Origin of the sequence: Massilia sp. IC2-278 (assembly GCF_020708045.1) — a bacterium.
Classification (GTDB): Bacteria; Pseudomonadota; Gammaproteobacteria; order Burkholderiales; family Burkholderiaceae_D; genus Telluria.
The window spans coordinates 1-56,969 of record NZ_JAJFES010000002.1; the positions used below are offsets into that span (position 1 = coordinate 1).

A 56,969-nucleotide genomic window follows, 5' to 3' on the forward strand; every position below is an offset into this window, starting at 1 on the left:
ACCACCGCAACGCCCACCCAGCCCGCCCCCCTCTCTCCTGAACAGCGCGCCAGCCTGCAGCAATCCATCGAAGCCGCCGTCATCGCCCACGCCAACCTGGTCGACACGCCCGACGCCGAAGCCGACAACGCCCTGCGCCTCTTGGCAGCCAGCAGCGCCGGCCTGCAGATCTGCGAGGGCCTGCGCAGGGAAGCGGCCGGCAAGGCGCGCCAGGCTGGCCGTTCCTGGGCCGAACTCGGTGCCCTGATGGGCATGACCCGCCAGGCGGCCCAGCAGCGCTTCACACCGTCGGACAGCAAGGAATGGTTCGCCAAGGAGTGGCTCGCCAACTGGGAAGGCAGCGAGATCAAGGTGCGCAACTCGTGGAACGATGGCCTGAAGCTCTTCGTCGACGGCGAGCAGGTCGCCGAAACCCGCCAGCTGTTCGCCCTCGACAAGACCCGCCCCGTGGTGGCGGCGACCATCGCACGCCCGGATGGCAAATCGTATTTCGTCGAGGTCTTCGCCTACGCCCTGCTCTCGGTCAGCGTCAAGATCGTGGTCGACGGCAAGCAGATCGCCGGAGAGGTGTTTTAAACCCTACTCGACCGCCTTTACCATCGACTCGATCACCTTCTTGGCGTCGCCGAACACCATCATCGTGTTCGGCATGTAGAACAGATCGTTGTCCAGGCCCGCATAGCCCGACGCCATCGAGCGCTTGTTGACGATGATGCTCTTGGCGCGGTACGCCTCGAGGATCGGCATGCCGGCGATCGGCGATTTCGGGTCCTTCGCCGCCGGGTTCACCACGTCGTTCGCGCCCAGCACCAGCACCACGTCGGTCTGGCCGAATTCGCCGTTGATGTCTTCCATCTCGGCCACCTGGTCGTAGGGTACTTCGGCCTCGGCCAGCAGCACGTTCATGTGGCCCGGCATGCGCCCCGCCACCGGGTGGATCGCATAGCGCACCGTCACGCCGTGCTCGGTGAGTTTGTCCACCAGCTCCTTCACCGAGTGCTGGGCGCGCGCCACCGCCAGGCCGTAGCCGGGCACGATGATCACCGATTCGGCATTCTGCAGGATGAAGGCGGCATCCTCGGCCGAGCCGGACTTCACCGGGCGCTGTTCCTGCGCGCCGCCCGTTGCGGCTGCCGCTTCGCCGCCGAAGCCGCCCAGGATCACGTTGAAGAAGGACCGGTTCATGGCTTTGCACATGATGTAAGACAGGATCGCGCCGCTCGACCCGACCAGCGAACCGGCGATGATCAGCATCGAGTTATTCAGCGAGAAGCCGATGCCGGCCGCCGCCCAGCCCGAGTACGAGTTCAGCATCGACACCACCACCGGCATGTCGGCGCCGCCGATGGGGATGATGATCAGCACGCCGAGGATGAAGGCCAGTGCTGCCATGATGGCGAACGGCGTCCAGGCCGGCTCTACCGCATCGGAAAAGCAGAACACCAGGCCGAGCGCGATGATCGCAATGGCAATGACCAGGTTCAGGATGTGCTGGCCGCCAAAGCGCACCGGCGCACCCTGGAACAGGCGAAACTTGTACTTGCCCGAGAGCTTGCCGAAGGCGATCACCGAACCCGAGAAGGTAACGGCGCCGACAAAGGTGCCGATGAAGAGTTCGAGCCGGTTCCCGAAGGGCAGCGCGCCGCCGCGTTCGGCGATGTTGAAGGCCCACGGTTCCGAGACAGCCGCCACCGCGATGCACACGGCGGCAAGGCCGATCAGCGAGTGCATCGCCGCCACCAATTCCGGCATCTTGGTCATCTCGACCTTTTTCGCGGCGTAGGCGCCAATCGCGCCGCCGACCACCACGCCCAGCAGCACCAGCGGGAAGCCCATGCCGGCATGGCCACTTGCGAACTGCTCCTGCAGCTTGAAGATCAGGGCAATCGTGGTGGCGACCGCGATTGCCATGCCGGCCATGCCGAAGGTATTGCCCATGCGCGCGGACGAGGGCGAGGACAAGCCCTTCAGCGCCTGGATGAAGCAGACCGAGGCCACCAGATACAGCAGCGTGACCATGTTCATGCTGATCATGTTCATGCGGCCTCCTTGGCGGCGCTCTTGGCCGAGGTCGTGGCGGATTCGCCGGCGGCGCCTTTCGGTGCGGCCGCTTTCGGTTCCTTTTTCTTGAACATTTCCAGCATGCGCTGGGTGACGAGGAAGCCGCCGAACACGTTCACCGCGGCCAGGGCCACGGCCAGCGTGCCCATGGCCTGGCCGAGCACCCCTTCGGTAAGGCCGGCGGCGAGCATGGCGCCGACGATGATGATGGCGGAGATGGCGTTGGTGACTGCCATCAGCGGCGTGTGCAGCGCCGGCGTCACGGTCCAGACGACGTGGTAGCCGACGTAGATCGCCAGCACGAAGATGATCAGGTTGATGATGGTGTGGCTGATGTCCATTCCCGTCTCCTTTTCTTGGCCTGTCATGTGCGCAGTCTTATTTACGTGATAATGCTTCGCTTTGGTGGCACAGCAGCGTGGCGCGCACGATCTCGTCTTCCAGGTCGATGTGGAATGTGTCTTCCTTGTCGAACACCAGCTTCAGGAAGTCGAGCACGTTGCGCGCGTACAGGGCCGAGGCATCGGCCGCCACCAGCGCCGCCAGGTTCGGCTCGCCGATGATGTGGACGCCATGCTTGACCACGGTCTTGCCGAGTTCCGTCAGCGGGCAGTTGCCGCCCTGCTCGATGGCCATGTCGACGATCACCGAGCCCGGCTTCATGGCCTGCACGGTTTCTTCGCGGATGAGCACCGGCGCCGGCCGGCCCGGGATCAGGGCGGTGGTGATGATGATGTCGGCCAGCTTGGCGCGTTCGTGCACGAGTTCGGCCTGGCGCCGCATCCAGTCGGCGGGCATCGGCCGCGCATAGCCGCCCACGCCCTGCGCGATCTCGCGCTCTTCGTCGGTAACGAACGGCACGTCGATGAACTTGGCGCCGAGCGATTCCACCTGTTCCTTGACCGGCGGACGCACGTCGGAGGCCTCGATCACGGCGCCCAGGCGCTTGGCGGTGGCGATCGCCTGCAGGCCGGCCACGCCCACGCCCATGATCAGCACGCGCGCCGCCTTCACGGTGCCGGCAGCCGTCATCAGCATCGGCATGAAGCGTTGATAAGTGTTTGCGGCCAGCATCACGGCCTTGTAGCCGGCGATGTTCGCCTGCGAGGACAGCACGTCCAGCGACTGTGCGCGCGTGATGCGCGGCGCCGCTTCCAGCGCAAAGGCAGTCAGGCGCGCACCGGCCATGGCGGCGATGTTGTCAGAGTCGAAAGGATTCAGCATGCCGACTACTACGGTGCCCGGCTGCATGCGCGCGCGCTCGGCTTCGTTCGGGGCGCGCACTTTTAACACGATCTCGGCGCCGAAGGCCTCGTCCGCGCCGACGATGCTTGCCCCGGCGGCAGCATATGCTTCGTCGGTGACGGCGGCGTGCAGCCCGGCGCCGGACTGGACAAGGACCTGGTGCTTGCCCGCGAGTTTCTTGACCGTTTCCGGAGTCGCCGCCACGCGCGTTTCGCCTGGCCTCGTCTCCACCGGAATGCCGATTCTCATGCACGCCTCCCTGTTGTTGGGTTTTGTGTTCACAATCTAACACGTAAACATGCACAAGAATCTACTGATAATGACAAGTCGATCTGGCTCGGCATTTCGATGGTAAATACGATACAGCTGAGGCGAGATGCACACGTTTTTTGTATCAAATTGCGCTTCTTCGGGCTTTTTTGCTGCATTGCACACGTACTGTCGAGCAACGCTTTGCGGGTCGCTGTAGAATATCGGCTCATTTCCAAGGACGCGCATGACCCATACCTTCAGACCGTCAGTCACCGTTGCCGCCATCATCGAACGCGATGGCCGTTTCCTCCTGATCGAGGAAGAGACGAGCGAAGGGATCAAGCTGAACCAGCCGGCCGGTCACCTCGACCCGCACGAGTCGCTGGAGCAGGCGGTGGTGCGCGAATCGCTGGAAGAAACCGCGCACGAGTTCATTCCCGAGGCGCTGGTCGGCATGTACATGTCGCGCTACCACTCGAAGTCGCGCAACGCCGACGTCACCTACCTGCGCTTCACCTTCTGCGGCAAAGCGGGCAGACAGTATGACCAGCCGCTCGACGACGGCATCCTGCGCACCCTGTGGATGACGCGCGACGAAATCGCCGCCAGCGCCGAGCGCCACCGCAGCCCCATCGTACTGCAATGCGTGGACGATTACCTCGCCGGCAAGCGCACCGAGCTGGCGCTGCTGCACACCCACCCGTCGGTGTTCGAGGGTGGGCTTACCACCACCAATCAGGTTTAAAAAATGAGCAAGAAAAAAGTCGTGATCGGGATGTCGGGCGGAGTCGACTCCTCGGTCGCGGCGTGGATGTTGAAGGAACAGGGCTACGAAGTCGTTGGCCTGTTCATGAAGAACTGGGAAGACGACGACGATTCCGAATACTGCTCGACGCGCCAGGACTGGATCGACGCGGCCAGCGTGGCCGACGTGGTCGGCGTCGACATCGAGGCCGTCAACTTCGCCGCCGAATACAAGGACCGCGTGTTCGCCGAATTCCTGCGCGAATACCAGGCCGGCCGCACGCCGAACCCGGACGTGCTCTGTAACGCCGAAATCAAGTTCAAGGCCTTCCTCGACCACGCGATGAAGCTGGGCGCCGATTTGATCGCCACCGGCCACTATGCGCGCGTGCGCGAGAACGCCGCCGGCAAGTTCGAGCTGCTCAAGGCGTTCGATCACACCAAGGACCAGAGCTACTTCCTGCACCGCCTGAACCAGGCGCAGCTGTCGAAGTCGCTGTTCCCGCTGGGCGAAATCCCGAAGACCGAAGTGCGCAAGATCGCCGAGAAGCTGCAGCTGCCGAACGCGGCGAAAAAGGATTCGACCGGCATCTGCTTCATCGGCGAGCGCCCTTTCCGCGACTTCCTGAACCGCTACCTGTCGCACAAGCCGGGCCCGATCAAGCTCGACAACGGCCAGACCGTGGGCGAGCACATCGGCCTGTCGTTCTATACGCTCGGCCAGCGCAAGGGCATCGGCATCGGCGGCCTGAAGTCGCACAAGAATGCCGACGGCACGAGCGAGCCGTGGTTCGTGGCGCGCAAGGACATCGCCAACAACACCCTGTACATCGTGCAGGGCCATGACCATCCGTGGCTGCTGTCCTCGCGCCTGGACGCCGGCCAGGCCAGCTGGGTCGCGGGCGAAGCGCCGGAGCCGCGCCTGCTGTCGGCCAAGACGCGCTACCGCCAGCAGGACGTGGCCTGCGACGTGCTGGCCGAAGGCATGGACCGCTTTGCATTGAATTTCACGGACCCGCAATGGGCCGTGACCCCGGGCCAGTCGGCCGTGCTGTACGACGGCGACATCTGCCTGGGCGGCGGCATCATCGACGGGGCGCTCGGCGCCTGAGCGAACGCCGGCCTTGTGCCGGCGTTTCTTCTTGCCGCCTGCCTGCGGCAGACCCGCAACATATCGCACAAAATTTCCCCGCAATTAGTATTTCGCCATTGAGTCGGGCCACACGGCACCGTTACCCTACATTGCCAGACGGAAAATCCAGCAATAACGGTAAATATGCCGGCACATGGCCGGCGAGTGCTGCCGACCCAACCTCAGAGACGAAACCCATGAACATCGCCAACCTGCGCGTACGGACCCGGCTTTTCGCCGGCTTCGGCCTCCTGTGCGCCTTTCTCATCGTCGTCGTCGTGCTCGGCACGGCCATGCTCGGCCACATCAAGACCGGCACCGACGTCATCGTCAACAACTACATGCCGAAGATCGAGGCCTCGAACGCCGTGCTCACCGAGGTGAACAACGTCTCGATCGCGCTGCGCAACATGATGCTGAACGCCGATCCGGCCGACCGCAAGGTGCAGGCCGCGGACGTCGACAAGGCGCGCGCCAGCATCGCCGCCACCTTCGACAAGCTGGCCCCGACCATCGTCAGCGAAGAAGGCAAGGCCCTGCTGCGCCAGAGCCAGGAATACAACGCTAAGTTCGTGGCCGCCCAGGACGTGCTGCTGCGCCACATCGGCGTCGGCGAGATCGAGCAGGCCTCCAGCTACCTGGTGAACGAGTACCGTCCGCTGCTGGCCGAATACCGCAAGGTCATCACCGGCCAGATCGACATGCAGAAGAAGCTGGCCGCCCAAGCTGCGCTTGAAGCCGACACCACCTACGACAATACCCTGCGCCTGATGCTGGCCCTGAGCGCGGTGATCCTGGCGCTGGCGGCCATCATCGCCTGGCGCATCACGGCCTCGATCACCACGCCGGTGGCGCGCGCCCTGGCGATTGCCGAGACCGTGGCTGCGGGCGACCTGACCAGCCGCATCGAGGTCACCACGAAGGATGAACTCGGCCTGCTGCTGGCGGCCTTGAAGAAGATGAACGACAGCCTGCTGGGCACCGTGACGATCGTGCGCAGCGGCACCGAGCTGATCGCCTCGGCTTCCTCGCAGGTGGCGGCCGGCAGCATGGACCTGTCCTCGCGCACCGAGGAGCAGGCCAGCGCGCTGGAAGAAACCGCGTCGTCGATGGAAGAGCTGACCTCGACCGTGCGCCAGAATGCCGACAACGCGCGCCAGGCCAACGTGCTGGCCGGCGTGGCCTCGAGCGTGGCCGAGCGCGGCGGCGCCGTGGTCAAGCAAGTGGTCGGCACCATGGACGCCATCCACGCCAGTTCGCAGCGCATGGCCGACATCATCGGCGTGATCGACGGCATCGCCTTCCAGACGAATATCCTGGCCCTGAACGCGGCGGTCGAAGCGGCGCGCGCCGGCGAGCAGGGGCGCGGCTTCGCGGTCGTGGCCACCGAGGTGCGCAACCTGGCCCAGCGTTCGGCGGCGGCGGCCAAGGACATCAAGGGACTGATCGAGGATTCGGCCGGCAGGGTCGGCGACGGCAGCCGCCTGGTCAATGAAGCCGGCAGCACGATGCACGAGATCGTCGAGAGCATCCGCCGCGTGGCCGACCTCATGGGCGAGATCAGCGCCGCCAGCGGCGAGCAGAGCGCGGGCATCGAGCAGATCAACGGCGCCGTGGTGCAGATGGACCAGGTGACCCAGCAGAACGCGGCCCTGGTCGAGGAAACCTCGGCCGCGGCCGACGCAATGCGCATGCAGGCGGCCAAGCTGGCCGAAGCGGTGGCGGTGTTCCGGACCGGCGAGGCGGCGCCTGCCGCGACGGTGGTGGCGCCTGTGGCCGCTGCGCCGCGTGCGGTGAAGGTGGCACTGCCGCCAGCGGCGCCGCGTGGGAAGGTCGCGGCAGCTAAGCCGGCGGCGCCAGTGCGCAAGGCGCAGTTGGCCAGCACGGCTGGCGACGAGTGGGAAGAGTTTTAAGCGGCTTGCGGCTTCAATAAAAACGGCGCACCAGGATCATCCGGTGCGCCGTTTTTGTTTTGTCGTTTCGATTTGTTTTTCGTAGGGTGGACACCTGTGTCCACGCGGTCGTACCGTTGTGAGCCGCACAGCCATTCAAATCGTTGATCGATGACGAAACGGGCTCAACCGCTTCGCGGCAGTGATCGACATGGATGCGCAGCACCGCGTGGACACAGGTGCCTTGCGCGGCCCGGCCCACCCTACAAAAGCGGCGCCCCGAAATGGCGGCGCCGCTTTTCACATGCTCGTCAGGCGCAAGCCACCATCGGCGCCAGCGCCTTGCGCTCGCGCGGCAGCGTCCATTTGGCGCAGATCCAGCGCTCGAAGTCTTCCGGCGCCATCGGGCGCGCGTACAGGTAGCCCTGCGCCTGGTCGCAGCCTTCCGCCAGCAGCAGGGTGGCCACCGCCGCGGTTTCGACGCCCTCGGCCACCACGCTGCGGCCAAGGTCGTGCGAGAGCTTGATGACCGTACTCACCAGCGCGCGCTTGTGCTTGTCGGTATCGAGGTCGCGCACGAAGCTCTGGTCGATCTTGACCACCCTGGCCGGCACGCTTTGCAGATAGGCCAGGCTGCTGTAGCCGGTGCCGAAGTCGTCGATCGCCAGGTGCACGCCGGCGGCGGCCAGGTCCTCCAGGGTCTTCATGGCCAGCGCGCGGTTCTTCATCAGCGCGCTTTCGGTGATTTCCAGCGCCAGCGCCTCGGGCGGCAAACCGTGGCGGCGCAGCTGCTCGGCCACGTGGGCGCAGAAGTCCGCTTCGGTCAGGTTCACCGCCGAGACGTTCACCGCCATCTGCAGCTTCAGGCCGCCGTTGCGCCATGCGGCCAGCTGCTGCAGCGCCTGCGCCAGCACCCAGCGCGTGGTAGCGCGCGCCAGCGAGGTCTGTTCGATCAAAGGGAAGAACTCGCCCGGCGACACCTCGCCCAGCACCGGATGGTTCCAGCGCAGCAGTGCTTCGGCGCCGAGGCAGCGCCCGGTCGACAGTTCGACCTTCGGCTGGAACACCAGGCGCAGCTGGTCAGCGCTTTCCAGCGCCGCGCCGAATTCGTTCACCAGGTAGAAGCGGCGCAGGAAGACGGCGTTCTGCTCGGCCGAGAACACGCGCACGCGGCGCGAGCCGTCGAGGGCGTCGTGGGCGGCGCTGTGCATGTCGCGCAGGACCTCGAGCGTGTCGCTTTTCCCGACCTGGAACGGCGCCACGCCGATGGTGGTGGTGGTCATGAAGCGCGAGGTCATGGCGTTCGCGCGCAGTTCGATCCAGCTGGCCAGCCAGTCGCAGAAGCGCTGGACGTCGGCGTCGGGCTCGGCCAGGAACACGAACTGGGTCGGGGCCACGTGGTACACCTTGCGGCCCGGGCCGAGCGCGGCGCGCAGCATGCGCACGGCCTCCTCCACGATCTCGTCGAGGTAGCCGGCGCCCATCGCGCGCATGGCGTCGCTGAGCTGTTCGGGCGTGGTGAGGTTGACCATCGCCGCCAGCCGGGTCTCGCCAAGCGGTCGCTCGTTGGCCAGGTCGCTCATGTCCTCGATGAACTGGCTGCGGTTCGGCAGGCCGCTGGCCGGGTCGATGCGGCCGATGGCGTGCTGCAGTTCGATCTGCGCCATCACCATCGAGGCCAGGTCGGCCAGGCCCTCGCGCTCTGCCTCCGTGATTGCGCGCGGCTCGGTGCCGAGTACGCACATCGCGCCCAGGCAGTGGCCGTCGCGCGTGACCAGCGGCGCGCCCGCATAGAAGCGCACGCCCGAACGCGCCAGGTGGCTGTCGTGGAAGCATTCGTCGGTGCGCATGTCGCTCACCACCAGCATGTCGCCGTTGTCGACTACCTTGGCGCAGGGGGCATTCTCGCGCGGGATCGAGGTGTGGTCGACACCCACGCGCGACTTGAACCACTGGCGGTCGGCATCGGTCAGCGACACCGCCGCCACCGGCAGCTTGAACAGCTGGGCCGCCATGCGCGTGATGCGGTCGAAGGCCTCGCTCGGCGGCGTATCGAGCAGCTCCAGCTTGCGCAGGGCATCGAGGCGCTCGGTTTCGTATTGCGCGGAGGGTTGGCGATGGGGCATGAACTTCCTTGACGAGGTCGTCGAAACAAATGATGAAAATGACGAATGATCCCATTCTGTTCGTCAAATTTCTCCGCGTCAACAATAATTGTATTAACTCATCCATATATTCGGGAATCTGGACGGATGGTGATGTTTTCTGGCAACTTACATCATCAAATTCGATAAATTTCGAAAATCGTCCAGTAGAATACACATTTGGTTATTTCTTTGTTGAAAGAGTTTTTGTCATGTCCGCGCCTTCATCCGGAACTTCGGACGATCCGATCCTGACTACCCGCGAAGCAGCCCGGCTGCTCGGCATTGCGGTGAGTACTGCCCAGCAATGGATCGAAAACGGCCTGCTGCCCGCCTGGAAAACGCCGGGCGGCCATCGCCGCGTGCGCCTGAGCGCAGTCAGTTCGCTGCTACGCGAACGCGCCGGCCTGGCGCCGCTGCTGTCGCAGGCCGACCCGGATTTCCTTGCCAACCCCATGCACCAAGCGGAGGCCGCACCCGCGCTGCCGGCCAACGAGCCGGCGCGCCTGGCCGCGCTGGCCGCCAGCGGCCTGGTCGGCAGCGCTCCCGAGACCGTGTTCGACCGCCTGACCTGGCTGGCGGCCCAGATCACCGACAGTCCGATCGCCATGCTGACCCTGGTGGACGACCAGCGCCAGTGGTTCAAGTCGCGGGTCGGGATCGGCTTTACCGAAACCCCGCGCGACATGGCCTTTTGCAGCCACACGATCCTGGGCGGCGAGCCGATGATGGTGGCCGATACCCGGCTCGACGGCCGCTTTCGCGACAATCCGTTGGTGACCGGCGCCCCGCACGTCCGCTTCTATGCCGGCGTGCCGCTGGTCGACGCCCGGGGTTTCCGGCTGGGGGCCTTGTGCGTGATGGACCGCGAACCGCGCCGCCTGCGCGAACGCGAACTGCGCGCCCTGGAGGAACTGGCTGCGATTGCGGCCGAGGAAATCAGGCGCCGCCGCCCTGCTGCTTCTTGACCACGGCGAGTACGGTATTCCGGATCGTCTTGAGCACGGCGTCGGCCTTGAAGGGCCTGACGATGAAGCCGTGCACGCCGCGCGCGAGGGCGCCCTGGATGGTGGGCGCGTCGAGCGTGCCCGAGACCATGAAGATCAGGGTCTTGGGCAGCGTGGCGCGCAGCTGCTCGACGATGTCGCTGTCCTCGACCTGCTCGCGCGCGATGCAGATCAGGTGCGGACGGAACTTCGCGGCCAGCAGCATGCCGCCATGGCCGGTGTGGGTCTGGCCGACCACGTCGTAGCTGCCTTCGGTGAGCACGGTATTGAGCAAGCCGCGCGAGATCGCGTTCGAATCCACCAATACTGCCTTCAGCATGTCCGGGCTTCCTTTCTCAATGCGACTCGTAGGCCAGCATCTTCCACGTCACGCCCAGGCGCACGTCGGTCTTCAGCTGCACCAGCTGGCGCGATAAATACAGTATCTCGCGTTCGGCGCGCAAGCGCTCGCCCAGCGGGGTCTTGAGGATGCCGGCGCCGGCCATCACGGCGTCCAGGCTGCCGTAGGCGTTGAGCAGGCGCGCGGCGGTCTTCATGCCGACTTTCGAGACGCCCGGCACGCCGTCGGTGGCATCGCCCATCAGCGCCAATAAATCGTGCAGCAGCTCGGGAGCGACGCCGAACTTGTTGCGCACCCAGGCGTCGTCGTGCCACTCGTTCTTGAAGTGGTCCCAGACCAGGGCGCCGTGCGCGATCAGCACGTGCAGGTCCTTGTCGGTGGTGGCGACGATGGCCTCGCCGCGGTTCTCCTGCAGCCAGCGCATCACGCAGGTGGCAACCACGTCGTCGGCCTCGACGCCGGGCAGCATCGCCACCGGCACCCCGGCCGTTTTCAGACGCTCCTGGAATTCCGGCAGCGCTTCGCGCAGCACGGCCGGCATCGGCGCGCGGTGCTCGCGGTAGCGCGGATACAGCGCGTGGCGCCAGTTCTCGCCGCCGTAGTCGAAGGCGGCCAGCACGTGGGTCGGCGCATGCACCTCGAGCACATTGCGGAAGGACGAGAACGCGTGGCGCAGCGCGATGCCGGCCTTCAGGTCGGAGTCGGGCTCCGGGCTCGCTTCATAAACCCGGCGCACGATGTTCAGTCCGTCGATCGCGAGCAGTTTTGCCATCAGCTTGCCATCACCTTGTCATCATCAGCGGGCATAGTCGTACTTGCCGCCGCGCTCCAGCGCACGCTGATAGGCTGGACGCGCATGGATGCGCTGCAGGAAGCCGCTCAGCTGCGGGTACTGGGCGCCCAGGCCGCCGCGCGAGGCCGCCGCTTCCAGCGCAAAGCTCATCTGGATGTCGGCGGCGGAAAATTCGCTCCCGGCGAACCAGGGCCGCGCCTTCAGTTCGGATTCCAGGTAGTCGAGCTGGGCCTGGATGTTCGGATTCACGAAGCCCTCCTTCACCTTGCGTGCGATGCCGCGCGCGACCGGCTTGACGAAGAAGGGCATGGGGCCGTTCTCGATGCGGTCGAATACCAGTTTCATCAGCAGCGGCGACATGGCGGAGCCTTCGGCGAAGTGCAGGAAATAGGTGTACTTCAGTTTTTCCGGCGTGCCGGCCGCCGGCACCAGGCGCCCGTTGCCGTAGCGCTCGACCAGGTACTCGACGATGGCGCCGGATTCGGCCACCACGGTGCCGTCGTCGGTGATCACCGGCGACTTGCCCAGCGGGTGCACGGCCTTCAGTTCCGGCGGCGCCAGCATGGTCTTCGGGTCGCGCTGGTACTTTTTGATCTCGTATTCCAGGCCCAGTTCCTCGAGCAGCCAGAGGATGCGCTGGGAGCGCGAATTGTTCAGGTGATGGACGGTGATCATGGTCGCGATGCCGTGGTGGAAGGGAGCGCTAGCTTAGCATTGTTGCGCCATTACAAAAAGACAAGGAACATTTTCAGATTAGAGGTTTTATTTAAGCAACATTCGATATACTTGCGCAGTTTTATCAGTTTTGCATAAAAAACTACTTGTATTTACGCGCCGTTGAACTCCCTTATCGGCTTTTCCGTCATTTTTCCCACTGCGCCACGACCGATCCTTTTCATGCTCACACTGCTACGCCTGACCATTGCCCAGAAACTTGGCCTGTTGACCTTCAGTACCGGCCTTGGCATGGCCATCGTTGCCGCCTGTTTCCTGATATCCGAACGCGGCCTGATCGAGGACGAGCGCGGCAGCGGCGTGCGCCAGGCGGTCGAACTGGCCACCAGTGTCGTCGAGCACTACCAGCAAGCGGCCGCCGCCGGCACGATGGACGAGCTTGACGCCAAGCGCGCCGCCCTGGTGACGCTGAAGGCACTGCGCTACAGCGGCCAGGAATATATCTTTGTCAACGACATGACGCCGCGCATGCTGATGCACCCGATCAAGCCCGAGCTCGATGGCCAGGACCTGCGTGCGAATACCGATCCGAACGGCCTGCACCTGTTCGTGGCCATGGTCGACGTTGTGAAAAAGGACGGCGCCGGCTTCGTTTCCTACCTGTGGCCGAAGCCGGGCCAGGATGCGCCGGTGCCGAAGATCTCCTACGTCAAGGGCGTGCCGGCCTGGGGCTGGGTGGTCGGTTCCGGCGTCTACACCGACACCATCGGCGCCATTTTCTGGCCACGCGTGGCCTGGTTCTCGGGCGCGACGATCGTCCTGTCAGCCATCCTGATGCTGTTCGGCTTGTCGCTCTCGCGCAGCATCGCCCGGCCGATGGCGCGCGCCGTCAGCGTGGCGCGCACCGTCGCATCCGGCGACCTCACCACCGTGATCGAGGTGCGCGGCCATGACGAGACCGCCCACCTGCTGGACGCCCTGCGCGAGATGAACGGCAGCCTGAACAGCATCGTCGGCGAAGTCGACACCGGCATCCAGGCGATCGCCAGCGCTTCGGCCCAGATCGCGGCCGGCAACCACGACCTGTCGAACCGCACCGAGCAGCAGGCTGGCTCGCTGGAGGAAACCGCGTCTTCGATGGAAGAACTGACCGGCGCCGTCCAGCAGAACGCCGAGCATGCGCGCCACGCCAACACGCTGGCCTCGCAGGCGGCCGACGTGGCCGTGCGCGGCGGCGAGGTGGTGCAGCAGGTGGTGCAGACCATGGACTCGATCAACGCCTCCTCGCGCAAGATCGTCGACATCATCGGCGTCATCGACGGTATCGCCTTCCAGACCAACATCCTGGCCCTGAACGCGGCGGTGGAAGCGGCGCGCGCCGGCGAACAGGGCCGCGGCTTCGCGGTCGTGGCAAGCGAAGTGCGCAGCCTGGCCCAGCGCTCGGCAGCGGCGGCGCGCGAAGTGAAAGCCCTGATCGACGATTCGGTGAGCAAGGTCGACGCGGGCAGCGCCCTGGTGCACCACGCCGGCGCCACGATGCAGGAAATCGTCGCCAGCGTGCGCCAGGTGAACGGCATCATCGGCGAGATCACCGCCGCCAGCGCCGAGCAGGAAGCCGGCATCAGCCAGGTGAACCGCGCGATCGCCGAGATGGATGGCGTGACGCAGAAGAACGCGGCCCTGGTCGAGGAAGCAGCAGCCGCGGCCGAATCGATGCGCCTGCAGGCCGAGCGCCTGTCGGAGGTGGTGGGCGTGTTCAAGGTGGTGGCGGCCGGCGGCGTGCGCCGTCAGCTTGCCTTGACCTGACGCCTGCATCTGGCTGCACGCGTTCGGCAACGCACCGAGCGCGGCAGCCTGCCCCTCTATGATCGCCCCATGGCGATCTTCATCGGTATCTCCGGCTGGCGCTACGTGCCGTGGCGCGGCGTCTTCTATCCCAAGGGCCTGGCCCAGGCGCGCGAGCTCGACTACGCGTCGCGCCAGCTGCCGACCATCGAGATCAACGGTTCGTTCTACTCATTGCAGCGCCCCGAAAGCTACGCCGCCTGGTACGCCGCCACGCCGCCGGGTTTTCTCTTCGCGGTAAAGGGCAACCGCTTCATCACCCATATGCTCAAGCTGAAGGAGATCGAGGGGCCGCTGGCCAACGTGCTGGCCTCGGGCATCTTCGAACTGCGCGAGAAGCTCGGGCCCTTCCTGTGGCAGTTTCCCGAGATGGTGAAGTTCGACCATGAACGCTTCGAGCATTTTCTTTCCCTGCTGCCGCAGGATACCGAAGCGGCCCTGGCGCGTGCGCTGGAGTACCAGCCGCGCATGGAGGGCAAGGTGTCGCTGGCCATGGATGCGAAACGGCCGATGCGGCATGCGGTCGAGGTGAGGCATGAGAGCTTTCGCGACGAGCGTTTCATTGCGCTGCTGCGCAAGTACAACGTGGCGCTGGTGGTGGCGGATACGGCGGGCAAGTGGCCCTACATGGAAGACGTGACCGCCGACTTCATGTACCTGCGCTTGCATGGGGATGAGGAGCTGTACGCGAGCGGGTATGGCGATGCGGCGATCGAACGCTGGGCTGGGAAGATACGGGCGTGGAGCATGGGTGGGCAGCCGGAGGATGGGGTACGTGTGTCGCCGAAAGCGCCGGCCAGGCGAAAAAGCCGTGACGTGTACGTTTACTTCGACAACGACATCAAGGTGCATGCGCCGTATGATGCCAAGCGCCTGATCGAAGCCCTCGGGTTGGATACGGCGCCTGGCGGCACCTCTTGAAACAACCATGCTGTCGTAGGGTGGACACCTGTGTCCACGCGGTCGTACTCATGCACACCCCACCGCCTACTCGATCAACATCTCGCTGATACCCGGCGACCCGCCCCAATCACCCACATACACCCCACCCCTCACATGCCGGTGAAATGTCGAATGTGGCCACTCCCGCACTGACTTTACAAACCCATGCTTGACGGGATTGAAATGGATGTAATCCATGTGTTTTTCGAAATCGTTCTCGTCTCGAATCTGGTGTTCCCAGAACCTGCGCTGCCAGATGGTCGACTCGCGCCGGTCGAGCGCAGCTTGCGTCAACAGATTTGGAGAACGCAGCTTCGGCCGGCACCAGCTCGACACGTAGCGTTTGATTTCGGCCCAGCGTATCGAATAGGCATGGTCGTCTTCGGGCAGCGTCCAGATGCAATGCATGTGATCGGGGAGCAGCACCCAGGCGTCCACGGAAAACGGGCGTGTTCGACGCACGGTAGCAATCGCATCGCGTAAAGCGGTGCGCAATGCCGAATCGCAGAAGATAGGGCGGCGGCGGTAGGCCACCACCGTAAAGAAATAGGTGGGACCGGTCAGGAGGCGGCGGTAACGGGACATGGTGCGGCATGGTAGGCCGCCGGTTGTGTCCGGTGTGTGTGTTTGGTCAAACGTGCGCGGAGGGCGCAGGTCGTCCCGGTAACGGGGACATATGCAAAGGGTGAGACAGCGTGGACACAGGTGTCCACCCTACTTTTTATGCAGCTTGATCACTTTGTGCTTGCTACCGGCCGGCGGGGTCGGCTCCGCCGGCGTCTCGCAGGTATTGCAGCTATTGCACCCGCTCCCGCAGCTCCCGCCCGTATCCAGCCAGCGCACCAGCCGCGAATCCGCCCCGCCCTTCGACAGGCGGTTCACGATGCGCACGCGCCAGGCTGCCGGCAGGTACTTGGCGCCGACGTACACGGCGGCCACCAGCACGAACGCGGCGACGACCAGCTCCTGCCACATGATCAGCCGCCGCCCAGCGCCAGCGCGACGCGGTAGGTGATGAACGAGGCCACGTAGGCCAGGCCGAACATGTAGCCCGCCATCATCCAGGCATATTTTGCGCTGCCGGTTTCGCGGCGCACGGTGGACAGCGTCGCCAGGCACTGCGGCGCGTACACGTACCAGGCCAGCAGCGACAGCGCGGTGGCCATCGACCACGAACCGGCGATCAGCGGGCCGAGGGTGTTGGCCACGTCGTCGCCGGATTCGGACAGCGCATACACGGTACCGAGCGCACCGACCGCCACTTCGCGGGCGGCCATGCCCGGCACCAGGGCGATGCAGATCTGCCAGCCGAAGCCGATCGGCGCAAAGATGAACTCCAGCGCGCGGCCCAGCATGCCGGCCACGCTGTAGTAGATCGGCGGCTGCGTTGCGCCTTCCGGGGCGCCCGGGAAGCTCGACAGGAACCAGAGCAGGATCGTCAGCGTCAGGATCAGGGTACCGACGCGCATCAGGAAGATCACCGCGCGTTCCCACAGGCCCAGCGCCAGCGAACGCAGGTGCGGCCAGTGGTAAGCGGGCAGTTCCATCATCAGCGGATGCTGGCCGCTGCCGCTGCGGCGCTTCATGTACCAGGCCACGCCCATGGCGCTGACGATGCCCATCACGTACAGCGCGAACAGCACCAGGCCCTGCAGGTTGAAGATGCCGACCTCGCGCTCGGGGATGAAGGCGGCGATGATCAGCGCGTACACCGGCAGGCGCGCGGAACACGTCATCAAGGGCGCGATCATGATCGTCACCAGGCGGTCGCGCGGGTTCTGGATGGTGCGCGCCGCCATCACGCCGGGAATCGCACAGGCGAACGACGACAGCAGCGGAATGAAGGCGCGGCCCGAGAGTCCCACGCCGCCCATCATCCGGTCCAGCAAGAAGGCGGCGCGCGGCAGGTAGCCGATGTCTTCCAGGATCAGGATGAAGAAGAACAGGATCAGAATCTGCGGCAGGAACACCAGCACGCCGCCGACGCCGGCGATGATGCCGTCCACGATCAGGCTGTGCAACGGGCCCTCGGCCAGCACCGAGCCGACGAATTCGCCGATGGCGCCGACGCTGCTTTCGATGAAGTCCATCGGCGCTTCGGCCCAGCTGAACACGGCCTGGAAGATGATGAACATCAGCGCCGCCAGCAGCACCGGACCAAGCGCCGGATGCAGCACCACGTTGTCGATCTTTTCCGACAAATTGCCCTTGTCGTGGGCATAGCTCGTGCTGGCCTCGACGATGCGGCGCACTTCGCGCTGGGTCTGCTCGACCGGCACGGCGTCGATGGCGGCCAGCGGCTGCGGCTTGACGTTGAGGTCGAGGTCCGCCTTGTCGAGCAGCTCGACCAGGGCGCGTTCGCCGCCGGCCTGGATGGCCACGGTTTCGACCACCGGCATGCCGAGCTCTTTCGACAAGCGTTCGCTGTCGATCTCGATGCCGCGCTTCTTCGCGACGTCGACCATGTTCAGGGCCAGCACCATCGGCAGGCCGAGGCGCTGGATTTCCAGCACCAGGCGCAGGTTCAGGCGCAGATTGGTGGCGTTGACCACGCAGACCACGATGTCCGGCGACTTTTCGCCGGCGCGCAGGCCGGCGACCACGTCGCGCGTGATCGCTTCGTCCGGGGTCTGGGCGGTGAGGCTGTAGGCGCCCGGCAGGTCGAGCACGCGCATGGCGTGGCCCTTGGGCGACGTGAAGTGGCCTTCCTTGCGTTCGATGGTGACGCCGGCGTAGTTGGCGACCTTCTGGCGCGAGCCGGTGAGACGGTTGAACAGGGCAGTCTTGCCGCAGTTCGGATTACCAAGCAATGCGATCAGGGGCGCACGCGTCGCCACCTGTTGTTCCATGACACCCATCGATTATTCCGGCTGAATTGATACGAGTGCGGCCTCGAATTTACGCAATGCGAAGGTCGATTCGCCGACCTTGACCGCCACCGGGCCGCCCGGCAGGCCGCGCTTGAGCATGCGGATGCGCTCGCCCGGCACGAAGCCCAGCTCCATCAGGCGGCGCGGCACGTCGGCGCCGCCCTGCGCGGTGGGCGCGAGGTGGATCACGGTAGCACTTTGCCCGACTTTCAGTGCGTCGAGCGTGGTCAGGGTGGGATTGAGAGTCATGGCGGGTTCCGTTGAAGTAGTGCCAATGCGCGCTCATGGTGCGGTTCAGTGGTCGATTGATTACTGATGCGACGCAATCCGTGTAGCGCTGATGAGACAGATACTAGCATCATAAACCTAAATGCGAATTATTTCTATTTAAGGGACCCACACACAACAAATCCGCTTGCGTTCGTGGCCGAGTTTCAGCAGAATACAACACGAATGAGAACGATTCTCATTAATTATCAAGCAACGTTATCCCGGCGTTAAGGAAGCATTCGATGATCGTCTGTGTCTGCAACAACATCTCCGACCGTGAAATCCGCCAGGCCATCGACCTCGGCATCACCTCCGTGGCCGAGCTGCGCCAGGAGTTGGGCCTGGGCACCTGCTGTGGCAAATGCGTGAGCTATGCCCGCGAAGTCCTGAACGAACACATCGACAGCAAGACGACCGTTACCGAACTGAGTTTCCGCCCGGCCCAGCTGGCCTGAGCGTCGCCCGTCTCCGACCGTGCCGGTTTTTCCGGCACGCGCCGTCGCGCCCTTTGCTATGATGGCGGCAACCTCCACCAGAACAAGGCACACCATCATGAAGGGCGATCCCAACGTCATTCGGCTGCTCAACGCGCAGCTGACCAACGAACTCACGGCCATCAACCAGTACTTCCTGCACGCGCGGATGTACCGTCACTGGGGCTTCACCAAGCTCGGCAAGAAAGAGTACGACGAATCGATCGGCGAAATGAAGCACGCCGACAAGCTGATCGACCGCATCCTGATGCTCGACGGCCTGCCGAACCTGCAAGCCCTGCACAAGATTCTGATCGGCGAATCGACCCAGGAAATGCTGGAATGCGACCTGAAGCTCGAGCGCGGCGCCCAGATCACCGTCAAGGAAGGCATCGCCGCCTGCGAAGCCGCCGCCGACTACGTGTCGCGCGACTTGCTGCTGATGATCCTGGAAGACACCGAGGAACACATCGAGTGGCTGGAAACCCAGCTCGATTTGATCGTCAAGGTCGGTATTCAGAACTACCTGCAGAGCCAGATGGGCGAGTAAGCTTTATCGGCATATACAAACGGCGGGCCTGCGGGCTCGCCGTTTTTGTTTGTGCAGCCGGCCTCGAATAACTCGCAGCCAGTCCGGAGTCATTGGCTCCAACCGTACGGTGGGCACTCTGTGCCCACGCGGAACGACGCGCTAACGCAACGCTTGTGCGGGCGTTGGCGTCCGATCACATGATGCGCATCGAAGAGAGCAGCCGTGACGCATGCTTCCGCGTGGGCACGGAGTGCCCACCCTACGGTCACCGTCCCGGGCTACGGCTCCTGCGTCACCCACACCGGCGCCGACCACAGCACATTGCCATCGGCCTGCGTCACCTTCGCATAGTAAAAATGCGCACCCGGCGCCGGCGTGAAGGTCGTGGTCGCCTCGCTCGACAACTGCGTCACCACCCCGCCCCGCCCCGGCACGCCTTCCATGATCGCCACCGCCGCCACCCGCTTGCCGGTGACACTGGCGAAATTCGCCACCAGCGTCAACGGACCGCTGTTGCTGAAGCGCTCGCCCATCAGGTGCCCGTTCGCGCTCAAGACCAGTTGCGACCCCTTGTCCATGGTCGCAAACACCCGCCGCGCCTTCAACGCATCGATGAAACTGTCGCGGCCCAGGGCCACGCCGTTCGGAATCAAGACCCCGGTGCGGTTGCCGGAAGCCGTGCCCCAGTTGGCGCAGTGGTTGTCCTGGTTGGTGCTGAAGGCGACGTGAAAGCCCGCTTCCAACAGCTTGTTGCAGGCCCCTTCGAAATTGCTGCGCCGGGTTTCGCCTTCCTTGTCGTTGACCGAAAAAGCCGTGCTGTTGACCACCTCGCACAGCGCCATCGCCTCGTCGCCGTCCGCCGTGTAGCCGAGCGCGGCGCCGCCGGCCATGAACTGGCCGCTGGACGACGGATGATTGAATTGCCCGATCCAGCCGCGCTCGCGCATCAGGGTGTACAGGGCCGGGTAATCGCTGCGCGGCGTGAGCACATCGGCCAGCAATTCACCTTTGCCGTTCTTTTCCCAGCCCAGCAACTGGTCGCTGTTGAAGATGTTGATGTGGCCGCCCTTGTCGATCACGCCCCATTCCATGCCATACAGTGCCAGGAAGTCCGGATGGGCCGCGTTGTAGCTTGCTGCGGCCTCCAGCCCCTTGCGATAGAGCGCGCCGGGGACGGAGGCGTCGGCATCCTTGCCGGTGCCGGCCGAGCCGTCATACATGTGGTTGTGCTCGGACGTCATCAGGATGTCCAGCCCGTGCTTGTGCGCGTAGGCGTAGGCAGCCTCGGGACCGTAGGGCGCCTTCAAGGGTTCCTGCGCCCCCTTGCAGCTATCCAGGGCTGCGCCACCGTCGCTGTGATTGGTCTGGCTGTGCAGGTTGCCGAGATAGACGGTGTAGGGCAAGGCATCGAGCGCCGGTGCGGCGCCCAGCGTGCGGCCGATGGGCAGCGGCGCAAAGCGCGGCGTGCTGGGCGTTTGCGCCGGGCCGACTTCGATCTGCCAGCCCTGTTCATGCACGTCAGCGGACGGCGCCGTGCTGCCGGCATCGCGGCTGCCGGCGCGCAGGCGCACCTGGTAGAGACCGGCGGCGAGCTTGCCGGCGTCCAGGCCCGACCAGGGCACCTGCACCGACACCGGGTTATTGGCCAGCTTCGTCTGGCCCTGCCAGCGGCGCACCACCAGGCCGCTCGGCGCGATCAGCTCCAGCTGCCAGTCGACCAGTTGCGGTTGCTGGGCATTCGGGTAATCGAAGGCGAGCGTGAAGGTGCGCGCATCCGTTCGGCCTGAATCCGGGGCGCGATACGGCGCATGCAGGGTGGCTTCGAATTCGCTGTGTTCGTCGAGCACGGGCAGCGCCGAAGCGCAGCCCGACAGGATGGACAGGGCGACCAGAGAGAGGGGAAAGAGAGAGGTTTTCATGATGCAATTTTTGCAATTGCATCACCATTCCCTCTTGCGCTGGCAACAGAAACCCTTGCTACTTATTCCAAACTTTTTGATAAAAGGACAATGTCACCTGAACAATAGCTCGTGGGCTATATACAGAAGCTAATCAGGCCGCGCTCATCCAGCGATCCACCTGTTTCAACGGCAGGTTGATCCTGGCGCAGCCGATCTGGTCCGGCCGCACGTTCAGCTCGATCATACGCGGCCCATCGACGCCGATCGCCACGTCCACGCCGGCCACGTTCACGTGCGGGAAAGCCTGCAGCGCGCGCATCGCCACGTCCTGGCACTCGCGCCAGTAAGGCAGCTGCACGCCGCTGATCCGGCCGCCGGTGTCCGGGTGCACGTCCATCGTGTCGAGCGGATTCTTGGCATTCGCCGCATGGGTCAGCGTGCCGGTGGCGAGATCGACCGGGCAGAAGATGCCGCCGCTGCTGGTGTTGTCGACCAGGCTGCCCTTGCGCCCGACGCGCAGGAAGGCACCGGCGATGCGGCACTCGCCGCGCGCCTGGTACAGCCAGATGCGCAGGGTATTCAGAGAATTCGGGTGGATCGCCGCCAGCACCGGATGCTGGGGCAGGTAATGCTCGACGATGTAGCCGTCGCGGTTGCCGCCGGCCGCCTGCCACCATTCGGCCAGGGTCGTCACCGCGCCCGTAAACGGGTGCACGAACACCGGCTGCCCTGCCCGCTCCTCGACCTGGAAGGCAAAAAAGCCGGCGCCGCCATAGCCTTCCACCAGCTTGAAGCAGATCTTCCGGCCCACCAGGCCGCGGCACAGGGCGTCGAGGTCAGCCAGGCTGCGCAGGGCGGTCCCATCGGCACGGGCTCCACGCTGCGGGTGGATGAAGCCGATGAATTCCGGGGTCGGCACGCCGACCAGTTGCAGGATCGCCTTTTCGATCACCTTGTGTTGCGAGCTCTTCTGGTAAGGGCGGCGGTTCCAGCGGTCGATGAACTCGTTGTACTCGTTCTTGTTCATGTGGGCCCGTTTGTCGGCAAACGGCACCGCCGTACGCCACCAGCGCGCCTGCAGGTAATAGCCGGGGCCGATACGGCGCACGAAAAACAGGTAGGCCATCTCGGCCAGCTGGCGCCAGAACGGCAGGTAAGGCTGGTCCGCCTTTCCGGCGCTCAGTTGCGCCCAGGCGCGGCGTATATCGTTGATGACTTGCATGCTCAGTCCAGTGTGTCGGGGCCGGCGCAAAAGATGCCAACCGGAATTGCCATTATATTATGCGATTCCGATATGCAATGCTCGTCCGTTACACACCGGCGCGGCGCCGGGAGGCATCGGAAATGGTGTCAGAAGTGGTATTCCGCGCGCACCATCGGCGTGCTGGCGCGCTGGCCGGCGCCGCCCGTGGTGGCACGCGTATTCCCGAACTTGTTGTTCCAGAACTGGTACTCGAGGCCGACGCGGAAGCGGTTTTTCGGCTGGCCGAAGTGGGCGCCGGCGTCGTACATCAGCGTCATGTCGAGATTGGTTTCGGCGCCGGTGCCGTTGCCGACCTCGTCACGCCCCTTGGCCGCGATGAAGTTCAGGTAACCCTCGAACGACAGGCGCTCGGCCACCGGAATGCCCCAGCTCGCGTTCAGCATGGCGTGGGTGTCGTAGGTGTAGCGCCCGTTCACGTTCGAGATCGGCGGGAAGGCGCCGCTCGGCGCATTCGATTCCTTCAGCAGCAGGATGCTGGTGGTGAGAAAACCCGGCACGTCCCACATCAGCGTCGGCCCGGCCACCAGCATGCGCTTGCGCGAGTTGTAGCCGACGTCGTTCTTGGTGTTCCAGTCGAAGCCGAAGGTGACGCCGACGCCCTTCACCGGGCCGTAGCGCAGCTCGCTGCCGCGCAGGGCGCCGATATCCAGCGTGTGGCGGTAGACCACGTAGGCTTCCTGGGCGCCTTCGGACTGGCCGAGCGAGGCCGGGTCGGTCTTGTCGGACTGCAGCAGGTCGACGTTGAAGTAGTTGCTGCCGTATTTGTAGCCGCTGGCATGGGTCAGCGCGAAGATGTGCTTCTTGATGTGTTCCGGGTTGTAGGGCTCGGCGAAGCGGGTGCCGTAGCGCCAGCTGATGGCCGTGTCGCTCCAGTCGGCGGCCTGGACGGCGCCGCCGGACAGCAGGATGGCGGCGCCGGCCGCCAGCGTGGTCTTCTTCATGTGATGGACTTCGATTGGGTTGGTTCGCATGCCGCCGCCATGGCGGGCCCGTGCCGGCGCGGCACCAGCAGCTCGACGCGGTGGCGCTGGCCGTCGTCGGCCAGGTCCAGCACGTTGCCTTCGCGTTCCCGGCCATCGACCAGCAGCGCGCCCGCCTCGGCGAAGCGCACCTCGATCTCGTACACGGTACTGCGGTAGCGGTATTCCATGCGGAAGCCCGGCCAACCGCAAGGCAGCTGCGGCGCCAGCACCAACTGATCGCCGGCTTGCCCGGTCTTGCGCCCGCGCCGATGCGCATGGTCGCATTCGATGCCGAGCAGCGATTCGACGATCAGCCGGTACATCCAGCCAGCCGAGCCAGTGTACCAGCTCCCGCTGGCGCGTCCGATATGCGGCGCGGCGGCGGCGACGCTGCCTGCCGCGACATACGGCGCGAGCCGGTAGCGGTCCGCATCTTCGCGGGTCCGGGTCCGCTTCAGCGGATTGATCATGTCCAGCAGTGCCCAGGCGCGCTCGCCCTGCCCCAGGCGTGCAAAGGCCATCGCGGCCCAGGCCGCGGCCTGGTTCGACTGGCCGCCGTTCTCGCCCATGCCGGGCGGCCAGGCGCGGATGGCGCCGGGGTCGGGGCCGGCCCCGTCGAAAGGCGGGTCCAGCAGGCGCACCAGGCCGTCCTGCACCAGGTGGGCGTCCAGCGCCGCCATGCCGCGCGCCGCCCGTTCCTCGCCCGCCACGCCGGACAGCACGGCCCAGCCCTGGGTGGCCGCGTCGATGCGGCCTTCCGCGTTGCCGTGCGAGCCGAGCGGCGCGCCGTCGTCGAAATAGCCGCGCCGGTACCATTCGCCGTCCCAGCCGTGCTCCTCGAGCCGGCCGGCCAGCACCTGGCCCGCCGCGCGGCAGGTGGTGGCGAAGCCGAAGTCGGCGCGGCGCTCGGCCAGTTCGGCGAAGCGCGCCAGCACCTCGGCCATGAAGAACCCGAGCCAGACGCTCTCGCCCGCGCCCGCCGCGCCGACGCGGTCCAGGCCCTCGTTCCAGTCGCCGCTGCCGATCAGCGGCAGGCCGTGGGCGCCGAAGCGCAGGGCATGGCGGATCGCGCGAGCGCAGTGTTGGTACAGGCTGTCCTGGCCGTCCGACTGCGCGGGCGTGCCGACATACGATGCTTCTGCGTCCTGCAGGGCCGGGCCTTCCAGCCAGGGGATGGATTCGTCCAGCACGGCCATGTCGCCGCTGGCGGCAACGTAGCGGCAGGCGGCCAGCGGCAGCCAGAGGGAGTCGCTCGAGCAGCGCGTGCGCGCGCCGCGCAGGCCTGGCGGCTGCCACCAGTGCTGGACGTCGCCCTCGGCGAACTGGTGCGCCGCCGCCAGCAACAGCTGTTCGCGCAGCAGTTGCGGACGAACCTGGACCAGCGCCATTGCATCCTGCAGCCCCGCACTGAAACCCGTGAAACCCTGGCCCTCCTGGCTGCCCGCCCCCATGCGGCCGGCGATCAGCTGGTAGGGCAGCCAGCCGTTGACGAGCACGTCGAGCGCCGGGTCGGGCGTGGCGATGCGCAGCACGCCCAGGGTCGTGCACCAGTGCTCGCGCAGCTTGTCCAGGGCCGCGCCAGCCGCCGCCACGCCGCGGTGCCGCTGCACGAGTTCGCCCACGCTGTGAACGCCGGCGCCGGCGCCGAGCATGAACACCAGTTCCTTCTGCTCGCCCGGCTGCAGCTCGAACACGGCCTGCAGGGCGGCGCAGGGGTCGAGGCCGGCGCCAAGCGCCCCGGACAGGCCGGCACGCATCATGGCTGCCGGCCGCATCGGGTTGCGCCCGCGGCCGATGAACTCGATGCGGTCGCAGGTAAAGGCGGCGTTGCCGGCATCGAGGTGGAAGAAGGCGGCGCCAGGGCTGTCGGCATCCTGGGCGAACAGGGCGCCGCTGGCCTCGTCGCGCCCGGTCAGCACCTGCACGCGGGATGCGCCGGGCGCCCATTCGACATAGCCGGTCAGCGACAGGCGGCGTGGCACGCTGCTGTCGTTGCGCAACCTGAACACGCTGTACTTGAGCGGCGCGTCGAGCGGCACGAAGCTGGTGAGTTCGGAATGGATGCCCTGCGCCGTGTGCTCGAAGACGCTGTAGCCGAAACCGTGGCGCGTGGTGTACGCGCCGCCGGACGGCGCGGGCAAGGCGGTGGGCGACCAGAACACGCCGCTGTGCTCGTCACGCAGGTAAAAGGCTTCGCCGGCGGCGCCACGCAGCGGGTCCGTATGCCGGGGCGTGAGTTGCAAGGCCGGCGCATCGGTGCGCCAGGTGCAGGCAGCCCCGCTTTCCGACACCACCGAGCCGAAGTGCTGGTTCGCCAGCACGTTCGTCCACGGCGCCGGCGTATGCTGGCCCGGCCCGGTGCGGATCCAGTATTCGCGGCCGTCGGCGCTGAAGCCGCCGATGCCGTTGTCCAGCAGCAGTGGCTGCTCATGTACCCCCTGTGGCTGCGGTGTGCGCACGCTCCAGGCATCGGGATGCGGGTCGGGTTGCAGGGCGGGCGGCAGCGTGGTCCTGACCGTCTCCGCGCGGCGCAGCTGGTCGCGCAGGCTGCCGCCGCCGTCCTTTAGCACGACGCTGGCCGCCGCCTGCAGCGCCGCCAGTTCTTCCGGCGCCAGCTGGCCGACCGCGAACACGTACACGCCGCCGGGGCAACCGATTGCCTGCGCATCGACACGCGACGCCACCAGGTTCCTGGCCTGGTCGTGCAAGGCCTCATCCGTGCCGTCCAGCCAGAGCACGAGGTCGGCCTGCAGGCCTTTCAGGCGCCACCAGGCATGGGCCTGCAGCAGCTGGTAAGCAAGGTCCAGATTCGCCGCGTCCCCGATGCTGGCCAGGACCAGGGGATGCGCACCGGCGATGCCGCAGCGCTGCAATGCTGCGCGGCTTGCTCCATTGGGGGCGATGGCCGGCCCGGCGCGCAGCGCGCGCTGCGGATACAGCCGCTGTGGATACAGCAGGAAGCCGGCCAGGCGCGCATACAGCTCGGCCTCGGCTTCGCTGGCGTCGAGCTGGCGCAGCCGGGCCTGGTTCCAGGTCCAGGCCAGGTCAGGAACGGCGTCGGCCGCATCGCGCTCGCGGTAGGTCTCCACCAGGCGCAGGGCAGCCTCGCGTGTCCCGGCGGCGCCCAGCACCAGGTCGGCCGTGGCTTCTTCGCCAGGCGCCAGCGCCAGCACGCGCCGGATCGCGACGGCCGGCTCGGGCACGAAGCCGGCATGGCCGCCGAGGGCGCCGCCGGCAAGCACGGCGGCTGGCAGCCCGTGGCCGGCGCCGGGTCCAAGAAAATCGGCGCGGCTGGTCTCGAAGGAGGCGCCGGCGCCGCCGTCGGTCCGCATCAGGTGCAGCAGCCAGGGCGTTTGCTCGCCCTCTTCGCGCGGACGGCGCGTGCACAGGATGGCGCCGTGATCGGCCAGGATCTCGCTCTGCACGAAGACCGGGGCGGCTGCAGCATCGGCCGCGGCCGGCGCCAGCGCCACCTCCGCGTAGCTCGTCAGCTCGATCGTGCGCGCCCGGCCGGAGACGTTGCGGATGCGCAGGCGGCGCAGCATGACGTCGTCTTCCGGCGCCACCGCGATTTCGGCTGAGAGTTCGATGCCGTGGTCGCGCCGGCGCAGCATCACGCTCTCTTGCGCGAAGACGGCCTCGTACTGCTCGGGTTCGGCCAGCGCCGGCCGCCAGGCATCGGTCCAGACCGCGCCGCTATCCGCATCGCGCAGATAGCAGACCAGGCCGCCCTCCTCGCCCGCCGCATCGGCACGCCATTGCGTCAGGTCGCAATCGTGCCAGCGCTGCCGGCCGGCGCCGTCGCCCGTCACGAGCGCGTGGTAGCGCCCGTTCGACAGCAGCTGCACCTGCGGCAGGGCCGCGCCCGGACGCGTGAGCGAACGGGCCGGCGGCGGCGTGCGCACGGCGCCGGTCTCGTGGCTGGCCGCCCTGAAGGCGCCGCTTGCGGGTACGCGCTCCTGCAGCAGCGGCAGCGCCGCCCGGCAGCGCGGGTCGGCCGCGAAGCGCTGCCGCATCGGGCCGCCGTGCAGCAGGCAGGACAGCGCCAGCAGGCCCATGCCCTGGTGCCGCGCCGTAAAGGCGCGCACCACGGCCTGGCGCCGGCCGCGCGGCAGGCGGGCCGTGGTGCAGTCGAGCGCCTCGTAGAAACCGTATTCGCCCAGGCAGCCCAGCTGCGCCAGGCGTTCCAGGTTGGCGCATGCCGCCTCCGGCTCCACCATCAGGCCCAGCATCGCCGCGTAGGGCGCCGCCACCAGGTCTTCGTCCAGGCCGCGGCGCAGGCCCATACCCGGCGCGCCAAAGGCGCGGTGCTCGTAGTGCAGCGCGGCGTCGACGGCGTGGCAGCCGGATGCGGCCATCCCCCAGGGCAGGCCGTAGCGGCGCGCCTGCTCGGCCTGGACCCGTACCGCCGCGCGGCAGCTGCGCTCGAGCAGGGTGCCGTCCCAGGAGGGCATGACCAGCAGCGGCGCCAGGTACTCGTCCAGCCCGCCGTGCCAGGACAGCAGCAACTGCTCCCTGCCGACAAAGGCCAGCGGGCGGCCCAGCGCTTGCCAGTGCGACTGCGGCAGCTGGCCCCCGGCGATGCCGAGGAAGCTGGCCAGGCGCGCCTCGGACGCCAGCAGCGCATGACTTTCGCTGTCCAGGCGCTCCTCGGCGACGTGGTAGCCGCTTGCCAGCAGGCCCAGGTTGCGCCGGTACAGGAAGCCGAAGTCCATGGCGCCGAACACGCGCGCCTGGCCCGCCAGCGCGGCGATCTCGTCCAGCCGTGCGCGCGCCGCGGCCACGCCTTCTTCCACCAGGGCTGCCAATGCACGTGCAGAATCGCCACCAGCGGCGGGCTGCGTGAAAGCGGCCAGTTCGCGCAGCGTCGGGATGCGCGTCAGGCTGGCGTCGAGCACGTATTCGTGCACCGCGCGCATCCACGGCGCCAGCGCCAGCAGGTCGGCCTGGGCCGCGCGGCACTCGCCGTCCAGGCGTTCGCACCAGGTGCGCAGGAGCGGGTCGGCATCTTCAGGCAGGGCCGCGCACAGCGCCGCGGTGGCGCCGGCGGCGGCGCCCAGGCAATCGGCCAGGCCCGGCAGGGTGTCGGCGTTGCGGCAGCCTGCAGGGCCGAGCGCCGTGCGGCAGGCCGCCAGCGCCGCGCCGCATGCAGCCTGCGCCTGCGGCATGTCCTCGATCACCTGCAGCGTGGCGCGTGCGCCGGCGAGAAGGCGCACGCCGGCGATCGGCTGGTCGGCCAGCTGTTCCAGGCCCACGGCCAGGGTCAGCAGGTGGCCGGCCAGGCTGCCGCTTTGCTCCGTCGAGATGTAGGCCGGCTGCAGCGGCGCCAGGGTGCGCGTGTCGTACCCGTCGTAGAAATGGCCGCGGTGGCGTTCGAGCAGCGCCATGCTGTCGAAACAGGCGCGCACCCGCGCCAGCAAGGCCGAGGCCGGAATGAAGCCGAAGTCCCAGGCCGCCAGGCTGGCCAGCAGCCCGAGGCCGATGGCGCCTGGCGAGGTACGCGGCGCCACCATCGTGTGCGGGTGTTCCTGCAGGCTGTCGGGCGGCAGCCAGTTGTGCTGCGGGCCGGCCTGGGTTTCGAAGAAGCTCCAGGTGCGGCGCGCGAGCCGGGCCAGGAACAGGGTCTGCGCCTCCGCCAGGCGAGGCGTGCGGCGCACGGCGGGCAGGCTGACCCACCAGGCCAGGACCGGCGACAGGAACCACAGCAGCAGCAAGGGCGCCGCGGCGAACAGCGCGAACGGATGGGCAAAGGTCAGCAGCAGCGCGGTGCCCACCGCCAGCGCCGGGGCGAACCACATGTTGCGCCAGTTCGCCTCCAGGTCGAGGCTGGAGCGCGCCAGGCTGGGGGCCTTCCATTCCAGCAGCCGGCGCCGCGAGACCAGCATGCGCCAGCCGCTGCGCCCGATCGCATCCAGGCTGTACCAGGCTTCGTGCGGCAGGAAGGCGGTGCGCATCACCGCGTGGCTGAGCGCATTGCGCGCGCCGCGCCACCAGTTGGCCAGGTGCTGGCGCCACAGCATGTCGTGCGGCCGGTCGCCCCAGGCGATGAACATGCCGAGGAAGGCCGGCAGGAAGAACACGGCCAGCGCCGCCGCGCTCCAGAATGCGGGCTCGGGCAGCAGCGACCAGCACAGCACCAGGGTGGCGGCCAGGGTCGGCGCCACCAGGCTGCGGCGCAGCCGGTCGAACAGCTTCCAGCGCGCCAGCGGCGGCAAGGGGTTCGGCAGGCGCTTGCCGCCTGGGGCCGGCACGCGCGCGCGCAGCCAGCCGGCCAGTTGCCAGTCGCCGCGCATCCAGCGGTGGCGGCGGCCGACGTCGTCGCTGTAGCGCGCCGGGCAGGTTTCGTGCACCTCTACTTCGCCGGCCAGGCCGGCGCGCAGGTAGCAGCCCGCCAGCAGCTCGTGCGACAGCACCCGTCCTGCCGGCAGCGCGCTGCCCAGCACGCGCTCCCAGGTGTCGACCTCGTAGATGCCCTGGCCGCTCCAGTCGCCCGCGCCGAACAGGTCCTGGTAGATGTCGGATGCGCTGCGCGCGCCGGCGTCGGCGCCTGGCGCGCCGCCATGCAGGCGCTCGTAGCGCGAGGCGTCGGCGGCCGGCAGCGCAGGCGTCACGCGCGGCTGCAGCAGGCCGTGGCCGGCAATCACGCGGCTGCCGCCGGCATCGAGCAGCGGCCGGTTCAACGGGTGCGCCATGGCAGCCACCAGCTGGCGCGCGGCGTCGCGCGGCAGCTGGGTCGCGGGGTCGAGCAGGATCACGTAGCGCACCGCGGCCAGGCCGCCGGTGTCGCCTTCGATCACGGCGAAGGGTGCGCGCGCGCCGCCGCGCAGCAGGGCATGCAGGTCGGCCAGCGCGCCGCGCTTGCGCTCGCGCCCGATCCAGGCGCCCTCCCCCTCGCTCCAACTGCGTGCGCGTTGCAGCAGCAGGAAGGGAGTACGCTTATCTGCAACGGCGTCGGCAGCGGCGCCATAGCGTGCGTTCAGGGCGGCGATGGCGGCGCGCGCCTGCCCGGCCAGGCCGGCATCCTCGAACATGGTTTCGCTCGGCGCATCGGCGGCATCGGCGAGCAGGCAGAAGCGCAGCTGCGGGTCGGGGTTGGCCAGGTAGCGCACTTCCAGGCCGGCGCACAGGGCGGCGATCTTGTCCTCGCTGTCGAGCAGCGCCGGCACCACCACCAGGGTCTGTGCATCGGGCGGGATGCCGGCGCCGGCATCCATGCGCGGCAGCGGCTGCGGACGCACCAGGCGCGCCGTCATCAGGTTGACCAGGACCAGCGCCAGCTGGCTGGCGCCGAAGACGGACAGCACGGCCAGCGCCAGCAGCAGCGGCATGCCGGCGCCGTCGAGGTAGGCGTGCACCAGCAGCGAGGCCGTGAACAGCAGCGTGAAGGCGCCGACCGCGCCCAGCCAGGACAGCAGCGGCCGGCGCCGCGCCGCCTGGCGCAAGGTGGGCAGCACGCCGGCGCGCATGCGCAGCCGGGCGCGCAGGGCCGGCTGGCCGTCGCCGACGAGGTAATGGCCGACGTGGCGCCGGCGCGTGTCGCGATCAAGCTCGCCATCGGTCTCAGTATCAGTTTCAAAGCGAGCTTCACTGCGAGCCTTACCGCCGGCCTCGCCGTCAGCCCCGGCGCCGGCCAGGGCCAGGGCCAGGGCCTCGGCCGCCACCTCGGTTTCGCTGTGCAGGGACTGACGCGCCAAACGCGCCACCGCCTGGCGGTAGTGCTCGCGCGTGGCGGCGTCCATGCGGCCATAGGCGCCGCAAGGGTCGAGGCGCAGCGTGTGCTCGACCGCGCTCATGGTCTCGACGAATTCGCCCCAGTCGATGGCGGCCACCAGGCGCAGGCTGGCGACGCTGTTCGCAACCGATGCGCCGTCGGCGGCCTGGCCGGCGTCATCGATCCGCAGCTGGGCCTCGATGCCCGAGCCTTCGTCGGCCAGGCGCGCGCCGGTCCAGTCGATCACCTGCGCCAGGGCGCCGCCCTGGCCCTGCAGGCGGCGCGTGAATTCGGCGACAAAGGCCGCATCCATCTGCACGGCGCGCGCCATGTCGGCCACCAGCAGGACCAGGTCGCCGGGACGCTGGCCGGCGGTGGCGATCATGCGCTCGGCCCAGCCCCCGGCCAGCGCGCGCTGCACGCGCTGGCGGTCCAGGCGCGCGGCGATGCGGCGCAGGTTGTCGACCAATGCCAGGCGCAGCATCACCGGCATCGCCCACAGCTCGTCGAGCGCCAGGGGCGCGCCTTCCTGGTAGGCCGCGACGAAGCGCGCCAGGCTTTCCTGTTCCAGCCGGCCGTCGCCATGCGACACGATCTCCAGCGCCAGCTGGTAGACGCGCGGCGCGCCGCCGGCCAGGCGCGGCAGGGCGCGGCTGCTCGCCGGCGGCAGCCAATGCCGCGCTGCGCGCACGTGTTCGTCGACCAGGTAAAGATGGTCGAGCAGGCAGGCGGCGCCGGGCGCCAGCGCTTCGCCGGACCTAACGGCGCGCGCCAGGGCGGCGCCGGCCTGGGCGATGACGGCGGCGTTCGCGGCCAGGCGCACCAGAAGGCGGTCCGGCGTGTCTTCCTGCGACAGCTCATGGCGCGCGGCGAGCTGGCGCCCGTGCACCGCCATCTGCGCCGCGCCGAACAGCTCCGCGCGCAGGGGCGCCTCGTCGGCGCTGGCGTGCGCGCGGACAGGGTCACGCCCCGTGCGCCCGGCGCCGGGAGGGAGATGCGGTTCTTCGGTCAACAGTAGCCTCGAATACGAATATGGACGCCGCCCGCCGAGTCCGAAGACCCGACGGGCGGCGCACGTGTCAAGGCATGCTAGAAGAACATCTGATGAGAAACCGTGCGCTAACGTACGCTGTGTTTCCGCGCGGCGGCCTGCTGGCTCGCTGTTTGCGCTCGGTCGAGTTCAGCCGGGCTCAGTTGCGCTCAGTTGCGCAGGAGGGCCAGCCCGCCGGCCAGGTGCCAGACGCGCTCGCGCCCCAGCCCCTGCAGGCACTGCACCGCCTTCAGGCTGCGGTTGCCGCTGCGGCAGAAGAACAGCAGCGGACGCGCTTCGTCGCGCAGCCAGGCTGCATATTCGGCCAGGCGCGACAGCGGCAGGCTGTAGGCGGCGCGGCCCTGCAGCGTCGGCGCGCCGGCCGCGTGCTCGCAGGCTTCGCGCACGTCGATCAAGAGCGCATCCGGGTGCTCGGCAAAGAAGTGTTTCAGGTGGTAGCGCGCCAGCTCGGCGGGTTTGCGTTCCACCGATGGTGCCTCGATGCCCATGGGCAGGCAGACGATGGCATTGCCGGCGTCCTGCGTGTCGGCAGGCGTGTGGGCGAACAGCAGGCGCGCCTGGCGCAGCACGCCGTCTTCAAGTGCGCCGAGCAGGTAGCCGCCGCCAGGGCGCCGCACCAGCAGGTCGCGGCCCAGGCGGATCGCCGTAGCCGGTGTGCCGTCGGCCAGGCGCACCGTTTCGCCATCGGCCGGCCAGGCGCCGGCATCGGCATCGACCTGTGCACACAAGGCCGCGGCGCCCGCGCCGAACGCCGCGCGCAGCCGGTAGCCGTGCCGTTGCAGCAGGGCCGCGGCGGCACCGGCCTGGGTCTCGGGCACATCGATCGCCACGCAGTCGCCGCCTTTCGGATCGAATACCAGCCAGCCGCCGTCCAGGCCGCAGTGATACACGCCGGCGCGCCCATCTCCGGAGGACGAAGCCGCCAGCGGTTTCCGGTGCAGCGCCTCGCCGCAACGCGCAATGCGCGCGCAGGCCGCATCGACAAAGGCGTCGTCCAGCAGCGGCCCGACCGACAGGCGCACCGCGTTCGCACAGCGCCAGTCGGGCAGCGCCATCGCTTCCAGCACATAACTGGGCGCCGCCTTGGCCGCGGAGCAGGCGGAACCCGCGCTGACGCGGATGCCGGCGGCGTCGAACAAATCGAGCAGCGCCTTGCCGGACAGGCCGGGCACGGCGAAATTCAGCGTGGTCGGCAATGCGTGCTCGAAGGGGGTATTGAATTCGATCGCCGGGAAGGCCGCGCGCAGGGCAGCGGCCAGGCGTTCGCGCACGGCGAGCAGCTGCGCATGGGTGCGGAAGGTGCGGCCCTCTTCCAGCGCCCGCAGGACCGCGCCGAGAGCCGCGATGCCGGCCATGTTCTCGGTGCCCGAGCGCTGGTCGCCTTCCTGGCCGCCGCCGCACATCAGCGGCGTGAACGGCGCGCCGGCGCGCACATACAGCATGCCGACGCCCTTCGGCGCATACAGTTTATGGCCGGAGAACGGCGCGTAATCGATGCGGGTACGGTCCAGCGCCAGAGGCAGCTTGCCGAGCGCCTGCACGCAGTCCACCATCCACAGCGCCGGGCTGCCGGTCTGCTCCAGCACCGCCGCGATGCCGTCGAGGTCGGACACCACGCCGCTTTCGTTGTTGGCGGCCATCGTGCACAGGAAGGCCGTGCGCGGCGCCAGTTCGCGCAGCAGGTCGAGGCGGTGGCGGCCGTCGGCATCGACCGGCAGCGCCTGCAGGGTGAGCTCCGTGCCGAGGATGCGGTTCCAGTGCGCCAGGCTTTCCGGCACGGCCTTGTGCTCGGTGGCGCCGTACAGCAGCAGGTCGCCACAAGGCTCGCCGGCGGCGCGCCGTTCGCGCACGGCGCACAGGGCCGACAGTACGGCGGTCTGGATGCCCTCGGTGGCGCCGCTGGTGAACATCACCCGGCCCGTTGCCGCGCCCAGCACGCGGCGCGCCCGCGCCCGTGCATCGTCAAGGATCAGGCGGGCACGCAGGCCGGCCGCATGGCTGCTGCTCGGATTGCCGAAATCGATCTCGAGGGCGGCGTGCGCGGCGGCGATGGCGGCCGTCAGCACGGGCGATGTGGCATTGGCGTCGAGATAGAGTTCGGGAACCATAATAAAAGTGAAATATCGGGCGAAGATCGTGTTATTGTTAAGCAATATGGTACGAATTTGTATAGAAGTGTTTGTTCTTAATTCGTTTCTATATCTCCAAAACTAAGCATGTTTGTTCTAATAGTGACATATAAATAGAATGAATTCACTAGACAAATTTGATTGTGCCATTCTCGCGGCGTTGCAGGCGGATGCAACGCTGTCGATCTCGGGCCTGAGCGAAAAGGTGGGGCTGTCGAGCACCCCTTGCTGGAAGCGCGTCAAGCGCCTCGAAGAAGAGGGCTACATCGAAAGCCGGGTCACGATCGTCAACCGCCAGAAGGTCGGGCTGCCGGTCACCGTATTCGTGAGCGTGCGCACCCGCGAGCACGACGAAAAGTGGCTCGAGCGCTTCGCCGCCGCCGTTACCGCCCTGCCCGAAGTGCTCGAGTTCCACCGCATGAGCGGCGACGTCGACTACCTGCTGAAAGTGGTCACCACCGACATCGAAGGCTACGACCGCTTCTACAAGAAGCTGATCAAGACCGCCCAGCTGGCCGGGGTATCCTCGGCCTTCTCGATGGAGCAGATCAAGTACACCACCGCGCTGCCGCTGGAGCTGATCGCGCACGGCCTGCCGGCCTGAATCTCCGGCCTGAATCTCCGGCCCCGGAGGTCTGGAGCACCTGGCTCTTTTCATGCGATGATTGCAGCTGTTCGCAATCAAGGAGACAGGCTGATGCCATCGAAAATGAACATGGCGCCGCTGGCGCTGGCCGCGCTGCTGTGCGTATCGACGACCATGACCAACGCCGCGCTGGCGCAAGAGCAGGTCGTGAAAATCGGCGTCACCGGGCCGCTCTCGGGCGCCAACGCCTTTGCCGGCAAGGACAACGAAAACGGCGTGCGCCTGGCGGTCGAGGACCTCAACGCGCAGAAGATCAAGGTGGCCGGCAAGACCGTGCGCTTCGAACTGCAATCCGAAGACGACGCCGGCGACCCGAAGCAGGGCGTGACTGTGGCGCAGAAACTGGTCGACGGCGGCGTGAAGTTCGTCCTCGGCCCCTACAATTCGGGCGTTGCGATTCCCGCCTCGCGCGTCTACAACGAAGCCGGCGCATTGATGTCGACGGTCGGCACCAATCCCAAGATCACGCAAGGCGGTTACAAGACCGTGTTCCGCACCGTCGCCAGCGACGCCCAGGTGGGCGGCTCGATGGCCAGCTATGCGGCCAGGGAACTGAAGGTGAAGAACGTCGGCGTGATCGACGACCGCACGGCCTTCGGCACCGGCATCGCCGCCGAATTCAAGCGCCAGGCCCAGGCCGCCGGCATGAAGATCGCGGGCCATGAATTCACCAACGACAAGGCGAGCGACTTCGCCGCCATCCTGACCTCGCTGCGCGCGAAGAAAGTGGATGCCATCTTCTTCGGCGGCTATGCACCGCAGGCCGCGCCGATGGCGCGCCAGATGAAGGCGCTCGGCCTGAACGTGCCGCTGCTCGGCGGCGACACCCTGTGCAGCCCCGAGATGGCGAAACTCGGCGGCCCGGCCGTCGGCGAGAACGTGCGCTGCGCCCAGGCCGGCGCCATCATCGCCAAGCAGCCCGGCGGCCCGGCCTTCCTCGACAAGTACAAGGCGCGCTTCAAGCGCGAGCCGGACGTGTATGCGCCATCGTTCTATGACCAAACCATGTTCATCGCCCAGGCGATGAAGACGGCCAATTCCTTCGACCCGGCAGCAGTGGCCCAGCAGCTGCGCAGCCAGAGCTACGCGGGCGTGGTCGGCACCTACGGCTACGACGACAAGGGCAACCTGAAGAAAACCACCGTCACCGTCTACACCTTCAAGAACGGCGCACTGGCGCCGCTGGCAAGCTATTAAGGATTCAATCACATGACCCAGTTGTTCAAGCTCGGCGCGTTCGCCGCCGCAGCGCTCATCGCCTGCTCCCCTGCCCTGGCCGCAGGCCAGGCTGAAAAGCAGGCCGCCGCACCAGCGGGCAAACAGGCCGCCGCCAACCCGCAAGCCGGCAAGGCGCTCAACAAGCTCGCCGACGAGTATTACGACGCCATCGCGCGCTTCGACCCCGTGTCCGCCAGCGAAAACGGCGACAACCGCTTCATCGACCAGATCGGCATGACGATCTCGCCGCAAGAACGGGCTAAACAGTTTGCACGGTATAAAGCGTTCCAGAAGCGCCTGCACGCCATCAAGCGCGATGGCCTGAGCCCGCGCGACCAGACCAGCTACGACATCCTCGACTACGAGCTGGCCACCGCGCTGCGCTTCGAGCCCTTCCCCGAGTACCTGCTGCCGATCAACCAGATGGACAGCATGCCGGTGACGCTGGCCAACTACGCCAGCGGCCAGGGCGCCCAGCCGCTGTCGAGCGTGGCGGACTACCGCGCTTACGCCAGCCGCCTGGCCCAGCTCGGCCCGTGGATCGACCAGGCGATCGCCAACATGCGCGAAGGGGTCAAGCGCGGCGTCACCAATCCGAAATCGGTGATGGCGTCCGCCCTGCCCCAGTTCAGGCAGCTGGTGGCGGCCACGCCGGAGGACAGCATCTATTATTCGCCGGTGAAGAGCTTCCCGGCCTCGTTCTCCGATGCGGACAAGCGCAGCCTGACCAAACTGTACGGCGACACCATTGGCGGCAAACTGAATCCTGCGCTGGCGCGCCTGTCGACCTTCCTGGAAAAGGAATACCTGCCCGCCGCGCGCACCAGCACCGGTTGGGACGCCCTGCCAAACGGCGCCGAGTGGTACAAGGTACGCGTGGCGAGCCAGACCACGACCAGCCTCACGCCCGAGCAGATCCACGAGATCGGCCTGAAGGAAGTGGCACGCATCCAGGGCGAATATGGCCGCACCGGCCCGAAGATGGGCTACAACGGCCCGGCCGCCGGCCTGCCGGCCTGGGTATCGCAGCAGGCGAAGTACAAGCCCTTCAAGACCGACCAGGAAGTCATCGACGTCTACCGCAAGCTCGACGCCCAGCTGCGCACCAAGCTGCCGGCCATGTTCAACCTGATGCCCAAATCCCCGCTCGATTTGCGCCTCGAACCTGAACTGAGCCGCGCCACGGCCTCGGACCACTACACCCCGCCGGCGGTGGACGGCTCGCGTCCGGGCGTGTTCTGGTCGGTGGTGAACGACCCGACGCAGTACGGCAGCACCGGCATGGTCACCCTGTTCCTGCACGAAGGCCAGCCGGGCCACCATTTCCACATCGCCCTACTGCAGGAACTCGGCTTGCCGAACTTCCGCAAATTCGGCGGCAACAACGCGTTCACCGAAGGCTGGGCGCTGTATGCCGAGACCCTGGGCAAGGACATGGGGCTGTTCGACAAACCGGAAGATTATTTCGGCCACCTGAACGACGAAATGCTGCGCGCCGCGCGCCTGGTGGTGGACACCGGCATGCACACCAAGGGCTGGTCGCGCGAGCAGGGCATCAAGTACTTCTCGGAGACGCTGGGTTACAGCGAAGCGGATTCGCGTGCGCAGATCGAGCGCTACATGGTGTGGCCGGGCCAGGCGCTGGGCTACAAGATCGGGGCGCTGAAGATCATCGAGTTGCGCCGCCGCGCGGAGAGCGCGCTGGGGCCGAAGTTCGATTTGCGCGCCTTCCACGACATCGTGCTGGGTGAAGGAACGCTGCCGCTGTCGCTGCTGGAGGCGAAGGTGGATCGGTGGATTGCGGAGGGCAAGCAGTCCTGATGCGAAGGTGGGCGATGCCCACCTTTTTTATATCTGCGTCATGCAGCGAGCCGCACTGAAGCGACCAGTCTTCGCGACCTGTCAACACTGCCAGGACGTCAGACCGAACCAACACTTCGCTCGCCGGCTCTTGATGAAGATTGCTGCGACAGGCTCACGCCTTGCGGAAAATTTACCGCCACGGTCCTCCACCTGCCCAGTGCTGGCTGCCTACGCTGCCAGCCAAAACGGGAAGCAGAAAAACCTTCAGTTCTTCGACTACGCCAGCCAAATCCGGCGCCTGAAGCTTGTTCTTTTTAATAAAGCCGCGCCATTGCGACAGTTTGGATACGTCCTGGCTGAATGCATCAGCCAGGCCGATCGGCTGCAAGTCGACTTCCGTTTGCCGACGCTCCAGTGTTGCCTTCAGCGCCAGCTGGATGACGGCTCCGTCGAATTCGGCATGCCGGCTCAATATCCATAAGTCGAAATAATCCTTCATCCGCGTGTTGGCCATCCCCAGTGACAGCATGGCTTCGGCTTTTTCGGCCACAACGGTATAACGCGGATAGGCACGCAGTGCGGGGCTGGGCATACCGGCCAGCAGGACCGGATAGGCCACTTCTTCAGCGCCGGGGGTGACCGCATCGCCATAACCAATATCGACCTGGATTGGGCAACGCACCTTGTCGATGAGTCCCGTAAATGTCACACGCACACCCGCGTAATTCGATTCCTTGCGTATTTCGGCTGCCTTCACCGTATCGGCATCGAAGACGATGCCGTCATCGGCCGCAATAGCACAGATATCCTTGAAAATCGCTTCGAGTGTATCCAGGCCGTGTTCTCCATAACCCAGCATGTCGACATCGGTGGTCGGCCGTACCGGAATATCGAACCACAGGTTGAACAGCATGGCACCTTTCAGCAGAAAGGCGCCGGCATGTTCCGAAATGGACAAGCGGTACAGCATGCGCTCCAGGCCATACCGGGTCAGCACTTGCTGATACTCGAGATGCGCGTCCCTTGCCGTGTTCTTGAGCCGGGCCAGAACCGACTGCGGCATGTTGCTTGTCCCGTTCAAACAAGCGACTCCAGATAAGGACGCATGATTTTCTCGACCCTGCAAACCTTACCAAAATGGTAAAGCTCGCGCATCGTCACGCGCTTTTCACGCCATGCCTCGCGCAACGCCTCGATGCCGACATCGACGCCGATCTTGTTGCGGTACTTGAAGCAATCGGCAATTGTCTTCGCAATACCGTAGACCTTGATGGCCTGTCCGGCCACCTCGTGCCGTTCGACGCCTTCCGTGAGTGCCGCGCCTGAGTACCAGACAATCCTGACCGGGGGATAGTCGATCTTCGGGGCACGTGCCTTGTTGGGCAGTGCCAGCCAGACTTCGAAGGGCGACTGGGTAGTCAGCTTGTGAAACCGCAGGGCAGTCAGCAGGCAGAAGACGCCCTGCTCGCTGTAGGCGGCAAGGTCGACCAGACTGTCCAGTTCCGTGCTGGGCCTGTTGGTGACTGCATACAGGCCGCGTGCGATGCGCGTGATATCGCCTTGACGCACCAGACGCGTCAGCGCCATGCGCGACAGGCCGGCGTCGATGGCATCCTTCGCCCGGAAGGCTGGTTTATTGACAGCTTGCAGCGCGGTAGGCAGGAGCTGGGTATTCATGCCCCTATTGTTGCATATCGTCGGTAAATGTCAATATCTACCGACGTTTTGCAACGCCACTACCTCATCTTGTCAATCTCACCCAACGGCGGGGAAGATCCGCAGTGGAGACTGTGCTCCTGAAACCGCTCGGTATCTGCCCTTACTGCCCTGTCTTCGGCTGCATCTTCCCCTGCTTCATCATCGTCGCATTGCTATCCATGATCGTCCCCCACAGTGCCTTGACCGATTCCGGCGTCGGGTTCTGCTGCATGCGCAGCTGGGCCAAATCGATGCGCGCACGCGGGTAGCGCGCCCGCGCCGCTTTTTCCAGCCAGCCTATCGCCTCCTCGCGCGACTGCGCGGTGCGGTCGGCATACAGCATCTCCCCCAGCTCGGTCTGCGCCACCGGGAAGCCCAGCCGCGCCGCCTTCAGGAACCATCCCTTTGCCTGCGCCCTGGCCTGCCGGCGCTCGGCGCCGCTGCCGCCCGCATCCTGCAAGGCAGCCAGCCCCAGCGTGGTCATCGCCACCACATTGCCCTTGCCCGCTTGGCGCCGCAGCAGCGCCATCTCGTTGCTGTCCGCCGCATGCGCGCGTGCTTCCAGCTCATGATCGAGCCCGGTCCAATCCGATTCGTCCATGTCGCGGTACCAGGCATCGTTGCCGGTGCTGCCAATCGAGCCGATGCCGCGCGAGCGGCCACTGGCGGCGTTCGAACGTGCCGTCAGCGGCGCCGCACCCGGCCGCCAGCCCGGCGGCGGCAGGAAGTAAAAATCGCCGGCCAGCGAGGACTCGAACCAGGGCTGCTGGTCTTCCCGCGTCTGGCGCCGCACCTGGTCCGATAGCGTGCGGAACAGCGTCTCGGCCGGCAGCCCGCGCTGGGTCAGCAGCCTGGCCAGGGTCTCGGTGTAGATGCTGTGGCGGCGCCCGGCGCCATCTTCGGCCAGCTGGCCTGGTGCGGTGGAGTAGGCCACCAGGGTGCCGCGCGCGGCGCTGGACGGCGCCAGCCCCAGGTTCTCGAAGCTGCGCAGCTTGACCGGCTTCACCGGCTGGAGAGGGTTGTTGCGGCAGGCGTCGAGGATCATCACGTTGACCGAGGACTTCGACAGCGCCAGCCTTTCGTGCAGGGCCTGGAGCGGAAAGGCGCGCGCCTTTACTCCCTCCTCGCCGGTGATGACCATGTCGACCGGCAGCAGGTAGTTCTCGCCCTTGATCTGCATGCCATGGCCGGCGTAGTAGACGACGGCCGAAGCGCCGGCCGGCAGGCGTTCGGCGAAGCTGCGCGTGGCGTCGAACATGCCGCTGCGTGTGAGGTCTGTCTTCAGGGTCACGTCGAAGCCGGCCTGGCGCAGGCTGGCGGCAATCAGCTCGGCATCGGGCCGCGTGTTCGGCAGGCTGTTGGCACCGTAGTTGCCGTTCCCGATCACCAGCGCATAGCGGTTCGTCGGCGACGCCGGCGCCTGCGTCTTCAGTTGCGCCCTGGCCGGTGCAAAGACCAGCAGCGCAGTGGACAACATCGCGAGCAGCAGGAAGAAGCGCCGCATCATTCCTGCTCCAGCACGAGCACGTCGTCGACCAGGTTCGAACGCAGCAGCGCAGCACGCACGGCCTCGATGCGCTTGCGGTCGTCGACCACGAGCCAGAATTCGCCGCCGCTGCCCGGCCCCCAGACGATCTGGCAGCGCTGCGCCTGCAGCAGTTCGGCCAGTTGCGCCATGCTGGCGTTGGCGCTCACCACGATCTTCAGGTTGGCCGCACGCTGCGCCGTGGCCAGCGAGCGGGTCACGGGTTCGTCTAGCGGGCGCGTGATCACGCCGAGGTTCATCACCGTCTGCAGTCCCAGCAGGGCGATGACGAAGCCGAGCGCCGGCGAGAAGCCCCAGCTGGTTGCCCACTCGCGCCAGCCGCGCCGCTGCGGCTTCTGATCGTCAGCGCGTGCGGCGGCCAGGCGCTGCTGGAATTGCGCGAAGTTGGCCATCGGATCGCGCTCTTCCACATGCTGGCGCGCCGCACCGGCGAGCGCCTCGGCGAACGCGAGTTCTTCGCGCGCTTCAGCGTCAAGCGCAAGAAACGCCTCGACCCCGGCACGCTCGCCCTCCGGCAGCGTGCCGTTGATATAAAAGGGCAGCGCCGCCCGGAAGCTGGCGCGTGCCTGTGCCTTGTCATCCATTCCGTTCTCCTCCGAAGTCGCTACCAAAGGCCCGCTCCAGGCACTCCCGCACGCGGCGCCGCGCATGGAACAGGCGCGATTTCACCGTCCCTTCCGGCACGCCGGTGCGCGCCGCCACTTCATCCAGGCCGCACTCTTCCACCGCGCTCCAGTACAGCGCCTCGCGCTGGCTGTCCGGCAGCCGGTCCATGCATTCGACCAGCGCCGCGCCGCGCTCGCGCTCCTCGATCAGTTCCAGCACGCCCCACCCCGGCGCGGCGGCGTTGTCGATGGCGTCGGGATCGTTGACGAACACGTCCTCGGTCCGTCCCTTGCGGCGCCGCCAGTCGGCCACCTTGTTGCGCGCGATGCCGCACAGCCAGGTCGAGAACTCCGACACGCCGGTATACGCATCGGTCTTGCGGAAGGCCACTAGCAGCGTATCGCTGACGATCTCCTCGACCGCATGCGGGTCGTCCCACACCTGGGCACGCACGTAGCCATACACGATGGGCTGGTAGGCCGCGTACAGCCTGGCCAACGCTGTATCGTCGCCGCGCGCGATCTGGTTCAACAGCATCCGCACTTCATGGCGGGGAAGGTTTCGCATGTTCGTCAAAAAAAATCTGAAAAAAGATTGAACCGGTTCGAACCCGGCAGCGATACACGGGCACAGATGCTAACACCGACCCACCCTGACCCGAGGAGCCACCACCCATGCAAACCCTGACCACTTCCACCCGCACCGTGCGCGGGAAAATCCTGCGCGACACCCAGGCCGGCCCCGGCCTGCTGGCGGTCGACGGCAACAAGATCCCGTTCACGCTCGAAGACCACTGGGCCGGCACCACCCCGCCCCAGACCGGCGGCACCGTCGACATCGGCTTCGACGAAGCGGGCCAGCTGCGGACGGTGAACCCGGTCGGCGTGGGCAAGGAAGAACTCGAGATCGCCGGCGAGCTGGCGCGCCAGGCCCTGGGCAAGGGCGCGCCGGTGCTGCGCGCGTCGGTGCAGAAGATCGGCACGCCGGTGCTGGTGGCCATGGCCATCGTCGCCATCAGCTGGATCTGGCTGCCCGCGGTGACGGTGCAGATCATGGCCGGCATGGCGCAAAGCGCGACCATGTTCGACGTGCTGCGCATGGTGAACGCCGGCGCCAGCCTGCAGGACTTCGGCCGCGGCGGCAGCGCCGGCATCTACGGTTTGCTGTGCATCCTGGCCATGGCCGCGCCCGCCCTGCCGGCCCTCTGGAAGCACCGCCTGGCGCCGTTCGGCTACTTCGCACCGCTGGCCTTCCTTGCCGCGGTCGGCCTCGGCATCTACATGAAGATGAACGCCATGGCCAACGCCGCCACCGAGCAGATGGGAAGCCTGGCCGGCAGCGGAATGGGCGACATCGTCGGCGCCATGATGAAACAAGTGATGCAGGCCGTCTCGGTTGGCTTCGGCATCTATGTGTCGCTGGCCGCCGCCCTGTACCTGGCCTGGATCGGCCTGCGCGCACTCCGTCAACGTTAATCCACCCTCAACCTTGCCACCATCAACCTTCTGAGCACAACCATGAAAAAGACCACCATCCTCGCCGTCCAGATCGCCCTCGCCTTCAGCCTTGCCGCCTGCTCCAAGAAGGACGAAGCGCCGGCCGGCACGCCCGCTGCCTCCGCCACACCTGCCGCCGCATCTGCTACCCCTGCGAGCCTGGCCGACCTGCAGAACCCGGACGCCGTCAACAAGGCGGTTGCCGCCACCCTGCCGAAGGGCGACCCGGCCACGCCCCTGAATGCCTACCGCAAGATCGACAGCGGCCACCAGGTCATGTTCATGTACTACGCGCTGTCGAACATGCCGGCGCCCTACGACGAGATCGCCAAGACCTATTCCGACGAATACCGCCGCACCAGCGACAGCTTCAAGCAGCGCGACATCCTGAAGGCGCTGCAGCCGCGCATCGACGGCGAGATCGCCGGGGCGAAGAACGGCCGCTACGTCGTGGTCGACCAGCAGGACAGCCGCCTGCTGCAGCGCTATGACTTCGAGAAGAAGTCCTTTGCCCTCAACGACTTCTCGGACGACCGCTACACCTTCTTCAACGACAACAGCCAGTACACCCTGGCCACCACCAACGCGGCCGACTTCTCCGCCTTCAAGGTGACCGACGAAGCCAGGGCGCGCGAGATCGAGGGCTACCTGAGTTCGTATAAACCGCTGCGTCTGGAGACTTATGCGTATGCCCAGGACGCCGATCCGAGCAACCGCCGCATCAAGCTGCAGGTGATGAAGGTGCGCTTGCTGGATGCGCGCGGCACGGTGCTGGCGGAGATGTGATGTGTAGGGTGGACCGGGCCGCGCAAGGCGGCACAACCGTCCACCCTGCAAACGTCATCGCAGCTTCGCGCAGAAGGCCTCGGCGTTACCATCGATAATCGCCCCGCTCGGCCACATCCCCGTGGCCCGGCGCGCCTTCTGCAAGGCGGATGCCAGCGCGCTATCTCCCTCCACCGCATACACGAACACCGGCATGGCCAGCGCCGCTGCATCAAGCAGCAAATTGCGGTTCGCCTCCAGCGTGCGCGCATCGACGTGCACGCCCACCGGCGCCCCCACCCGCCCCTGCAGATTGCCCAGCCAGTTGCGGTCCAGGCGCGGCGCCTGGGCGTGGCTGGCGACGAAACGCGTGGCGCGCGTATTGCCCAGCGCCTGGGCATTGCGCGGATCGAGCACGATCAGTCCGAGATACCCTTCGCGGTCGGCCTGGCGCGCGCAGCGCAGGTTGCCCTCGACCGGCGAGGTCAGGAACCAGTTGCCGTGCCCGACTTCGCCGCGCAGCTGCTGTACCAGCGCGCCCACGTCTTGGCAGGCCGCCACCGTCTTGATCTCGGCGTTCAGCGTGCCCTGCGGGTAGCTGGACGCCAGTTGCGCCAGGTCGCTGGCGAAAGGCGGCGCCTCGCCCGTCGGCACGCCGCGCAGCGTCATGCGCGCCGCACGCCAGTCGGCGCTGCGCAGGCTGTTCACCGGCACCGGCGCCGCGGTGCGCACCACGCGGCCGGTGGCCTGGTCGTGGTGCACCACCCATTCGCGGTCGCCCAGCATTTGCAGGTCGGTCTCGACGCCGTCGAAGCCGCCGGCATAGGCGGCGCGCAGCGCACCCAGCGAATTCTCCGGCGCCTGGCCGTTCCCGCGGTGCGAATGGATCTGCATGCCGAGGCAGGCCGCCTGCACGGGCGCGGCGGCCAGCAGCGCGGACAATAGCGCGGCCGGCAGCAATGCCGCCGGCGCGGACTTACGGTGTGGGTTCATAGCCATAGTTCAGGTCCTGCAAGAGATTGACGCGGATCGCTTCGTTGAGCGGATAGCTGTAGCCCTGACCCACCGCCACCACGTGGGTGACGTTGGCCACCAGGGTCTTGCGCGCACGGGTCCAGCCGGTATCGCCTTCTTCCGCCGCGCGCGATTGCTCCAGCATCTGGGTAAACAGCGGGCTGCGCGTGACGCGGTTGTCGACCAGCGACAGCACGCTCCAGACGCCGATGAACACGGCCATCAGCACCGTCATGGCGGTCCAGCCGGCGCGGCGGCTGAGGGTGTCCTGGCCGGGCGCGCGCAGCAGCAGCACCAGCGTGGCGATCAAGTACAGCAGCTTCGAGAAGTGGCCGATCGCGCCCAGCAGCGAAAAGGCCAGCGCCACCGGCGGCACGATGGCGGCGCGCGCGGCCTCGTTGCCGTCCTTGAACAGGCGCGCGCCGTATTCGAACTGCGCCGCGTCCGAGTCGTAGCTGGCGCGCCTGTCGCGCACCGCCTTGCCCACCATTGCCTCGTACAGGCGCTTGAATTCGGCCGCGCTGCCGTAGTCGTGCGCCACCGCCGCACCGGGCGGCAGCGCCAGCGCCTCGCGCAGCTGCGCCTGCACACCCGGCCGCGCCACGAATTGCGCAAACGACAGGCCGGGCGGAATGCGGTCGCGCCCGACTGTGATGCCGCTGGTCGACTTGCGGTAGCGCTGCTCGACGGCGTCGCGGAAGGCCACTTCGTCGGACGGGTCCCAGCGCGCACTCACCGGCACCTTCTGCCGCACCTTCTTTACCACGGCCGCGTGCCGGTAGCCGGGTACCGTGTACGGCGTCCAGTTATGCTTGCGCAGCGAATCGACGTAATCGTTCCACGCCTTGTCCTGCTCGCGCTGCAGGTCGTCGTTCGAGGCCGAGGGGATGCGCGCATATTTCTGCCAGCTGGTGTGGGTGCGTTTGATCGCTTCGAGATAGTCCTCGTAGTACTGCTGGCCGGTCTTCGAGCTGCGCACGATGTTGCCGATCACCTGGTCCTTGGTGCCCTTCATGCGCTCGTCGAGGCGCTGGTTGGACAGGGCCAGGAAGGGGAACAGCGCCAGGAAAGCCTTGCCTTCGGGCTGGGCGAACAGCAGCTTGTCGTCGACCAGGCCATCGAGTTCGGCCTGGCCGTTCACGAGCGAGCGTTGCAGCAGGATGGTGTTGTAGGCCACGCGCCGGAACTCGGCGTCGCGCGTGGCGACCAGCACGTCGACGAAGACCTTGATCGTCACGAACACGGCGCCGGCCACCAGCAGGCAACCGACCGCGATGCGCAGCAGCGAAGGACGCTTGCTCGGACTGTGCAGGCGCCGGCGCAGCAGCACCTGCAGCAGCACCAGCGCCGCGGCCACGCCCGACAGGGTGCGGCCGAACACTTCCAGGCGCTCGACGTCGTGCGGGCCCGCATTCCCGCCCACCACGTCGAGCAGGCGCGCATTGAAACCGAGCTCGAAACACAAATAGACCAGGGTCAGCAGGATCAGGAAGACCAGTTGCTTGAGTTGTTGGGTGCGCATCGTGGCTTACTTCCTCAGGTCGATGCGGACCGGCTTGATTTCCTCGTCCGGAATAGTGAGACGCCCGCGCGGCAGCTCGTCGCTGCGCTTGCGCTGCGGCGTGGTGTCGCGTGCGGCCGCGGTATCGCGCCCGTTATCGCGCGGTGCCGGCGCATCGCGCGGCGCCGGCGCCTTGGTACCGGCCAGGGCGGCGCGCTGCGGCGGCGCCGGGATCACCCGGCCGCCGCTGCCGGCAATGCCCGGACGGTTCGGCGCAGCGAGGCCGGGCGCAGTGCCGGACATGCTGCCGGGACGGCCGTCGCCGCGCACCGGCGGCATCGGAAAGGCCGGACGCAGGTTCTCGTCGGCGAAGGGACGCGCCGCCAGGTTCACGCCCGCCGGCGCCGGCGCGCGGCCCGAATACAGGCGCTGGTCCATGTAGCTGTAGCGCTTCAGGCTGTTGTACTCGGGGAAGTCGATGTAGATCGCGCGGCCATCCTCGTCCAGCGTGGCCTGGGGGCGGTCCTGGCAATTCCCGAAGCCCCACTGCAGCACATCGGTGCCTTCGATGGCCATCAGCGTGTACTTGTAGTTGCAGTTGCGTTCCTGGGTCTCGACGATCACCACCAGGCGCGACTCCACCTGCGCCACCATGGCGATGCGCGCTCCCACCGCATTCGGCAGCGGCACCACGCGGTAGCTGCCGATCTTCACCGAAAAGGCGCCGGTCGAGGGATCGTGGCGCAGCGACCCGAGGGTGCCGTCGGCCAGGCGGAAGCCGCCCAGCTGCTTGCCGAAGAGCTCCGCCGTATCCAGGCCGATCAGCACGCCGCCACGGTTGTTCGGCTGCACCGCGCAGCCGGCGGCAAGCAGGGAGACGGCCAGCACGGAGGCAGCCAGGAGCGGCGCGCGCGGCAGGTGTTCGAGACGAATGAGCGGATTGATGGTGTTCTCCGAAAGTAGGCACGGGTAGATGCCGGAGAACACCGGTCGAAGCGGTGGTTCCAACGGTCCCGCAGTGCAACATGCGCTTGACCGCGCATTATGCCTTGCGATGCCGCCTGGAAAACTCACGCATTGTCACTTTGGCAGCGATGTGCCTGGACAATCATGCCGCTGCCCGCCTTGGCAAGCGCGGCTGGGTGCATGCGATCAGATGCCGCAACGGTCCCTGCAAGCTGAAAAGTCGCCCTGGCACTCGCCAACAGGGACGCCTGAAGCCTTGCAAGCCTGGAAAAGCTTGAAGCATTGCTGATCACACGTAGGCTCGAACGGGCCAAACGCCAGCGCAGAGCCACCCGAAGCACCCAGACCAATTGCAAACAGCAGCGTTGCCAACTTCCTGTTCATATTTGTCTCCAAAAAGAATCAACAGTCGAATGCCCGTCGAGCCAAAAATGTGACATTTTTAACTCAACAGCCATGGCAACATCGCATCGCAATTGATGCATGTCAAGCACTACCTCCCCTGCATAAATCGGCTTACGCACGCTGCATATGCGGTGCTGCGGCTAGCCGCTTCCGCCTGCTCGTTGACCCGGCTTTTACGCCCGCGTGCCCACCCTTTTCAGTCTTTTTACCGCCCTCCCGATAAGCTGACCTGCATCCCGACTCCAGCAGAGGCAAGCATGATCATCGCCATCGTCAACCAGCACGCCAACGCAGACCGCAGCATCGTGGCGCGCAATCTCGCGGTGCTGCGCGCGCGCAGCGGACGCAAGGTCTGCCTGGCCATGACCGGACTCTGGCACGGGGGCTATTTGTGGGGCGAGGCGCGCAGCGCGGCGCGCATCCGGCCCTGGCTCGATGTGCGCAGCCTCGGCACACGCGCCGTTGCCGGCAAGCTGGCCGGGCTGCGCCGGCTGTTCACCGACATCGTGGTCGATGCGGGTGCACGCGATACCGAGGAATGCCGCTGCGCGCTGGCTGCGGCGCGTGTGATCGTGGTGCCGGTGCGCAGCGGAGAAATCGACCTGGTGGGCCAGTACACGCTGGCCAGGCGCCTGAATGCGGCGCGCGCCGTCAATCCCGAGGTCCGCATCCTGTTCGTCGCGGTGTGCACGGCGGATGACATCGAACCGGGAAGGCAGGCGTCGCTGCTGGCCCACGTGCAGCGCGTGGGAACGGCGCGCCTGGCGCCCGTACGGCTGCACGAATCGGGCGCGTACGAATATGGCGAGGGGCGCTGCGTGTGCGATGCCGAGACCTGCGACCCGGAACTGGCCGAGGAGATGCACACGCTATACCGGGAAGTGTATGGCCAGCCGCTTGCGCGCAGCCGCCTGCCGCTACTCGGAGTCGCGTAGCCAGGACCTGCTGCCTGGCTTGGCCGGCACGGCCGGGGCGGCGGCAGGCATGCGCCGGGCCTGCTGGGCGGCGTGGCGCGCCGATTGTGCCTTGGCTGCCGCATTCGCCACATACGACTTGACGCCCAGGGTGGCACGGTAGATCAGGGCGGCCACGCAGATGATGATTGCGCTGACCGTGATCGCCAGCGCTTCAGGACGGCCGGCGATGACGAGGATGGACACTAAGACGACGATGTCGATGCAAAGAATGAAGTTAAAGCGCGATTTGGCAGAATCGCCTTGGGATACAGACATGTTACGTTCCAGGTAAATCGTGTGGCAGGCAGATGCCGGCAGATGCGATGACGCAAGTCGAGACGAAAAAATGTGTATCGCATCATTTTAACATTTCCACATGGAAACTACGTACTGGACCTGTGCATGCCTGCCTGCCACGGCGTCGCCGCGCCGGTCGATGCCTACCGGCGCCTGCGAGCGCTGCAACCGGATACGCTCAGTTCGCGCGCGCCGGCGCGATCCGCCATACCACCCCGCCGCCATCGTCGACCACCAGCAGCGCCCCGTCTGCCGCCACCTCGACGGCTGCCGGACGGCCCCACACGTCGCGGTCGCTCAGCACCATGCCGGTCATGAAGTCCTGGTACTGCCCGGTCGGCACGCCGTTCTTCATGAACACGCGCACCACCTTGTAGCCGGTGCGGATGCCGCGGTTCCAGGAGCCGTGCAGGGCCAGGAAGATGTCGCCTTCGTACTCTTTCGGGAAGGCGTGTTGCGCACCCTTCGGCGCCTGGTAGACGACCATGCCCAGCGGCGCCGAGTGCGACTGGATCAGAGTGTCGGGCACGATGGTCTTGTTCTTCAGGTCGGGGCGGATGCCTTTCAGGCGCGGGTCTTCGTTGGCGCCGATGTAGTACCACGGCCAGCCATAGAAGCCGCCCTGCTTCACGCGCGTGATGTAGTCGGGCGGCAGGTTGTCGCCCAGTTCGTCGCGCTCGTTCACGCTGCAGAACAGTTCACCCGTCGTCGGGTGCACGATCATGCCGACGCAGTTGCGCAGGCCGTTGGCATAGGCGCGGCGGTTCTTGCCGTCGGCATCAAAAGCAAGGACGGCGGCGCGCTCGGTCTCCTCGCCCCAGGCGGCGCCGACGCCATACTTTGCTTCCCACTGCGCCAGCGGCTGCGGCGGCCGGGCGCCGATGCCGGCTGCCACGTTGGTGGCCGAGCCGACCGACAGGAACATCGTCTTGCCGTCTTTCGAGAAGGCGATGGTGCGCGTGACGTGGCCGCCGCTGGTGTCGCTGATCTTCTCGATCACGGTTTCGGGTTCGCCCTTGGCCTTCAGGTCGCCGGTGCTGTAGGGGTAGCGCACCACCGAGTTGACGTTGGCGACGTACAGGTATTGCGGTTTGTCGGCCGGCCACAGGGCCATGCCGTAGGGGCGCGACAGACCGGTGGCGTAGACGCTGACGGTGTCGGCCTTGGCGCCATCCTTCGAGCGCAGCACCGTGATCTGGCCTTTGGCGGCTTCCGACAGGAGGATGTCGCCGTTCGGCGCGCGCAGCGGCAGGCGCGACTTGCCGAGCTTGTCGGCGTAGATGCCGACCGTGAAGCCTGGCGGGACGGCGGGCATGGCGCCCTCGGGACGCGCGGCGAGTTTCGGGCCGTTGCCGGCGCTGTCGCTGGCGTAAGGCTGGATGAGCTCAGTCGGCTTGATGTGGTGCAGGTCGCCGGGTTTGTCCTGGGTCCAGGCGCCGGCCTGGTCGGTGGGTTTGGTGCTCGCGGCGGCCACGGGCGCCGCGGCCTGGCCGGTTTGCGTGGCGAGGTAGGCGATGACGGCGGCGCGCTGCTTGGGGTCGGCGACGCCGATCGGCATCGCGGTGCCGGGGACGTCCTTGTTCGGGTCGCGCAGGAAGACGTCGAGCTCTTCGCGGGTCCAGGTTTTACCGGCGGCGCCGGCCTTGGTCAGGGCGTCGGTGTAGTTGAAGTTGGGGACGGCGGCGGCTTTGCGGCCGACGACGTTGAACAGGCCGGGGCCGGCCAGCGCGGAGAGCTTGGGGTCGACGGTGTGGCAGCTGGCGCAGTTCTGGGTGAAAAAGGTCTGGCCGGGGGATGGGGCGGCGTGGGCCAGGGTGGTCAGGGCCAGGCCGAAGGTGGCGATGGTGATGTGTCTCATGGTGTTGTTTTCGGTTTTAGGTTCGGTGTGCAGGCGTTAGTGGGGCTGTTGCCTGCCCTGTTATCGGTGTGTTTGATCCGCGTGGGCACGAGTGCCCACCCTACGGGAGGTGCCGCGTGTCGAAAAAGATAGGCCGCGTGTCAAAAGGAAGCGCTGCGGGTGGATTACGCGGCGCTTCTGCTTCTGGCCAAGGCTCAGGCGATCATGAAGACCGGGTAGCGGCGCCATTCGGGTTCGCGGTACTTGGCGCAGTTGGCGAAGATGAAGTCGAGCACGGCTTCCTGGTTCGACAGCAGGCCGGGATTTGCGGCTTTCCATTCGGTGAACTTCGATGCCAGTTCGGGTTCGTCGCGCAGCAGCTGTTCGGCTTCGTCTTCGAATACGTAGTCGGAATAGGCTTCCTTCTTTTCCAGCACGCTGTTGAAGAAGCCCCAGCGGAAGAAGCTGTCGTGGGCCAGGGGCTCCAAGGTCTCGACGATGTAGCGGGCGGCGTTCTGGTCGAGCGGGACGATATGATCGCCGGCGCGCAGCAGCACCTGGGCGCGGCGCTTTTCCAGCTGTACGTCGTCGTGGAACATGTGGCCCTCGTAGGCGCTGGGGCGCGATGCGACCGAGACGATGTGGTAGCAGTCCACCTCTTCCATCCGGTCGGCTTCCACGCGCTCCAGCTTCACGCCGTTCAGCTGCAGGCGCTCGACCGCCTCGCGCCATGCTTGCGGGATCACGTAGGCCTTTGGTGCGGGCACGGTGATGTCGGCGTTGAAGCGGTTGTACCACGCGATGTCGCGTTCCCAGGGGCTGTTGCGGTCGTAATGCAGGCGTGTGTAGCCGCCCAGGACGCTCGGCTTGTATTTGGCTTCGTAGCCCTTGAAGCGGAAGCTGCCCGGGTTGGCGTCGTCCATGGTCCAGTGGATCGGCCATTCGGCGCGCGTGCGCCCGGCGTCCTTGGCGGCGCGGCGCAGGGCCTGGATCTGCGCGGCGTTTTGCACCGTGAAGTCGAGCGCGCTTTCGACCAGGGCGCGCATCGACTCGTAGCGGTCCTTGAAGGGTTTCAGCATGTGGGTCTCGGGCATGAAACCGATGGTGTGGTGCAGGGCCGCATAGCCGGTCGAGAAGCGCGCGGTTTCCAGGAAGTCGGCGATGCCGTGGTCCGGGCTGTCCTGCACCGGATTCACATACGGGCAGGTCGGCCAGCCACGCTCCCCCATGTCGGCGTACAGCGCCGGCAGCATGGTGTCGCGCAGGAAGCCGCCGAGTTCTCCGCCCAGCTTGTCGGGCTGGGTGTGGATCAGGGTCATGGTGTAGCTGTAGTCGGCGCCGTTCGAGGTGTGGGTGTCGACCATCACGTCCGGGTCCCAGGACGTGAAGAAGCGGTTGAAGACCTGGGCGGTCAGGGTGTCACACTTGACGAAGTCGCGGTTCAGGTCGAGATGGCGGCTGTTGCCGCGGAAGCCGAACTGCTCGGGGCCGTCCTGGTTCACGCGCGAAGTATTCGCGCGGTTGATGCTGCCGTCCACGTTGTACAGCGGGATGAAGATGAACACAGTCTCGCCGAGGGCCGCCAGGCGCGCCGGCTGGGTGCAGAATTCGCGCACCAGCGCCATGCAGCCGTCCACGCCTTCGGGTTCGCCCGGGTGGATGCCGTTGTTGTTGAAGAAGACCGGACGGCCGCCCGCCTTGATCTGCTCGCGGTCGAACACGCCATCGGCGCTGACCACGCCGGCGTGGATCGGCAGGCCGGCGTCGGACGTGCCGATCACGCCGAAGCGCAGCACGCCCGGATAGCTGCGCGCCAGCGCTTCGTACCAGGCGATGCAGTCGCTCCAGGTGGTGGTCTGGTTCTGGTTGCCCAGTTCGTAGGGCGTCTTCATTTCGTTCGACATGGGAGGTTCCGGCAGGGAGAGAAAATCGAGCCGCTACGATACAGCACTGGCGGCGGAAAGTGGCAGGGTGATGGCAACGGTGGTGCCGCGCTGCGGCGCCGAGTGCACCTCGATCGAACCGCGCAGCGCATACACGCGTTCGCGCATGCCGATGATGCCGATGCCCTCGGAACTGAGGGCCGGCTCGAAGCCCTGGCCATCGTCCTCGACGGCGATGCGCAGCACATTCTCGTCTTCGTCGAGCACCAGGCTGACCTGGGCGAAGCTGGCGCCGGCGTGCTTCATCACGTTCGACAGCGCTTCCTGCACGATGCGGTAGGCGGAAATCGCCAGCTCGTTCCCCAGGCGCGAGAAATCGCCCTCGGAGTGGAAGGCGAAGCGGCAGCCGGAGCCGCTGTCGTAGTGGCGCAGCATCTCTTCCACGGCGCCGTGCAGGCCCAGCATGTCGAGCACCTCGGGACGCAGGCGCCGCACCAGGCGCCGGCCGTTGGCGTACAAATCGAGCGCCAGCTTGGTGATGGCCTGCGCCTTGTTGCGGATGTCCTCGACCTCGGCGCCGGTAGGTGCCGTGCTGGCCCTGCCGGCCAGCGTGGCGATGCTCTGCGCCTCCAGCCGCACCGCGATCAGCGAGGCATTCAGTTCGTCGTGGATCTCGACCGCAATGCTCTTGCGCTCGTCCTCGATGATGCTGTTCACCTTCTGGATCAGTTTGCGCTTGTCGGCGTCGGCGCGCAGCGCCTCGTTGCGCGATTCGAGCAGGTCTTGCGTGCGCGCCGCCACCTTGTTTTCCAGGTCCTGCTTGGACTGGTCGAGCGCTACCGACATTTCGCCGATCGAGCCCTGCAGCTCGCCGACCTCGCCACCGGTCGTCACCGGCAGCTCGATACGGTAGTTCCCGCCGCGGATTTCGCGCAGGGCGCCGATCGCGTCGCGCAGCGGCAGGATCAGCGAGCGCGCCAGCACCCAGGCCAGCACGCCGCTGGCCGCCAGCGCCAGCGCCGCCATCGCCACCTCCACCTGGAAGCGGCGCTTCTGCTTGGCCAGCATGTTCGCCGGCGACATGGTCACGCGCACCGCGCCCACGACTTCGGTGGTCAGCGTCGGCGGGCGCGTGTCGCTGGAGGCCGAGACGTGCGGGATGCCGTTGTCGGTGAACAGGTTGATCCATACCACCTGCTTGCGGATCGGCGCTTCGTAGTAATGCGGCTCGGCGTCGAGCGCGCTCTCGGAGGTCACGCGCACGGCGCGTTTGCCCGTGGCGTCGACCACGTCGATGCGGTAGATGCTTTTGTCGGACTGCACCAGGCCGTTGATGGTCAGGCGCAGGTCGGTGAGGTTGCCCGAGATGACGTTGTACTCGCTGGTCTCGGCCAGCGCGCGCGCCAGGATGCGGCCGCGCTCGGCCAGTTCCTCGGCCACCTGGGCCCGGTGCGCGTACCAGGAATACCAGAGGAAGGAAGTGAACAGGAAGGCGACCGGCAGCATGGTGATGAAGGCCATGCGCAGGCCGATGCTCCAGCTGCGCCAGGGCTGGACAATGCGCCGGAGTTTCATGGCCGCGGCCTGGCGAAAGCGCGCGCGTCCTTGCCGACCACGATGTCGAGCGAACGCGCCACGCCTTCGTTGATCGTGGTGTGGAAGTAGCGCGGGAACTGCGGTGCCGGCAGCTCGCCGCTGGCGACAAAGGCGGCCGCCACTTCGGCCACCTGGGCGTTGATGTCCTCGATGTCGGAATAGGTGGTGGCCAGCGCCCCCACCTTCACCATGTCGCCCGAAAACCCGATCACCGCCTGCTTGCGGCGGTAGGTGGCCAGCAGGATGCTGCGCACGTTCTCGGGATTGTAGACCGCGCTGTCCGGCAGCGCCAGCAGCGCTTCGCTGCGGCCGATCCGGCCCAGCAGTTCGCCGATGTCGTCGTCTGGGGCTGCGCGCACGAGGTCGGCCTTGCCCTGCAGGGCGTGGACGAACACGTCCGCATCCTGGCCGACGATGGCCGCCACCCGCACCGGGCGCCGGTACAGCAGGCTGGCCAGCTGCAGCTGGTCGAGCGGCGCCGGCTCGGCGTACACCGCCGTGTTCAGGGCGGCGCGCGCGGGCGGCAAGGCGCCGACGACCGAGCGCCACACCTGGCTCGAGGTAAACGCCGCGATCACCACGCAGTCGCAGCGCCGCGCCACCGCCTGGCGCAGTGCATCCGGGCCGATGGCGATCGTTACCATGCGCCGGTTCTGCGCCAGTTCGGTGCGGAAGGCGGCAAAGGTCGGCACCAGGCGCTTGTACAGGTCTTCGGCAATGCGCGCGCTGACGGCGCTGTCGTCGCCGGTGACGATCTCGAAGCGGTAGCCCTGGGTTTTATCCGGCGGCGCAGCGGTGGCGGCGCAGGTGGCCATGAAGGTGGCCACACCGACGGCCAGGCTTGCCAGCAGCCTGCGCAGGGAATGCGCGACGCGGCGCATCGCGGCTCAGGGCTCGATCAGGCCGTACTTCACGGCCAGGCGGGTAATGTGGGCCTGGCGCTCCACGCCCAGCTTTTCCTTGATCGACTGGCTGGTATTGCTGATGGTCTTGGTCGACAGGTTCAGGCGCTCGGCGATCTCGGCGTTCGTCAGGCCCTCGGCCATCATCTTGAAGATCTCCAGGCCGCGCTCGTCGAGCTGCGACTGCGGCGACACGTCGCCGCGCACGGCGATGCTGGCCAGGCGCTCGGCGATCTGCGGCGGGAAGTAGAGCTTGCCCGCATGCGCCTGGCGCACGGCGGCGGCCAGGTCGGCCGGGTCGCAATCCTTGGTGACAAAGGCGTGGGCGCCGATGCGGTAGGTTTCCTTGATCAGGCTGTCCTGGTCGAACTGGCTGAGGAAGACCACCTTCGCATGCGGATCGGCCTTCAGGATCTGCTGGGCCGCGTCCAGGCCGGTGAGTTCGGTGCCGAAGCGGATGTCGAGGATCACCACGTCCGGCTTGCACTCGGCATACAGGCCGATCGCTTCATCCGGCGTACGCGCCTGCCCCACCACTTCCATGCCTTCGGCTGCCAGCGACATGGCGAAGCCGGTCATCACGATCGGGTGGTCGTCGGCCAGCATGACGCGGATTGCTTTGGTTTTCACCTGGTTTCTCCCTCGGGTTTGCAGTTGGCCGCTTGCCAGAAGGTGGTAGCGGCGCCTGCCAATGGGCAGAACAACGGCGCTCTGCAGCTTGATTATTCCATACAACGCGGGGCGAAGCGAGCCGGCCCTCCCTCCTCCCTATGGCCCATCTGCTCCCCGGTTTGGCTCGCCGCCACACGCTTGCTGACAAATCGCTTTACTGATTGCCATTTAATGGCATATATTAGTTCCAACAGATGGCAGACAAATATTCTTTCCTTGAGGAGAACGTCATGCATTTCTCACCCGCGTACCACGATAACGGCAACAAGGCCGGCAAATTCGCCCTCGTTGCCGGGCTGCACGCCCTGATTGCGATTGGCGTCGTCAACATGATGAACGGGAAGATGCTCTCGCTTCCCAGGCTGCCCGATGCGGTCACGGTCTTCACGCCGGCAAAGCCGATCGACCCGCCGCCCGTGCCGCCGGACCCGCCCACGCCGGTGCAGCGCCTTGCGCCGCCCGACATCGTGGTGCCGAAGGTCGAGATCGAGATCGCGCCGCCGCCCGTCGAGAACCCGGTGCGCACCACCTTCGAGACCGACCCGACGCCGCAGCCGCCCGCGCAAACCGGGGTCACGGACCAGCCGCCGGCCGCCTCGTCGAGCAGCGGCACGGGCAGCGGCACGAGCGGTGCGGTGCGGACCATCGCCCTGGCCGAAGCCAGCGGCTGCGCGACGCCCGCCTATCCGGCGCGCGCCGCCCGCAACGGCGACAGCGGCACCGTCGTGCTGGCCCTCCTGATCGGCACCGATGGCCGCGTGGCGAATGCCAGGGTGCAGAAGTCCAGCGGCTCGCGCGACCTCGACAAGGCCGCCCTGAACGCCCTGAGCATGTGCCAGTTCAAGCCCGCCACCAACAACGGCGTGCCCGAAGCCGGATGGGGGCAGCTGGCCTTTGTCTGGACCCTGGGCGACTGATCCGGTTCTC

The 56,969-nt window shown here is 66.8% G+C and carries 47 protein-coding genes; 16 read left to right on the forward strand and 31 right to left on the reverse strand.

The genetic code is table 11. The features are described from left to right. A partial coding sequence (locus tag LK540_RS04855; protein WP_229435929.1) for a hypothetical protein occupies positions 1-576 on the forward strand: 576 nt, incomplete at its 5' end. A 3-nt stretch (positions 577-579) separates the two neighbouring features. Here the strand turns inward: LK540_RS04855 and LK540_RS04860 are convergent. The 3 genes from LK540_RS04860 to LK540_RS04870 are packed head-to-tail and all read right to left on the reverse strand — an operon-like array spanning position 580 to position 3,555. Beyond that, a complete protein-coding gene (locus LK540_RS04860) occupies positions 580-2,040 on the reverse strand; it encodes an NAD(P)(+) transhydrogenase (Re/Si-specific) subunit beta (RefSeq protein WP_229435930.1) in 1,461 nt (486 codons plus the stop codon). Beyond that, positions 2,037-2,402, reverse strand: coding sequence for an NAD(P) transhydrogenase subunit alpha (locus tag LK540_RS04865; RefSeq protein WP_229435931.1), 366 nt, complete (start codon positions 2,400-2,402; stop codon positions 2,037-2,039). The genes LK540_RS04860 and LK540_RS04865 overlap by 4 nt, the downstream gene beginning before the upstream one ends. A gap of 37 nt (positions 2,403-2,439) precedes the next feature. Next, entirely contained in the window at positions 2,440-3,555 is a 1,116-nt protein-coding gene (locus LK540_RS04870; RefSeq protein ID WP_229435932.1) for a Re/Si-specific NAD(P)(+) transhydrogenase subunit alpha, read from the reverse strand. A gap of 247 nt (positions 3,556-3,802) precedes the next feature. On the opposite strand from LK540_RS04870, the gene LK540_RS04875 reads away from it, so the two are divergent. The 3 genes from LK540_RS04875 (at position 3,803) to LK540_RS25320 (ending at position 7,347) form a co-directional block, all read left to right on the forward strand. Further along, positions 3,803-4,303 (forward strand): NUDIX hydrolase, encoded by a 501-nt coding sequence (locus LK540_RS04875; RefSeq protein ID WP_229435933.1) that lies wholly within the window; start codon positions 3,803-3,805, stop codon positions 4,301-4,303. A 3-nt stretch (positions 4,304-4,306) separates the two neighbouring features. After that, the gene (gene mnmA / locus LK540_RS04880) at positions 4,307-5,413 is read left to right on the forward strand and encodes a tRNA 2-thiouridine(34) synthase MnmA (RefSeq protein ID WP_229435934.1); all 1,107 of its coding nucleotides are present in this window, start codon (positions 4,307-4,309) and stop codon (positions 5,411-5,413) included. A gap of 218 nt (positions 5,414-5,631) precedes the next feature. Then, on the forward strand, positions 5,632-7,347 hold the full coding sequence (locus LK540_RS25320) for a methyl-accepting chemotaxis protein (protein WP_307729159.1): 1,716 nt from the start codon (positions 5,632-5,634) through the stop codon (positions 7,345-7,347). A 13-nt stretch (positions 7,348-7,360) separates the two neighbouring features. Here the strand turns inward: LK540_RS25320 and LK540_RS04895 are convergent, their stop codons facing one another. Next, entirely contained in the window at positions 7,361-7,630 is a 270-nt protein-coding gene (locus LK540_RS04895) for a hypothetical protein (protein ID WP_229435935.1), read from the reverse strand. Between the two features lie 7 nt (positions 7,631-7,637). Continuing rightward, complete coding sequence (locus LK540_RS04900; RefSeq protein ID WP_229435936.1) at positions 7,638-9,452, reverse strand: bifunctional diguanylate cyclase/phosphodiesterase; 1,815 nt, start codon at positions 9,450-9,452, stop codon at positions 7,638-7,640. A 230-nt stretch (positions 9,453-9,682) separates the two neighbouring features. On the opposite strand from LK540_RS04900, the gene LK540_RS04905 reads away from it, so the two are divergent. Further along, complete coding sequence (locus LK540_RS04905) at positions 9,683-10,438, forward strand: GAF domain-containing protein (protein WP_229435937.1); 756 nt, start codon at positions 9,683-9,685, stop codon at positions 10,436-10,438. Here the strand turns inward: LK540_RS04905 and LK540_RS04910 are convergent. From LK540_RS04910 to LK540_RS04920, 3 genes are read right to left on the reverse strand one after another with little or no spacing between them, the layout of a single operon-like run. Next, positions 10,410-10,796, reverse strand: coding sequence for a response regulator (locus tag LK540_RS04910; protein ID WP_229435938.1), 387 nt, complete (start codon positions 10,794-10,796; stop codon positions 10,410-10,412). The two genes, LK540_RS04905 and LK540_RS04910, sit on opposite strands and share 29 nt — an antisense overlap. A 16-nt stretch (positions 10,797-10,812) precedes the next feature. Next, positions 10,813-11,589, reverse strand: a complete 777-nt coding sequence (locus LK540_RS04915) for a 5'-3' exonuclease H3TH domain-containing protein (protein ID WP_229435939.1) — start codon at positions 11,587-11,589, stop codon at positions 10,813-10,815. 24 nt (positions 11,590-11,613) lie between these two features. Then, positions 11,614-12,285 (reverse strand): glutathione S-transferase, encoded by a 672-nt coding sequence (locus LK540_RS04920; RefSeq protein ID WP_229435940.1) that lies wholly within the window; start codon positions 12,283-12,285, stop codon positions 11,614-11,616. 222 nt (positions 12,286-12,507) lie between these two features. Here LK540_RS04920 and LK540_RS04925 point away from each other — a divergent pair, with 222 nt between their 5' ends. Together LK540_RS04925 and LK540_RS04930 are read left to right on the forward strand one after the other, a co-directional pair. Next, a complete protein-coding gene (locus LK540_RS04925; RefSeq protein WP_229435941.1) occupies positions 12,508-14,091 on the forward strand; it encodes a methyl-accepting chemotaxis protein in 1,584 nt (527 codons plus the stop codon). A gap of 69 nt (positions 14,092-14,160) precedes the next feature. Then, on the forward strand, positions 14,161-15,051 hold the full coding sequence (locus LK540_RS04930) for a DUF72 domain-containing protein (protein WP_229435942.1): 891 nt from the start codon (positions 14,161-14,163) through the stop codon (positions 15,049-15,051). A gap of 66 nt (positions 15,052-15,117) precedes the next feature. On the opposite strand, the gene LK540_RS04935 is transcribed toward LK540_RS04930, so the two are convergent. The 4 genes from LK540_RS04935 to LK540_RS04950 form a co-directional block, all read right to left on the reverse strand. After that, complete coding sequence (locus tag LK540_RS04935; protein WP_229435943.1) at positions 15,118-15,657, reverse strand: transposase; 540 nt, start codon at positions 15,655-15,657, stop codon at positions 15,118-15,120. A gap of 129 nt (positions 15,658-15,786) precedes the next feature. Further along, positions 15,787-16,047, reverse strand: a complete 261-nt coding sequence (locus LK540_RS04940; protein ID WP_229435944.1) for a DUF6587 family protein — start codon at positions 16,045-16,047, stop codon at positions 15,787-15,789. Between the two features lie 2 nt (positions 16,048-16,049). Next, a complete protein-coding gene (locus tag LK540_RS04945) occupies positions 16,050-17,930 on the reverse strand; it encodes a ferrous iron transporter B (RefSeq protein ID WP_229435945.1) in 1,881 nt (626 codons plus the stop codon). 3 nt (positions 17,931-17,933) lie between these two features. Further along, on the reverse strand, positions 17,934-18,191 hold the full coding sequence (locus LK540_RS04950; protein WP_229435946.1) for a FeoA family protein: 258 nt from the start codon (positions 18,189-18,191) through the stop codon (positions 17,934-17,936). Positions 18,192-18,454: 263 nt separating this feature from the next. Here LK540_RS04950 and LK540_RS04955 point away from each other — a divergent pair, with 263 nt between their 5' ends. Both LK540_RS04955 and bfr read left to right on the forward strand, forming a co-directional pair. Further along, positions 18,455-18,667: a bacterioferritin-associated ferredoxin gene (locus LK540_RS04955; protein WP_229435947.1), complete on the forward strand. Its 213-nt coding sequence runs from the start codon at positions 18,455-18,457 to the stop codon at positions 18,665-18,667. A gap of 97 nt (positions 18,668-18,764) precedes the next feature. Continuing rightward, the gene (gene bfr, locus LK540_RS04960; protein ID WP_229435948.1) at positions 18,765-19,235 is read left to right on the forward strand and encodes a bacterioferritin; all 471 of its coding nucleotides are present in this window, start codon (positions 18,765-18,767) and stop codon (positions 19,233-19,235) included. 260 nt (positions 19,236-19,495) lie between these two features. Here the strand turns inward: bfr and LK540_RS04965 are convergent, their stop codons facing one another. The 5 genes from LK540_RS04965 to LK540_RS04985 all read right to left on the reverse strand — a co-directional run bounded on the left by LK540_RS04965 (position 19,496) and on the right by LK540_RS04985 (position 34,214). Beyond that, entirely contained in the window at positions 19,496-21,136 is a 1,641-nt protein-coding gene (locus LK540_RS04965; RefSeq protein WP_229435949.1) for a CehA/McbA family metallohydrolase, read from the reverse strand. A gap of 133 nt (positions 21,137-21,269) precedes the next feature. Next, complete coding sequence (locus tag LK540_RS04970; RefSeq protein WP_229435950.1) at positions 21,270-22,340, reverse strand: sugar-transfer associated ATP-grasp domain-containing protein; 1,071 nt, start codon at positions 22,338-22,340, stop codon at positions 21,270-21,272. Between the two features lie 128 nt (positions 22,341-22,468). Continuing rightward, complete coding sequence (locus LK540_RS04975; protein ID WP_374041326.1) at positions 22,469-23,353, reverse strand: outer envelope protein; 885 nt, start codon at positions 23,351-23,353, stop codon at positions 22,469-22,471. After that, the gene (locus tag LK540_RS04980; protein ID WP_229435951.1) at positions 23,320-32,067 is read right to left on the reverse strand and encodes a GH36-type glycosyl hydrolase domain-containing protein; all 8,748 of its coding nucleotides are present in this window, start codon (positions 32,065-32,067) and stop codon (positions 23,320-23,322) included. Before LK540_RS04980 ends, LK540_RS04975 begins: the two co-directional genes overlap by 34 nt. A gap of 188 nt (positions 32,068-32,255) precedes the next feature. Then, complete coding sequence (locus LK540_RS04985) at positions 32,256-34,214, reverse strand: aminotransferase class V-fold PLP-dependent enzyme (RefSeq protein ID WP_229435952.1); 1,959 nt, start codon at positions 34,212-34,214, stop codon at positions 32,256-32,258. Positions 34,215-34,353: 139 nt separating this feature from the next. On the opposite strand from LK540_RS04985, the gene LK540_RS04990 reads away from it, so the two are divergent. The 3 genes from LK540_RS04990 to LK540_RS05000 all read left to right on the forward strand — a co-directional run bounded on the left by LK540_RS04990 (position 34,354) and on the right by LK540_RS05000 (position 37,920). Further along, on the forward strand, positions 34,354-34,839 hold the full coding sequence (locus LK540_RS04990) for an Lrp/AsnC family transcriptional regulator (protein ID WP_229435953.1): 486 nt from the start codon (positions 34,354-34,356) through the stop codon (positions 34,837-34,839). 93 nt (positions 34,840-34,932) lie between these two features. Then, positions 34,933-36,078: a branched-chain amino acid ABC transporter substrate-binding protein gene (locus LK540_RS04995; RefSeq protein ID WP_229435954.1), complete on the forward strand. Its 1,146-nt coding sequence runs from the start codon at positions 34,933-34,935 to the stop codon at positions 36,076-36,078. Positions 36,079-36,090: 12 nt separating this feature from the next. Then, a complete protein-coding gene (locus LK540_RS05000; RefSeq protein WP_229435955.1) occupies positions 36,091-37,920 on the forward strand; it encodes a DUF885 family protein in 1,830 nt (609 codons plus the stop codon). 172 nt (positions 37,921-38,092) lie between these two features. On the opposite strand, the gene LK540_RS05005 is transcribed toward LK540_RS05000, so the two are convergent. The 5 genes from LK540_RS05005 to LK540_RS05025 form a co-directional block, all read right to left on the reverse strand. Then, positions 38,093-38,965, reverse strand: coding sequence for a nucleotidyl transferase AbiEii/AbiGii toxin family protein (locus LK540_RS05005; protein ID WP_229435956.1), 873 nt, complete (start codon positions 38,963-38,965; stop codon positions 38,093-38,095). A gap of 14 nt (positions 38,966-38,979) precedes the next feature. Continuing rightward, positions 38,980-39,579: a type IV toxin-antitoxin system AbiEi family antitoxin domain-containing protein gene (locus tag LK540_RS05010; RefSeq protein ID WP_229435957.1), complete on the reverse strand. Its 600-nt coding sequence runs from the start codon at positions 39,577-39,579 to the stop codon at positions 38,980-38,982. A gap of 142 nt (positions 39,580-39,721) precedes the next feature. Further along, positions 39,722-41,107: a caspase family protein gene (locus LK540_RS05015; RefSeq protein WP_229435958.1), complete on the reverse strand. Its 1,386-nt coding sequence runs from the start codon at positions 41,105-41,107 to the stop codon at positions 39,722-39,724. Beyond that, positions 41,104-41,730, reverse strand: a complete 627-nt coding sequence (locus LK540_RS05020; protein ID WP_229435959.1) for a hypothetical protein — start codon at positions 41,728-41,730, stop codon at positions 41,104-41,106. The genes LK540_RS05015 and LK540_RS05020 overlap by 4 nt, the downstream gene beginning before the upstream one ends. Next, positions 41,723-42,319: an RNA polymerase sigma factor gene (locus LK540_RS05025; protein ID WP_229435960.1), complete on the reverse strand. Its 597-nt coding sequence runs from the start codon at positions 42,317-42,319 to the stop codon at positions 41,723-41,725. The genes LK540_RS05020 and LK540_RS05025 overlap by 8 nt, the downstream gene beginning before the upstream one ends. Before the next feature lie 107 nt (positions 42,320-42,426). On the opposite strand from LK540_RS05025, the gene LK540_RS05030 reads away from it, so the two are divergent. Together LK540_RS05030 and LK540_RS05035 are read left to right on the forward strand one after the other, a co-directional pair. Next, on the forward strand, positions 42,427-43,227 hold the full coding sequence (locus LK540_RS05030; RefSeq protein ID WP_229435961.1) for a hypothetical protein: 801 nt from the start codon (positions 42,427-42,429) through the stop codon (positions 43,225-43,227). Positions 43,228-43,269: 42 nt separating this feature from the next. Next, positions 43,270-44,034, forward strand: a complete 765-nt coding sequence (locus tag LK540_RS05035; protein ID WP_229435962.1) for a hypothetical protein — start codon at positions 43,270-43,272, stop codon at positions 44,032-44,034. A gap of 54 nt (positions 44,035-44,088) precedes the next feature. Here LK540_RS05035 and LK540_RS05040 read toward each other — a convergent pair whose 3' ends face one another. The 3 genes from LK540_RS05040 to LK540_RS05050 are packed head-to-tail and all read right to left on the reverse strand — an operon-like array spanning position 44,089 to position 47,536. Next, positions 44,089-45,006 carry a glycerophosphodiester phosphodiesterase gene (locus tag LK540_RS05040; protein WP_229435963.1) on the reverse strand — a complete coding sequence of 306 codons (918 nt, stop codon included), beginning with the start codon at positions 45,004-45,006 and terminating at the stop codon, positions 44,089-44,091. Next, a complete protein-coding gene (locus LK540_RS05045; RefSeq protein WP_229435964.1) occupies positions 44,990-46,549 on the reverse strand; it encodes a hypothetical protein in 1,560 nt (519 codons plus the stop codon). Before LK540_RS05045 ends, LK540_RS05040 begins: the two co-directional genes overlap by 17 nt. Before the next feature lie 6 nt (positions 46,550-46,555). Beyond that, the gene (locus LK540_RS05050) at positions 46,556-47,536 is read right to left on the reverse strand and encodes a hypothetical protein (RefSeq protein WP_229435965.1); all 981 of its coding nucleotides are present in this window, start codon (positions 47,534-47,536) and stop codon (positions 46,556-46,558) included. 620 nt (positions 47,537-48,156) lie between these two features. On the opposite strand from LK540_RS05050, the gene LK540_RS05055 reads away from it, so the two are divergent. Then, the gene (locus tag LK540_RS05055) at positions 48,157-48,834 is read left to right on the forward strand and encodes a hypothetical protein (RefSeq protein ID WP_229435966.1); all 678 of its coding nucleotides are present in this window, start codon (positions 48,157-48,159) and stop codon (positions 48,832-48,834) included. Here LK540_RS05055 and LK540_RS05060 read toward each other — a convergent pair. From LK540_RS05060 to LK540_RS05090, 6 genes are all read right to left on the reverse strand, one after another. Continuing rightward, positions 48,817-49,131: a hypothetical protein gene (locus LK540_RS05060; protein ID WP_229435967.1), complete on the reverse strand. Its 315-nt coding sequence runs from the start codon at positions 49,129-49,131 to the stop codon at positions 48,817-48,819. The two genes, LK540_RS05055 and LK540_RS05060, sit on opposite strands and share 18 nt — an antisense overlap. A 199-nt stretch (positions 49,132-49,330) precedes the next feature. Further along, complete coding sequence (locus LK540_RS05065; RefSeq protein ID WP_267498683.1) at positions 49,331-51,010, reverse strand: PQQ-dependent sugar dehydrogenase; 1,680 nt, start codon at positions 51,008-51,010, stop codon at positions 49,331-49,333. 194 nt (positions 51,011-51,204) lie between these two features. Next, complete coding sequence (locus tag LK540_RS05075) at positions 51,205-52,893, reverse strand: M14 family zinc carboxypeptidase (protein ID WP_229435968.1); 1,689 nt, start codon at positions 52,891-52,893, stop codon at positions 51,205-51,207. Positions 52,894-52,926: 33 nt separating this feature from the next. Further along, on the reverse strand, positions 52,927-54,447 hold the full coding sequence (locus tag LK540_RS05080; RefSeq protein ID WP_229435969.1) for an ATP-binding protein: 1,521 nt from the start codon (positions 54,445-54,447) through the stop codon (positions 52,927-52,929). Further along, a complete protein-coding gene (locus tag LK540_RS05085; protein WP_229435970.1) occupies positions 54,444-55,349 on the reverse strand; it encodes a hypothetical protein in 906 nt (301 codons plus the stop codon). The genes LK540_RS05080 and LK540_RS05085 overlap by 4 nt, the downstream gene beginning before the upstream one ends. Positions 55,350-55,355: 6 nt before the next feature. Then, complete coding sequence (locus LK540_RS05090; protein ID WP_229435971.1) at positions 55,356-56,000, reverse strand: response regulator transcription factor; 645 nt, start codon at positions 55,998-56,000, stop codon at positions 55,356-55,358. 272 nt (positions 56,001-56,272) lie between these two features. On the opposite strand from LK540_RS05090, the gene LK540_RS05095 reads away from it, so the two are divergent. Further along, on the forward strand, positions 56,273-56,959 hold the full coding sequence (locus LK540_RS05095) for an energy transducer TonB (protein WP_229435972.1): 687 nt from the start codon (positions 56,273-56,275) through the stop codon (positions 56,957-56,959). The last annotated feature ends 10 nt before the right edge of the window (positions 56,960-56,969 follow it).

What these genes read in the sequence shown, in the direction of transcription:
- LK540_RS04860 (WP_229435930.1), bottom strand. Translation starts at nt 2,040, where the DNA reads ATGAACATGATCAGCATGAACATGGTCACGCTGCTGTATCTGGTGGCC.
- LK540_RS04865 (WP_229435931.1), bottom strand. Translation starts at nt 2,402, where the DNA reads ATGGACATCAGCCACACCATCATCAACCTGATCATCTTCGTGCTGGCG.
- LK540_RS04870 (WP_229435932.1), bottom strand. Translation starts at nt 3,555, where the DNA reads ATGAGAATCGGCATTCCGGTGGAGACGAGGCCAGGCGAAACGCGCGTG.
- LK540_RS04875 (WP_229435933.1), top strand. Translation starts at nt 3,803, where the DNA reads ATGACCCATACCTTCAGACCGTCAGTCACCGTTGCCGCCATCATCGAA.
- mnmA (WP_229435934.1), top strand. Translation starts at nt 4,307, where the DNA reads ATGAGCAAGAAAAAAGTCGTGATCGGGATGTCGGGCGGAGTCGACTCC.
- LK540_RS25320 (WP_307729159.1), top strand. Translation starts at nt 5,632, where the DNA reads ATGAACATCGCCAACCTGCGCGTACGGACCCGGCTTTTCGCCGGCTTC.
- LK540_RS04900 (WP_229435936.1), bottom strand. Translation starts at nt 9,452, where the DNA reads ATGCCCCATCGCCAACCCTCCGCGCAATACGAAACCGAGCGCCTCGAT.
- LK540_RS04905 (WP_229435937.1), top strand. Translation starts at nt 9,683, where the DNA reads ATGTCCGCGCCTTCATCCGGAACTTCGGACGATCCGATCCTGACTACC.
- LK540_RS04910 (WP_229435938.1), bottom strand. Translation starts at nt 10,796, where the DNA reads ATGCTGAAGGCAGTATTGGTGGATTCGAACGCGATCTCGCGCGGCTTG.
- LK540_RS04915 (WP_229435939.1), bottom strand. Translation starts at nt 11,589, where the DNA reads ATGGCAAAACTGCTCGCGATCGACGGACTGAACATCGTGCGCCGGGTT.
- LK540_RS04920 (WP_229435940.1), bottom strand. Translation starts at nt 12,285, where the DNA reads ATGATCACCGTCCATCACCTGAACAATTCGCGCTCCCAGCGCATCCTC.
- LK540_RS04925 (WP_229435941.1), top strand. Translation starts at nt 12,508, where the DNA reads ATGCTCACACTGCTACGCCTGACCATTGCCCAGAAACTTGGCCTGTTG.
- LK540_RS04930 (WP_229435942.1), top strand. Translation starts at nt 14,161, where the DNA reads ATGGCGATCTTCATCGGTATCTCCGGCTGGCGCTACGTGCCGTGGCGC.
- LK540_RS04935 (WP_229435943.1), bottom strand. Translation starts at nt 15,657, where the DNA reads ATGTCCCGTTACCGCCGCCTCCTGACCGGTCCCACCTATTTCTTTACG.
- LK540_RS04940 (WP_229435944.1), bottom strand. Translation starts at nt 16,047, where the DNA reads ATGTGGCAGGAGCTGGTCGTCGCCGCGTTCGTGCTGGTGGCCGCCGTG.
- LK540_RS04945 (WP_229435945.1), bottom strand. Translation starts at nt 17,930, where the DNA reads ATGGGTGTCATGGAACAACAGGTGGCGACGCGTGCGCCCCTGATCGCA.
- LK540_RS04950 (WP_229435946.1), bottom strand. Translation starts at nt 18,191, where the DNA reads ATGACTCTCAATCCCACCCTGACCACGCTCGACGCACTGAAAGTCGGG.
- LK540_RS04955 (WP_229435947.1), top strand. Translation starts at nt 18,455, where the DNA reads ATGATCGTCTGTGTCTGCAACAACATCTCCGACCGTGAAATCCGCCAG.
- bfr (WP_229435948.1), top strand. Translation starts at nt 18,765, where the DNA reads ATGAAGGGCGATCCCAACGTCATTCGGCTGCTCAACGCGCAGCTGACC.
- LK540_RS04965 (WP_229435949.1), bottom strand. Translation starts at nt 21,136, where the DNA reads ATGAAAACCTCTCTCTTTCCCCTCTCTCTGGTCGCCCTGTCCATCCTG.
- LK540_RS04970 (WP_229435950.1), bottom strand. Translation starts at nt 22,340, where the DNA reads ATGCAAGTCATCAACGATATACGCCGCGCCTGGGCGCAACTGAGCGCC.
- LK540_RS04975 (WP_374041326.1), bottom strand. Translation starts at nt 23,353, where the DNA reads ATGCGAACCAACCCAATCGAAGTCCATCACATGAAGAAGACCACGCTG.
- LK540_RS04985 (WP_229435952.1), bottom strand. Translation starts at nt 34,214, where the DNA reads ATGGTTCCCGAACTCTATCTCGACGCCAATGCCACATCGCCCGTGCTG.
- LK540_RS04990 (WP_229435953.1), top strand. Translation starts at nt 34,354, where the DNA reads ATGAATTCACTAGACAAATTTGATTGTGCCATTCTCGCGGCGTTGCAG.
- LK540_RS04995 (WP_229435954.1), top strand. Translation starts at nt 34,933, where the DNA reads ATGCCATCGAAAATGAACATGGCGCCGCTGGCGCTGGCCGCGCTGCTG.
- LK540_RS05000 (WP_229435955.1), top strand. Translation starts at nt 36,091, where the DNA reads ATGACCCAGTTGTTCAAGCTCGGCGCGTTCGCCGCCGCAGCGCTCATC.
- LK540_RS05005 (WP_229435956.1), bottom strand. Translation starts at nt 38,965, where the DNA reads ATGCCGCAGTCGGTTCTGGCCCGGCTCAAGAACACGGCAAGGGACGCG.
- LK540_RS05010 (WP_229435957.1), bottom strand. Translation starts at nt 39,579, where the DNA reads ATGAATACCCAGCTCCTGCCTACCGCGCTGCAAGCTGTCAATAAACCA.
- LK540_RS05015 (WP_229435958.1), bottom strand. Translation starts at nt 41,107, where the DNA reads ATGATGCGGCGCTTCTTCCTGCTGCTCGCGATGTTGTCCACTGCGCTG.
- LK540_RS05020 (WP_229435959.1), bottom strand. Translation starts at nt 41,730, where the DNA reads ATGGATGACAAGGCACAGGCACGCGCCAGCTTCCGGGCGGCGCTGCCC.
- LK540_RS05025 (WP_229435960.1), bottom strand. Translation starts at nt 42,319, where the DNA reads ATGCGAAACCTTCCCCGCCATGAAGTGCGGATGCTGTTGAACCAGATC.
- LK540_RS05030 (WP_229435961.1), top strand. Translation starts at nt 42,427, where the DNA reads ATGCAAACCCTGACCACTTCCACCCGCACCGTGCGCGGGAAAATCCTG.
- LK540_RS05035 (WP_229435962.1), top strand. Translation starts at nt 43,270, where the DNA reads ATGAAAAAGACCACCATCCTCGCCGTCCAGATCGCCCTCGCCTTCAGC.
- LK540_RS05040 (WP_229435963.1), bottom strand. Translation starts at nt 45,006, where the DNA reads ATGAACCCACACCGTAAGTCCGCGCCGGCGGCATTGCTGCCGGCCGCG.
- LK540_RS05045 (WP_229435964.1), bottom strand. Translation starts at nt 46,549, where the DNA reads ATGCGCACCCAACAACTCAAGCAACTGGTCTTCCTGATCCTGCTGACC.
- LK540_RS05055 (WP_229435966.1), top strand. Translation starts at nt 48,157, where the DNA reads ATGATCATCGCCATCGTCAACCAGCACGCCAACGCAGACCGCAGCATC.
- LK540_RS05060 (WP_229435967.1), bottom strand. Translation starts at nt 49,131, where the DNA reads ATGTCTGTATCCCAAGGCGATTCTGCCAAATCGCGCTTTAACTTCATT.
- LK540_RS05065 (WP_267498683.1), bottom strand. Translation starts at nt 51,010, where the DNA reads ATGAGACACATCACCATCGCCACCTTCGGCCTGGCCCTGACCACCCTG.
- LK540_RS05075 (WP_229435968.1), bottom strand. Translation starts at nt 52,893, where the DNA reads ATGTCGAACGAAATGAAGACGCCCTACGAACTGGGCAACCAGAACCAG.
- LK540_RS05080 (WP_229435969.1), bottom strand. Translation starts at nt 54,447, where the DNA reads ATGAAACTCCGGCGCATTGTCCAGCCCTGGCGCAGCTGGAGCATCGGC.
- LK540_RS05085 (WP_229435970.1), bottom strand. Translation starts at nt 55,349, where the DNA reads ATGCGCCGCGTCGCGCATTCCCTGCGCAGGCTGCTGGCAAGCCTGGCC.
- LK540_RS05095 (WP_229435972.1), top strand. Translation starts at nt 56,273, where the DNA reads ATGCATTTCTCACCCGCGTACCACGATAACGGCAACAAGGCCGGCAAA.